Origin of the sequence: Dyadobacter soli (assembly GCF_900101885.1) — a bacterium.
In the GTDB taxonomy this organism is placed as follows: Bacteria; Bacteroidota; Bacteroidia; order Cytophagales; family Spirosomataceae; genus Dyadobacter; species Dyadobacter soli.
Map to the genome: position 1 here is coordinate 1 of NZ_FNAN01000029.1, position 57,671 is coordinate 57,671.

46 protein-coding genes and 1 tRNA gene (1 of these 47 running past the window's edge) are annotated in these 57,671 nt (G+C 49.5%); 32 read left to right on the top strand and 15 right to left on the bottom strand.

Translation table 11 applies throughout. The features are described 5' to 3' along the window. From BLQ88_RS33435 to BLQ88_RS33460, 6 genes are all read left to right on the top strand, one after another. On the top strand, positions 1 to 259 hold a 259-nt coding region (locus tag BLQ88_RS33435), incomplete at its 5' end, for a transposase (protein ID WP_143016995.1). After that, positions 252 to 1,064, top strand: a complete 813-nt coding sequence (locus tag BLQ88_RS33440) for a helix-turn-helix domain-containing protein (RefSeq protein ID WP_090157379.1) — start codon at positions 252 to 254, stop codon at positions 1,062 to 1,064. The genes BLQ88_RS33435 and BLQ88_RS33440, both read left to right, overlap by 8 nt. 41 nt (positions 1,065 to 1,105) lie before the next feature. After that, on the top strand, positions 1,106 to 2,647 hold the full coding sequence (locus BLQ88_RS33445) for an FAD-dependent monooxygenase (RefSeq protein WP_090157380.1): 1,542 nt from the start codon (positions 1,106 to 1,108) through the stop codon (positions 2,645 to 2,647). A 110-nt stretch (positions 2,648 to 2,757) separates the two neighbouring features. Then, positions 2,758 to 3,570 carry a helix-turn-helix transcriptional regulator gene (locus BLQ88_RS33450; protein ID WP_090157381.1) on the top strand — a complete coding sequence of 271 codons (813 nt, stop codon included), beginning with the start codon at positions 2,758 to 2,760 and terminating at the stop codon, positions 3,568 to 3,570. Positions 3,571 to 3,664: 94 nt separating this feature from the next. Next, positions 3,665 to 4,435, top strand: a complete 771-nt coding sequence (locus BLQ88_RS33455) for an isocitrate lyase/PEP mutase family protein (RefSeq protein WP_090157382.1) — start codon at positions 3,665 to 3,667, stop codon at positions 4,433 to 4,435. Between the two features lie 234 nt (positions 4,436 to 4,669). Continuing rightward, positions 4,670 to 7,612: a DEAD/DEAH box helicase gene (locus BLQ88_RS33460; protein WP_090157383.1), complete on the top strand. Its 2,943-nt coding sequence runs from the start codon at positions 4,670 to 4,672 to the stop codon at positions 7,610 to 7,612. Between the two features lie 66 nt (positions 7,613 to 7,678). On the opposite strand, the gene BLQ88_RS33465 is transcribed toward BLQ88_RS33460, so the two are convergent. From BLQ88_RS33465 to BLQ88_RS33475, 3 genes are all read right to left on the bottom strand, one after another. After that, the gene (locus tag BLQ88_RS33465) at positions 7,679 to 8,971 is read right to left on the bottom strand and encodes an adenylosuccinate synthase (protein WP_090157384.1); all 1,293 of its coding nucleotides are present in this window, start codon (positions 8,969 to 8,971) and stop codon (positions 7,679 to 7,681) included. A gap of 77 nt (positions 8,972 to 9,048) precedes the next feature. Next, positions 9,049 to 9,549: a Fur family transcriptional regulator gene (locus BLQ88_RS33470; RefSeq protein ID WP_015814020.1), complete on the bottom strand. Its 501-nt coding sequence runs from the start codon at positions 9,547 to 9,549 to the stop codon at positions 9,049 to 9,051. Positions 9,550 to 9,676: 127 nt separating this feature from the next. Further along, positions 9,677 to 11,965: a RelA/SpoT family protein gene (locus tag BLQ88_RS33475; protein ID WP_090157385.1), complete on the bottom strand. Its 2,289-nt coding sequence runs from the start codon at positions 11,963 to 11,965 to the stop codon at positions 9,677 to 9,679. Between the two features lie 168 nt (positions 11,966 to 12,133). Here BLQ88_RS33475 and BLQ88_RS33480 point away from each other — a divergent pair. Further along, positions 12,134 to 12,215: transfer RNA gene (locus tag BLQ88_RS33480), tRNA-Leu, on the top strand. A gap of 167 nt (positions 12,216 to 12,382) precedes the next feature. Beyond that, entirely contained in the window at positions 12,383 to 13,735 is a 1,353-nt protein-coding gene (gene tig / locus BLQ88_RS33485) for a trigger factor (RefSeq protein ID WP_090157386.1), read from the top strand. Between the two features lie 73 nt (positions 13,736 to 13,808). Here the strand turns inward: tig and BLQ88_RS33490 are convergent, their stop codons facing one another. Then, positions 13,809 to 14,180, bottom strand: coding sequence for a helix-turn-helix domain-containing protein (locus BLQ88_RS33490; protein ID WP_090157387.1), 372 nt, complete (start codon positions 14,178 to 14,180; stop codon positions 13,809 to 13,811). 249 nt (positions 14,181 to 14,429) lie between these two features. On the opposite strand from BLQ88_RS33490, the gene BLQ88_RS33495 reads away from it, so the two are divergent. The 5 genes from BLQ88_RS33495 (at position 14,430) to BLQ88_RS33515 (ending at position 19,612) form a co-directional block, all read left to right on the top strand. Beyond that, on the top strand, positions 14,430 to 15,104 hold the full coding sequence (locus BLQ88_RS33495) for a ClpP family protease (RefSeq protein ID WP_090157388.1): 675 nt from the start codon (positions 14,430 to 14,432) through the stop codon (positions 15,102 to 15,104). Positions 15,105 to 15,352: 248 nt separating this feature from the next. Further along, positions 15,353 to 16,597 (top strand): ATP-dependent Clp protease ATP-binding subunit ClpX, encoded by a 1,245-nt coding sequence (clpX, locus tag BLQ88_RS33500; protein WP_090157389.1) that lies wholly within the window; start codon positions 15,353 to 15,355, stop codon positions 16,595 to 16,597. 111 nt (positions 16,598 to 16,708) lie between these two features. Then, positions 16,709 to 17,401, top strand: coding sequence for an SDR family NAD(P)-dependent oxidoreductase (locus BLQ88_RS33505; RefSeq protein ID WP_090157390.1), 693 nt, complete (start codon positions 16,709 to 16,711; stop codon positions 17,399 to 17,401). 116 nt (positions 17,402 to 17,517) lie between these two features. Beyond that, positions 17,518 to 18,477: a 1-phosphofructokinase family hexose kinase gene (locus tag BLQ88_RS33510; protein WP_090157391.1), complete on the top strand. Its 960-nt coding sequence runs from the start codon at positions 17,518 to 17,520 to the stop codon at positions 18,475 to 18,477. Between the two features lie 73 nt (positions 18,478 to 18,550). Further along, positions 18,551 to 19,612 carry a 6-bladed beta-propeller gene (locus BLQ88_RS33515; protein WP_090157392.1) on the top strand — a complete coding sequence of 354 codons (1,062 nt, stop codon included), beginning with the start codon at positions 18,551 to 18,553 and terminating at the stop codon, positions 19,610 to 19,612. A 72-nt stretch (positions 19,613 to 19,684) separates the two neighbouring features. On the opposite strand, the gene BLQ88_RS33520 is transcribed toward BLQ88_RS33515, so the two are convergent. Beyond that, entirely contained in the window at positions 19,685 to 20,410 is a 726-nt protein-coding gene (locus BLQ88_RS33520) for a hypothetical protein (RefSeq protein WP_090157449.1), read from the bottom strand. A gap of 220 nt (positions 20,411 to 20,630) precedes the next feature. Between BLQ88_RS33520 and BLQ88_RS33525 the strand changes: the two genes are divergently transcribed. Both BLQ88_RS33525 and BLQ88_RS33530 read left to right on the top strand, forming a co-directional pair. Then, a complete protein-coding gene (locus BLQ88_RS33525; protein WP_229212975.1) occupies positions 20,631 to 22,934 on the top strand; it encodes a TonB-dependent receptor in 2,304 nt (767 codons plus the stop codon). Between the two features lie 52 nt (positions 22,935 to 22,986). After that, positions 22,987 to 23,541, top strand: coding sequence for a hypothetical protein (locus BLQ88_RS33530; protein WP_090157393.1), 555 nt, complete (start codon positions 22,987 to 22,989; stop codon positions 23,539 to 23,541). 57 nt (positions 23,542 to 23,598) lie between these two features. Here BLQ88_RS33530 and BLQ88_RS33535 read toward each other — a convergent pair whose 3' ends face one another. Beyond that, positions 23,599 to 24,009: a Fur family transcriptional regulator gene (locus BLQ88_RS33535; RefSeq protein ID WP_090157394.1), complete on the bottom strand. Its 411-nt coding sequence runs from the start codon at positions 24,007 to 24,009 to the stop codon at positions 23,599 to 23,601. Positions 24,010 to 24,201: 192 nt separating this feature from the next. On the opposite strand from BLQ88_RS33535, the gene BLQ88_RS33540 reads away from it, so the two are divergent. Then, on the top strand, positions 24,202 to 24,597 hold the full coding sequence (locus tag BLQ88_RS33540; protein ID WP_090157395.1) for a MerC domain-containing protein: 396 nt from the start codon (positions 24,202 to 24,204) through the stop codon (positions 24,595 to 24,597). On the opposite strand, the gene BLQ88_RS33545 is transcribed toward BLQ88_RS33540, so the two are convergent. Continuing rightward, positions 24,598 to 25,812 carry a serine hydrolase gene (locus BLQ88_RS33545; protein WP_229212976.1) on the bottom strand — a complete coding sequence of 405 codons (1,215 nt, stop codon included), beginning with the start codon at positions 25,810 to 25,812 and terminating at the stop codon, positions 24,598 to 24,600. A gap of 151 nt (positions 25,813 to 25,963) precedes the next feature. On the opposite strand from BLQ88_RS33545, the gene BLQ88_RS33550 reads away from it, so the two are divergent. Both BLQ88_RS33550 and BLQ88_RS33555 read left to right on the top strand, forming a co-directional pair. Next, positions 25,964 to 27,682 carry an IlvD/Edd family dehydratase gene (locus BLQ88_RS33550; protein WP_090157397.1) on the top strand — a complete coding sequence of 573 codons (1,719 nt, stop codon included), beginning with the start codon at positions 25,964 to 25,966 and terminating at the stop codon, positions 27,680 to 27,682. Between the two features lie 58 nt (positions 27,683 to 27,740). After that, entirely contained in the window at positions 27,741 to 28,532 is a 792-nt protein-coding gene (locus tag BLQ88_RS33555) for an SDR family NAD(P)-dependent oxidoreductase (protein ID WP_090157398.1), read from the top strand. 8 nt (positions 28,533 to 28,540) lie between these two features. Here the strand turns inward: BLQ88_RS33555 and BLQ88_RS33560 are convergent, their stop codons facing one another. The 4 genes from BLQ88_RS33560 to BLQ88_RS33575 form a co-directional block, all read right to left on the bottom strand. Then, positions 28,541 to 29,248 carry a hypothetical protein gene (locus BLQ88_RS33560; protein WP_090157399.1) on the bottom strand — a complete coding sequence of 236 codons (708 nt, stop codon included), beginning with the start codon at positions 29,246 to 29,248 and terminating at the stop codon, positions 28,541 to 28,543. A 76-nt stretch (positions 29,249 to 29,324) separates the two neighbouring features. Then, positions 29,325 to 29,918: a gliding motility lipoprotein GldD gene (gene gldD, locus BLQ88_RS33565; protein WP_090157451.1), complete on the bottom strand. Its 594-nt coding sequence runs from the start codon at positions 29,916 to 29,918 to the stop codon at positions 29,325 to 29,327. Between the two features lie 126 nt (positions 29,919 to 30,044). Next, positions 30,045 to 31,886: a glutamine--fructose-6-phosphate transaminase (isomerizing) gene (glmS, locus tag BLQ88_RS33570; protein WP_090157400.1), complete on the bottom strand. Its 1,842-nt coding sequence runs from the start codon at positions 31,884 to 31,886 to the stop codon at positions 30,045 to 30,047. Between the two features lie 208 nt (positions 31,887 to 32,094). Beyond that, positions 32,095 to 32,901, bottom strand: a complete 807-nt coding sequence (locus BLQ88_RS33575; RefSeq protein ID WP_019941941.1) for a glycogen/starch synthase — start codon at positions 32,899 to 32,901, stop codon at positions 32,095 to 32,097. A 206-nt stretch (positions 32,902 to 33,107) separates the two neighbouring features. Here BLQ88_RS33575 and panC point away from each other — a divergent pair, with 206 nt between their 5' ends. Then, entirely contained in the window at positions 33,108 to 33,950 is an 843-nt protein-coding gene (panC, locus tag BLQ88_RS33580) for a pantoate--beta-alanine ligase (RefSeq protein WP_090157401.1), read from the top strand. A gap of 74 nt (positions 33,951 to 34,024) precedes the next feature. Here the strand turns inward: panC and BLQ88_RS33585 are convergent, their stop codons facing one another. Next, positions 34,025 to 35,503: a Gfo/Idh/MocA family protein gene (locus BLQ88_RS33585; protein WP_090157402.1), complete on the bottom strand. Its 1,479-nt coding sequence runs from the start codon at positions 35,501 to 35,503 to the stop codon at positions 34,025 to 34,027. Positions 35,504 to 35,806: 303 nt separating this feature from the next. Here BLQ88_RS33585 and panD point away from each other — a divergent pair, with 303 nt between their 5' ends. From panD to BLQ88_RS33605, 4 genes are all read left to right on the top strand, one after another. Then, positions 35,807 to 36,157: an aspartate 1-decarboxylase gene (gene panD / locus BLQ88_RS33590; RefSeq protein ID WP_090157403.1), complete on the top strand. Its 351-nt coding sequence runs from the start codon at positions 35,807 to 35,809 to the stop codon at positions 36,155 to 36,157. Between the two features lie 40 nt (positions 36,158 to 36,197). After that, positions 36,198 to 37,235, top strand: coding sequence for a lysylphosphatidylglycerol synthase transmembrane domain-containing protein (locus BLQ88_RS33595; protein WP_090157404.1), 1,038 nt, complete (start codon positions 36,198 to 36,200; stop codon positions 37,233 to 37,235). A gap of 80 nt (positions 37,236 to 37,315) precedes the next feature. After that, positions 37,316 to 37,804 (top strand): D-glycero-beta-D-manno-heptose 1-phosphate adenylyltransferase, encoded by a 489-nt coding sequence (gene rfaE2, locus BLQ88_RS33600; RefSeq protein ID WP_090157405.1) that lies wholly within the window; start codon positions 37,316 to 37,318, stop codon positions 37,802 to 37,804. Positions 37,805 to 37,812: 8 nt separating this feature from the next. Then, positions 37,813 to 38,487, top strand: coding sequence for a zinc metallopeptidase (locus tag BLQ88_RS33605; RefSeq protein ID WP_090157406.1), 675 nt, complete (start codon positions 37,813 to 37,815; stop codon positions 38,485 to 38,487). A 147-nt stretch (positions 38,488 to 38,634) separates the two neighbouring features. Here the strand turns inward: BLQ88_RS33605 and BLQ88_RS33610 are convergent, their stop codons facing one another. Next, positions 38,635 to 39,804 carry an FG-GAP repeat domain-containing protein gene (locus tag BLQ88_RS33610; RefSeq protein ID WP_090157452.1) on the bottom strand — a complete coding sequence of 390 codons (1,170 nt, stop codon included), beginning with the start codon at positions 39,802 to 39,804 and terminating at the stop codon, positions 38,635 to 38,637. A gap of 160 nt (positions 39,805 to 39,964) precedes the next feature. Here BLQ88_RS33610 and gcvT point away from each other — a divergent pair, with 160 nt between their 5' ends. From gcvT to BLQ88_RS33650, 8 genes are all read left to right on the top strand, one after another. Then, positions 39,965 to 41,047, top strand: coding sequence for a glycine cleavage system aminomethyltransferase GcvT (gcvT, locus tag BLQ88_RS33615; RefSeq protein WP_090157407.1), 1,083 nt, complete (start codon positions 39,965 to 39,967; stop codon positions 41,045 to 41,047). Positions 41,048 to 41,076: 29 nt separating this feature from the next. Continuing rightward, positions 41,077 to 41,787 (top strand): 2-phosphosulfolactate phosphatase, encoded by a 711-nt coding sequence (locus BLQ88_RS33620; RefSeq protein WP_090157408.1) that lies wholly within the window; start codon positions 41,077 to 41,079, stop codon positions 41,785 to 41,787. 21 nt (positions 41,788 to 41,808) lie between these two features. After that, on the top strand, positions 41,809 to 43,791 hold the full coding sequence (locus tag BLQ88_RS33625; RefSeq protein WP_090157409.1) for a PDZ domain-containing protein: 1,983 nt from the start codon (positions 41,809 to 41,811) through the stop codon (positions 43,789 to 43,791). A gap of 9 nt (positions 43,792 to 43,800) precedes the next feature. Then, positions 43,801 to 45,624, top strand: a complete 1,824-nt coding sequence (locus tag BLQ88_RS33630) for a PorZ beta-propeller-like domain-containing protein (protein WP_090157410.1) — start codon at positions 43,801 to 43,803, stop codon at positions 45,622 to 45,624. Between the two features lie 48 nt (positions 45,625 to 45,672). Then, on the top strand, positions 45,673 to 46,308 hold the full coding sequence (locus tag BLQ88_RS33635; protein WP_090157411.1) for a uridine kinase family protein: 636 nt from the start codon (positions 45,673 to 45,675) through the stop codon (positions 46,306 to 46,308). 159 nt (positions 46,309 to 46,467) lie between these two features. After that, complete coding sequence (locus tag BLQ88_RS33640; protein ID WP_090157412.1) at positions 46,468 to 46,923, top strand: hypothetical protein; 456 nt, start codon at positions 46,468 to 46,470, stop codon at positions 46,921 to 46,923. Positions 46,924 to 46,998: 75 nt separating this feature from the next. Beyond that, the gene (locus BLQ88_RS33645; protein WP_090157413.1) at positions 46,999 to 47,694 is read left to right on the top strand and encodes a hypothetical protein; all 696 of its coding nucleotides are present in this window, start codon (positions 46,999 to 47,001) and stop codon (positions 47,692 to 47,694) included. A gap of 371 nt (positions 47,695 to 48,065) precedes the next feature. Next, positions 48,066 to 49,940: an asparagine synthase-related protein gene (locus BLQ88_RS33650; RefSeq protein ID WP_090157414.1), complete on the top strand. Its 1,875-nt coding sequence runs from the start codon at positions 48,066 to 48,068 to the stop codon at positions 49,938 to 49,940. Between the two features lie 2 nt (positions 49,941 to 49,942). Here the strand turns inward: BLQ88_RS33650 and porU2 (BLQ88_RS33655) are convergent, their stop codons facing one another. Together porU2 (BLQ88_RS33655) and porU2 (BLQ88_RS33660) are read right to left on the bottom strand one after the other, a co-directional pair. Continuing rightward, positions 49,943 to 53,263 carry a putative type IX secretion system sortase PorU2 gene (gene porU2 / locus BLQ88_RS33655; protein WP_090157415.1) on the bottom strand — a complete coding sequence of 1,107 codons (3,321 nt, stop codon included), beginning with the start codon at positions 53,261 to 53,263 and terminating at the stop codon, positions 49,943 to 49,945. A gap of 61 nt (positions 53,264 to 53,324) precedes the next feature. Beyond that, on the bottom strand, positions 53,325 to 56,315 hold the full coding sequence (porU2, locus tag BLQ88_RS33660) for a putative type IX secretion system sortase PorU2 (RefSeq protein ID WP_090157416.1): 2,991 nt from the start codon (positions 56,313 to 56,315) through the stop codon (positions 53,325 to 53,327). 396 nt (positions 56,316 to 56,711) lie between these two features. Here porU2 (BLQ88_RS33660) and BLQ88_RS33665 point away from each other — a divergent pair, with 396 nt between their 5' ends. Further along, positions 56,712 to 57,671, top strand: the 5' portion of a protein-coding gene (locus BLQ88_RS33665; RefSeq protein ID WP_262485728.1) for a malate:quinone oxidoreductase. 585 nt of this gene lie beyond the right edge of the window; the window shows 960 of its 1,545 coding nt (coding positions 1-960); its start codon is at positions 56,712 to 56,714; the stop codon falls past the right edge of the window.

Sequence of the window (57,671 nt, forward strand, 5' to 3'; positions counted from 1 at the left end):
TACAAAAGAAAAAATATACGGACTGACCAGGCTGGCTAAGTGGCACGAAAAGGTCAGGCAATCCGGCTTCAAATCATTCAATACCGTTGCCCGCTCGATTGAGAATCACTACAAGACCATTGTTAACTATTTTGATAACAGAAGCACCAATGCATCCGCTGAATCTTTCAATGCGAAGATCAAAGCGTTCAGGGCGCAGTTCAGAGGAGTCAGGAATGTAGAATTCTTCCTTTACCGCCTTACCCAGTTATATGCTTAATCCAAGGTGCTCCACAACATTTGGTCTTGATCCCAAATGTTTTTGGTATGATAATCGCGACTTTGGCGATCGGGAAACGACTTTCCAGGTCGTGCCGGATGGTTATGCGGAGATCATTTTCTACTTTGGAAACCTTCAAATGGTTCCTGACGATGGCAATTTAATGCAACTCCCCTCCCCGTTCATGATGGGATTGCTCGATCGCCCTGCCGTTTTTCAAACCCGCAACCGTTTGGAGATTATGGGCGTCAGATGCTTTCCCTGGACGGTATCCGACCTGCTCGGACTTTCTTCCGGGAAAGGCGGCGTGCATGTTTTCGTACATCCCATCGCCGAACTTCAATCCGCGTTGAGCGGCCTGATGGCATCTGGCAAAATCGATGAAGTGCTTGCCCGCTTGAAAGACTATTTCACTCAGATGCATTCGCAGGTTACCGTCGACAAAACACTCTTCAAAGCGGGCGCAGTGATGATCGGGAGCAATGGTACGACTCCTGTCGGGCAGGTGGCGGCAGCGGCGCACGCGACTGTACGTACGCTGGAACGGAAGTTCAAACAATCTTCGGGCTTTACTGTGAAAGATGTTTCCGGCCTGATACGCTTTGAGCAGGTCCGGAACAAGCTATGGAACGATCCGGATGCTAACCTCGCCGGCCTGGCACACGAATTGGGCTACGCGGATCAGGCACATTTAACCAGGGAGTTCAAAAAATACAGCGGTACCACGCCGGCCGCATTTGCCAGAACAACAAAGAAACGAAAACTGGCGCTAGGCAACGATTTTGTCGCGTTTGTACAAGCCTGAGGAAAGCGCATTCCGGAATTTTGTAGCGAAATCATTCCATTATGAAAGCTACAAACAATCCATTGCAATACGACGTCATCATCTCCGGTGCCGGGCCCGTGGGCCTCTTTCTTGCCTGTGAACTTGCCCTGGCCAAATGCACCGTCCTCGTTCTCGAAAAGGCAGAACACCCGAGTTCGCCATTGAAGCAACTTCCCTTCGGTATACGCGGACTTTCGGCCCCGACCATTGAAGCGCTTTACCGCCGCGGGCTGCTCGATGAGCTGGAAATCCACAAGCGACTTAAAAATCCACACATCACGACAACGCCACAAACAGGCGCGCAGCGTCAGGTAGGGCATTTCGCAGGCATTCCGTTTCATGAAGGTAATATCGACACCTCGCAATGGAAATTCCGCCTTCCCGGCTCGCCTGAGACCAGTTTAATATCCGAAATAGCGGAACTCGAAGCCGTGTTCACCCGTCGCGCAGATGCATTGGGCGTAGCAATCAGGCGCGGCCTGGCCGTTACCGCCATCGAGCAGAACCATGAATGCGTTTCAGTCTGGTCGGGTAGCCATGTTTTTAAGGCCAAATGGCTCGTCGGCTGCGATGGAAGCCGTAGCGTTGTCCGCAAAACAGGGGGTTTTGAATTCGAGGGTACCGAACCGGAATTTACGGGCTACACCACACTACTCGATATTACGGACCCCGAAAAGCTTCGTCCCGGTCGCAATGTTACCTCCGCAGGTATGTACATGCAGTCACAGCCGGGATATGTGCTCATCCAGGACTTCGACGGCGGCACATTTCACGACTCCGGAGCACCCATTACGAAGGAGCACATTCAGGCAGTTTTACGCCGCATCTCGGGTACCGATGTTACTATCAACGCCTTGCTTACCGCCACTACCTGGACCGACCGGGCGCGCCAGGCGACCCGCTATCGCAATGGCCGGATCTTGCTGGCCGGAGACGCCGCACACATTCATTCGCCGTTGGGCGGCCAGGGCCTTAACCTGGGTTTAGGCGATGCCATGAATCTTGGCTGGAAACTTGCTGCTACCATTCAAAACCGCGCATCGGAAGAGCTCCTCGACAGTTATCATACCGAACGCCACCCGGTTGGTGCGCAGGTTCTCGACTGGTCGCGCGCACAAGTGGCCATTATGCGCCCAGACCCGCACGCACGTGCATTACGTGCGATTTTCAGTGACCTTCTGCAAACCCGCGACGGCGTTACCTACATTGCGGGCAGGGTTTGGGGCGTCCATACTCGTTATAATTTGAATTGCGACCATCCGCTGGCAGGGCGCAGTGTCCCCAACTTTGAAGTGGAAGACGGTACCAAAATCGGTGACCTGATGGGCGACGGCCGGATGATACTGCTGGATTTCGAGGGAAGTAACGGTTTGGTAGCTTTGGCAAAAGAATACGCAGATCAAATCAGGTACATTTCAGCCAATGTAAAAGACCGGCTGGATTTAAGTGCTATTTTGATACGTCCCGACGGGATCGTAGCCTGGGCTTCCGACAGCGCTTCAAACAGCACCGAACATTTAACGCACATTCTCGACGACTACTGGAATGTTGTGAGCCATTGATTTGTTCCGTTTCATACAATTCCCGCGCATTTGTCCAGCGTACATTTGTTTGCCCGAGACTCTTTTGACAAAGGTTCAAAACGGCAAATGACACAGTAATCAGGTTTCAAATGGAATTTCAATATTTCCAGCCGGCAAAAATACTGGCACCTTACATCCGGCATTACTACCTCTTCGAATCCGCTAATAATGCGGCTTATGAAGATACCGTGTTCCCGAGTGGCGACATGGAGGTAATTTTCAATCTAGGCGGCGGGATTTGGGAATCTCTTCAGGAAAGTGGTTTTCAAAATAATCCGGCTATCGAGCTTTGGGGGCAGATCACCCGGCCGCTGCTAATCCGGTCGTCGGGAGCGCATTTAATGCTTGGCGTGCGGTTTTTTACACATGGCACCTCTTTTTTGCTCGACGATGAAATAGGTATTTTCAATGATCAGGTTTTCGATCTGACCGACGTGCTGGGAAGGGATATCCGGGATTTGCACGACAGATTGTTGAATGCAAGTTCTGCAACCGCTCGCATCGCCCTGCTGGATGACTTTTTCACCGGCAGGTTAATGCGTGCATCCGGTCGGCATAAGCGATTGAACAAAGTCGCGCACATTCTGACCAGCATTACCAAAGACGCTACCGAAAACAATATCAGCAGAGTTGCCGACAATTATGGTGTATCAACCCGATATCTGCACAAACTGGTTTACCAGCACACAGGCCTTTCACCAAAGTCGTTCGACAAAATCCAGCGTTTCAAAACCAGCCTCAAACTGATCGGCGAAAACAAGTTACCACTCACTTCCATCGCTTACGACGCCGGTTATTTCGACCAGTCGCATTTCATCCGGGACTTCAAATCGTTTACCGGGCTTACGCCATCGGCTTATCTGAACAATCTTTCGGCAGTCAATCAAATGCTGATTAATTAAAATCCGGTCGTTCCGGTTTGTACAATTATCGCCCTGGCGGCCGAAATACCTTTGTAACATCAAATTCATTTCCAACAAAGGTAAAATTCAGATTATGAGCCATTTCGAAACATTTTCGCAACTTCATCAACAAACAGAACCCTTCCTGCTCGGCAACATTTGGGACGTCAATAGTGCACACATTTTCGAGGCCGCGGGTTATAAGGCGATCGGCACGTCGAGCCAGGCACTTGCCACAGCATTTGGTTACGACGACGGTGAAAACCTCCCTTTCGACACCATTCTGCGCGTCGCACGGCGGGTTACCGAAACCGTTAAAATCCCATTTACAGTCGATATTGAAGGCGGGTACAGCAATACGGCGGCGAGGATAGCGGAGCATATCAAGCAACTCTACGAAGCGGGCGTTGCCGGGGTTAACCTGGAAGACACGGTAGCGAAGCCCACACGCCAGCTGCGAGCCGCTGATGAGTTCAAAAATCTGCTTACCGACATCGTAAACCGGCTGGAACAGGGCAACATCAAAGTATTTCTCAATATCCGAACCGACCCATTCCTGCTAGGCTTGCCCAATGCGCTCGACGAAACCATCAGCCGCATTAATATGTATGCAAATACCGGCATTCACGGAATATTTGTGCCCTGTGTCACACGCGCCCAGGACATTCAAATTATTACGGCAGAAACAACACTCCCTATCAATGTAATGTGCATGCCCGCATTACCCGACTTCAACACATTGCAATCACTGAATGTCAGGAGGATCAGTATGGGACCATTTCTTTTCAATAAAATGGCTTCCCAAACGAGCATCCTGGCAAAGAATGTGGTAGAGGCGCAAAATTTCGCGCCATTGTTTGCCTGACATTATATGCATTCACACGCTGTGCGAACCTAAATGCATATGGCGGCGCGACTTAGAAAACGTTTTAAGTCAAATACGAATTTATTCGATAATATTTTTTAGGGAATGGCAAAAGGGGTCTTTCTTTTCGGGTTGTTTTAATTTATATTTGAAGTTTCCCAAAACGAAAGATCCCTACTGATTTACGGAAGGGCTTCTTCGGCATCAACACGAGTCCTAGCCAACGATATCCTAATGAAAGTTTCTCCCTCAGAGCCGTTTAAAATTGTTTATTCAATTCTTAACCATGAATATCTGGGGTATATCTTCGAGGCTTTTGTCGTCCAGCTTAATGCGCAGGGCGACTTTTCGTTTCAGGTCCAGAACATTTCTTCGAAAAACATCAAGGAGTTCCGCTCCGGCCTCGATACCAGGGATTTTGAACTCGTCAAACTGATCGATGATATTCAGCAGGATGCGGTTCTCAAAAAGTATAATCCCAAAAAACTGAATGCAGTAGACTTTTTCCTGAAAGTATATGACCCTCAAAAAGGCGACAAGGCCATTCAGGAAACCATTGCCGGCTACCTCGAAAACTGTAAATCGCGCATTCTGGAAAGGCTTGCAGGAAAGGACATTTTCATCATGGGCAACGACGGTAACCCGTTATGGAAACCCGTGACCTGGGAGCCGGAAAAAGCGACAATACGCTTCCATTTCATACGGAACGAGGACAATACGCACTATTTCCCGACGATCCGTCACAAAATGCAAAAGCTGGAATTCCAGTACAAAAATGCATTCCTGATCTGCGAAGATCCGGCGTGGCTCGTGCTCGACGGGTATTTGTATCATTTCGAGGGGAATGTGGATGGCAAAAAAATCAAGCCGTTCCTCGCCAAGAAATTCATTGCCATTCCCGGGCAGGTCGAGGAGCAATATTATGGGCGTTTCGTGGCCCCGCTGATTGCGTCCTACGATGTGGTGGCGCGCGGATTTGAGATCAGAAATGTGTCGTCCCTGCCGAAAACCGTTCTCACGATTTCGGAATACTCTTCTAACCCGAAAAAATCCGCCGTGCTTTTTCAGGATAATGAGGAAGTTGAAGTCCTGGAAGAAGAAGATAACGATGTCACATTCGACCTTTCCTTTCAATACGCGGGCTTTTCGTTTCACTACGACAGCTTCGCGCATGCATCGAGCGTGCACATGGAAAAGAAGGGCAACGAGTATTTTTTCAATAAGGTTAAAAGGAATATCGAGGTCGAGAGCCAGCATGTGCGGACTCTGAAAGATATGGGCCTGAACATCCGTAACGGCAAGGTTCAAATGCCGAAATCGGAGGCATTCGGCTGGTTGCAAAGCAATGCGATCGCATTAGCCGAGCACGGTATCGCCGTCCGGCAGAATACTGCTGACACCAAGCGTTATTTCCTGGGCTATTCGTCGCTCGACATTTCGATCCAGGAAGGCCGCGACTGGTTCGACATTCACGCAAAAGTGCTTTTCGGTGAATTTGAAATACCGTTTATTCAACTTCGCAACTACATTCTGAACCGTAAAAAGGAATTTCTGCTGCCCAATGGCGAGATAGCAGTAATTCCCGAATGGTGGTTTACCAAATACTCCGAGTTCTTTTCATTTACCGAAAGCAGCCACGAAGACGACCAGCTGCGGCTCCGGATGCACCATCTGGCATTGGTTCAGGAGCTGAAAGAGGATAACCTGGCCACGGCGGTGATCAGCCGCAAGTTGGAAAACCTGCGGAATTTCCAGCATATCGAACCTGCGGAAGCGCCGTTGCACTTCCAGGGCCTGCTCCGCCCCTACCAGAAAACCGGTTACGACTGGCTGCGCTTTTTGAAACAATACCGCTTCGGAGGCTGCCTGGCGGACGATATGGGTCTGGGTAAAACGGTTCAGACGCTCGCAATGCTGCAAGCGGAGAAGGAAAGCGGCGCCGATCGGCCTTCAATCCTGATCATGCCGACCTCGCTGCTTTATAACTGGCAGCTGGAATCCAGCAAGTTCACGCCCGAGATGCGCGTGCTCCTGTACACGGGCACGAACCGCGAAAAAGACACCGCGCAATTCGATAATTACGATCTGGTACTGACCTCGTACGGCATTGTGAGGCTGGATATCGATATCATGGAGGATTACCGGTTCAATTATGTAATTCTCGACGAATCGCAGGCGATCAAGAACCCGTCGTCGATCATTACCAAGGCGGTAAGACGACTCAACTCGGCAAACAGGCTCGTTTTGACAGGTACGCCGGTGGAAAACAACACGCTCGACCTCTGGTCGCAAATGTCGTTTGTGAATCCAGGCTTATTGGGCACGCAGGCATTTTTCCGTGATGAATTCCAGATCCCGATCGAAAAGAAAGGTGACGAAGAAAAGACTAAACGGCTTTACAATCTTATCAAGCCATTCATATTAAGAAGGTTAAAATCGCAGGTAGCAACCGACCTACCCGAAAAGGTGGAAAGCATTCAGTACTGCGATATGTCCGACGAACAGGAGAAGGCATACGAAGAAGCAAAAGCCTATTACCGTAACCTGATCCTGCAAAGCATTGATTCAGACGGTATTTCAAAATCGCAGTTGGTGGTATTGCAGGGCCTTACCAAGCTCCGGCAGCTTGCCAACCACCCGGTAATGGTCGACCCGGAATATGCGTACGACTCCGGCAAGTTCGAAGACGTACTTTACAAGCTGCAAACTGTCATGAGCGAGGATCATAAGATATTGATTTTCAGCCAATACATTAAGCACCTTGATCTTTTCAGGCATTACCTCGACGAAAAGGAAATCAATTACGCCTACCTCGACGGCGCAACGCGCGACCGCCAGGAACAGGTAGAATCCTTCCAGAACAACGAGAATATCAAGATTTTCCTTATTTCTCTGAAAGCCGGTGGCTTAGGCCTTAACCTCACCGCCGCGGATTATGTTTTCATCCTCGATCCATGGTGGAACCCCGCCATCGAAGCGCAGGCCGTGGACCGTGCACACCGCATCGGCCAGGACAGGACGGTATTTACTTATAAGTTTATTACCAAAAACTCGGTGGAAGAGAAGATACTCGCATTACAACGCTCCAAGAAGCAGTTGGCGGATGATCTGATTTCCAGTGAGGAAGGGTTTATCAAATCGCTGACGCGGGAGGATGTGTTGAATTTGCTGTCTTAATACTGATAGAAATAAATAAGGCCTTGAATGACGAACATTCAAGGCCTTATTTTCTATATCAACAAGCTACGCTACCTCCGCGGCCTCACGGCTGATCAGCGCTTCGCGATCCGGGCCGGTTGAGATAAATGTAATCGGCAGGTTCAATTCCGCTTCGAGGAACTTCACATATGCATTCAACTCCGCAGGGATCGCGTCGAAATCACGAACACCGTCCAGGGAAGTTTGCCAGCCTTTGAAATCTTTGTAAACCGGCTCAACAGCTTCGTCGCAAAGGTCGTAAGGCAGTTGGTCGGTGAGTGTACCATCCGCAAGGCGGTAATGTGTACATACTTTAATGTTATCGAAAATAGTCAGAACGTCTACTTTCATCATGATCAGTTGCGTTACGCCATTGATCATAATCGCATATTTCAATGCAGGCAGGTCGAGCCAGCCGGTACGGCGTGGGCGACCGGTAGTAGCACCGAACTCGCGGCCTTCCCGACGGATCTTTTCGCCTACTTCATCATTCAGTTCGGTAGGGAACGGACCGCTTCCTACACGTGTGCAGTAAGCTTTGAAAATACCGAATACCTCCCCGATCTGACGTGGCGCAATGCCCAATCCGGTAGAAGCACCGGCAGTCATGGTGGTAGAGCTGGTTACGAATGGGTACGAACCGAAATCAATGTCGAGCAATGAGCCTTGTGCACCTTCCGCAAGTACTGTTTTGCCGGCAGTCAATGCATCATTTACAATATACTCGCTGTTCACCAGCGTGAATTGCTTCATGAATTCAACCGATTCGAAGAATTTCTCTTCGGCAGCAGGCAATGTTTCGGAGTAGTCGAACGAATAGAAATCGAGGATAACTTTGTGTGCATCAACGAGTTTCTTGTATTTGGCAGCAAAGTTCGGAGAAAGAACGTCTCCTACACGCAAGCCCAGGCGCGCAACCTTGTCCTGGTAAGCAGGTCCGATACCGCGCAAAGTCGAGCCGATCTTGGAATCGCCTTTCGAACGCTCGTAAGCAGCATCCAGCAAAGCGTGGGTAGGGACGATGATAGAAGCTTTTTTGGAAACAAAGAGATTGCTGATCAGGTCGAGGTTATATTTCGCCAAACCTTCGATTTCTCTTTTGAATACAACCGGGTCGAGCACGACGCCGTTACCGATGATATTCTGAATATCGCTGCGGAAAATCCCCGACGGGATCTGGTGCAGCACGTGTTTGATACCGTCAAACTCCAATGTGTGTCCGGCATTAGGACCACCCTGAAAACGGGCTACAACCTGATAGCGTGGCGCCAGGACATCCACAATTTTTCCTTTTCCCTCGTCTCCCCATTGAAGACCAAGTAGTACGTCAACTTTCATTCAAATATTGGATTACTGAAACTTATATGGTGTAAGCGGCCCGGCAATGTGCGCATTACCGGGCCTGATCGTGATAATTATCTGTCTTCAAAGACGGCGGTTTCCCGCGGCGCATCGGTGCGGTTCTGGCAATTTTCCTTGTTGCAGTTTCCGTAGAAAATAAGCGAGTGGTGCATTACGCTGAAATTCAGCATTTCCCCTACCATGTTCTGGATCGACTGGATGCGCGGATCGCAGAACTCCATTACTTTATGACAATCTGTACAAATCAGGTGGTCGTGCTGCTTGTTACCGTACGACTTTTCGAATTGCGCGAGGTTTTTGCCGAACTGGTGCTTGGTAACCAGGTCGCAATCCACCAGAACGTCGAGCGTGTTGTAAACCGTGGCACGGCTCACGCGGTAGCGCTTGTTTTTCATGCTGATATACAGCTCATCTACATCGAAATGATCCTCCCGGGTGTAAATTTCCTCCAAAATCGCGAAACGTTCGGGCGTTTTACGAAGTCCTTTATTTTCCAGGTAAGCCGTCAGAATTTTCTTCGCGGCCTCAAAATTTGGTTTGCTGGCTTGTGGCATATCTCTGATATTCTTGCGCGAAAATACGCTTTTTTACTTAAATCACTCTCACTTTCGCAAGCATAGTGTTGCTACTTCATTAATTACCAATTCAATAACATATTGGCGTGGCAATGGTTCAAAATCACTATTTGCCGTTCAGATTGGTGTCGAAACGCTGCACATTGTACACGCCTTCGACTTCTTCCAGCTTTTGTATCAGGATATCCAAGTGCCTGGTATCCTGCACGTAAAGCTTAATGTCACCATTGAACACACCGTCCTTAGTATCGATCGTAAGCCCGCGCATATTGATGTGCAGCTCGTTCGAAATGATCCGCGTCACGTCGTTCACCAAACCTACGCGATCGGTACCCGACAAATAGAGCCCCGCCAGGAATGCCTCTTCCTTACCCGACCATTTGGCCTTGATAATGCGGTTCCCGTGCTTCGACATCAGCTCCGCTGCATTCGGGCAGGTGGTGCGGTGTATTTTAATGCCTTCGTTGATGGTCACAAACCCGAAAACGTCGTCGCCCGCGATCGGGTTACAACATTGCGCGAGTTTGTAATCGATCTTGTCCATATCGTCGCCGATGAGCAGCGTGTCGCTGTCCGCACGGTCGCCGTGGATATGTTTCAGGTATTTGGTCAGCGTCTTTCCGTCGGTGCCGTTGGCTGGCGGTGTATTGTTGGTTGCGCTGCTCTCTGCGGCTTTCTTTTCTTTCGCATCCCGGTCCCGCTTGAAGCGTTTTAGGTCGTCGATCGGAATGTAGCCTTTGCCGATGCGGTAGAAGAAATCAGTCGTCGTTTTGCATTCAAAAAACGCCCTGAGCTGGTTCATTACCTCGGCGGTAGCGTCCATACCCAGTATTTTCAGTTTTTTCTCAACTAATTGACGCCCATCCGTTTCGTACCGGCGGTTCTCTTCTTTCAAAAAATCTTTGATCCGCGCCCGGGCCTTGGAGGTAACCACAATGCGCAGCCAGTCCTCATTCGGTTTCTGTTTACCGGACGTGATGATCTCGATCTGATCGCCATTGTTCAGCACATAACTGATCGGCACGAGGATACCGCCGACTTTGGCCGCCATACAATGCGCCCCTACCTCGGAGTGAATGTCGAATGCGAAGTCCAGCGCAGTTGAACCTGCCTGCAATACCTTCAACTCGCCTTTTGGTGTAAATACAAATACCTCTTCATTGAAGAGATTACTGCGAAACTCGTCCAGAAACTCGATAGCAGCCGTTTTATCCCCAAAACCATTCTCCAAAGTCTCGCGTACCTGAGTGATCCACGTCTCGATATTGCCTTTGACCTTGGTATCATTTCCTTTGTACTTCCAATGCGCGGCATACCCTTTCTCCGCGATCTCGTCCATGCGCGAGGTACGAATCTGCACCTCCACCCACTGCCCGCTCTTGCTCATTACGGTCGAGTGCAGCGATTGGTACCCATTCGCCCGCGGCGTGCTCAGGAAGTCCTTCAACCGGTCGGGGTTGGGTTTGTAATGATCCGTGACAATGGAATAAGCCTGCCAGCAGATCGCTTTTTCGCGATCGCTTTCCGGTGGTGATTCCAGCACAATGCGGATCGCGAACAAGTCATAGATTTCCTCAAAAGGCTTGTTCTGCTTCCGCATTTTGTTCCAGATCGAATAAATCGATTTGGGGCGGCCTTTAAGGATAAAATTCAGCCCCGCCGACGCCAGATCCTGCGCAATGGGCTCCATAAACTTGGAAATGAAGCGGTCGCGGATGTTTTTCGTCTCGCGCAGCTTTCGTGCAATGGCCCGGTATTCGAGGGGTTCGGTGTATTTCAAATAGAGCTCTTCAAGCTCCGACTTAATACTATACAACCCTAGCCGGTGCGCGAGCGGCGCATAAATGAATATCGTTTCGGAAGCGATTTTGAGTTGCTTGTCGCGCGGCATACTGTCGAGCGTACGCATATTATGCAGGCGGTCGGCGAGTTTCACGAGGATCACCCGCACGTCGTCCGAGAGCGTGAGCAGCATTTTGCGGAAGTTCTCGGCCTGCTGCGACGACCCATACTCGAAACGGCCCGAGATTTTGGTCAGCCCGTCGATAATCTTGGCTACTTTCTTGCCGAACAACCGCTCGATATCGTCGATCCCCATGTCGGTATCCTCCACGACGTCGTGCAGCAATGCCGCCACGATGCCGGTGGTACCCAGCCCGATTTCCTCGACCACGATTTGTGCCACCGCCAGGGGGTGGTAAATGTATGGCTCTCCCGACCGGCGGCGCATGTCCTTATGCGCATCGACGGAAGTATAAAAGGCTTTTTTGATTAATTTGGCATCATTATCCTTCAAAAATGGCTTAGCTGTTCGTAAAAGCCGGCGGTATTTTTTGAGGATATCCTTACGCTCCTGTTCCAGGTCAATGTTGAGGGATTCAACCAGTTGCTCCACTGCTATATTCTAATTGGTATGCTTCACCAAAATAACAAATTTTGGCGACATTTTTCACTATACTTTTACCCAAAGATAAAATTTTGAAAATAATTTGCATGTTTTGTAAAAATAGAAATACCTTTGCACTCCCAATTCGACAATCGTGTTGAAAACGGGGTAAAGTGAGCGGGCGTGGCGGAACTGGTAGACGTGCTAGACTTAGGATCTAGTGCCGCAAGGCGTGGGGGTTCGATTCCCTCCGCCCGTACGAAATACAAGGGAATGACGGGGCGTCAGATTCCTCTTCTAGCTGGGAAAATGAGTTGCTCCGTAGTATTGAAACCCGTCAAATGCCCTCAGGACTTCGTTTTGAGGGCATTTTTGTTTTTTTCTGTTCAAATGTAACAAAGGTATTTACCAATAGCTTAGCGACACATGGAAGTTTTGTTAGAAAAGAGTTCGCCGACCTTAGCCTCTCTGAAAGTAACGTTGACCAAGGAAGATTATCAGCCAAAAGTTGATAAAACGATCAAGGATTATTCGAAACGCGTGAACCTGAAAGGATTTCGTCCGGGCAAAGTACCATCCCATGTGATCCAACGCATGTATGGTAAAAGCATTCTGGTTGACGAGGTGAATAACATCCTCAGCAATGCAGTAAGCGGCTACATCCGCGAAAACAAATTGCAGGTAGTAGGAGATCCCGTACCCGATCGCGACAAGGCTGCCGAAGTGAACTGGGATAAACCAGAATCATTCGAATTCAGCTACGAGCTTGGTATCGCTTCCGATTTCGAAGCAAACCTGAGCGAGTTGCCTGCTGTGAAGCGTTACACGATCAATGTGGACGACGCTGAGCTGACCAAAACAATGGACAACCTCCGCGAGCGTTTCGCAGACAGCATTCACCCTGAGGTAAGCGAAGCGGGAGACATGGTCTTCGGTGAGCTGAAACAGGAATCGACCGAATTCACAACCCGCACTGCGATCCCTACCAAACAGGTGAAGGAAGAAGCGGCAGCGAAGTTTATCGGTGTGAAAAAAGGTGATGTGATCACTTTCGACATTCAGGATACATTTACCGACGAGTCCGCTATCGCCCACGTAACCGGTAAGAAAAAAGAAGATATCGCTGAAATTTCAGGCGAATTCGTTCTCACAGTAGAAGACGTAACCCGCTCAGCACCTGCGACTTTGAACCAGGAGTTCTTCGATAAAGTGTTAGGACCAGGTCAGGTTGAAAACGAAGAGCAGTTCAACGAGAAGGTTCTTGAAATCATCAAAAGCAACTACGAGCGTGAAACCGAAGCGTTGCTCCGTCGCGATATCGAGAACGCGTTGCTGGACAGCATTTCCATCGAATTGCCTGAGGAATTCCTCAAAAGCTGGTTGGAGCGCACCAACGAAGGCAAGTTTACCCGTGAGCAGATCGACGAGCAGTTCGGCGATTTCGCGAAATCTCTGAAACTGAGCCTGATCAAAAACAAAATCGCTGATCAGTCGGAAGTAAAGGTAGAATATCCTGAAATCCTCGCATTTACCCGCGAAATGGTGAAAGGACAGTTCGGTATCTACGGCGACGACGAATCAATGCGTGAAACGATTGACCGCGTAGCACAAGGTTACCTCGCAGATAAAGAACGGGATAACTATACGAGCGTGTTCAATCAGGTGTTCGACAACAAGGTTCTGGAAGCAATCCGTGGCCAGGTAAGCACCGACGAGCAGACCGTAGAAGTATCGGAATTCGAAAAACTGGCGAAAGGCGAAGTGGAAGCCGAAGCTTAATTTTCAATATTAAAAAACATTTTTTTTCACCGTCCCGGTTTTCCGGGCGGTGTTTTTTTTGTTTCAATGTATTCTAAAAACCAATGCGCTGGCGCTCCTCACCAATGCGCAGGACACCTTCCCCGAATAACTGCCTGAATTTGTTTTTCAACTGATCCAGTTCATTTTGCAGCCGGCGGTTCTCAGCTAATATGCGGGTATTCTCCTGCCGCAGCCATTCGGTTTCCGACATTGAAATGTCAATGCCCAGCAACTCCGGCAGCGGCACGTCGAGCAGCTTGGCTACATTTTCCAGTCGTGAAACGGAAAGCTCGGTGCGGCCGCGCTCGATGTCCCCGTAAGCGGTCGTCGACAAGCCGAGCATGTCTGCCATATTTTCCTGCGAAAGCCCTTTTTGCAGTCTTATCTGTCTTATTTTCTCTGATAAATTGGATGTCACGTTCATAATGTCCGATTATAATGCGTGGTATAACGTTTTTATGCTGCAATGTAATCTTTTATGATGGCTGCTGACTGTCGCATTTTTCGATAAATTGTCGCCGAAATTGACAAGGATTATTCGGTGAAATAGTCAAATTTGTGCCATGCAACCGGGAAACCTGCGGCGGTTTAAACAGAAACTAACCTATCTTGCTTTTTGTTCTCGCACTCAGTTGCCCTTAAACTATTGATTAATTAAAATTTAAATTTTTCGATGAATTACGGAAATGAATTTAGAAAATATGCCGTTCACCACCTGGGAATGAATGGTCTGACCGTGGACGGTTACATGAATCACACCGTTGAAAACATGACCCGTTCGGTAATCGAGGAACGCCCTATGAACTTCCGCGAGGTCGACGTGTTCTCCCGTTTGATGGCCGACCGCATTATTTTTATGGGCACCGGCGTGGACGACAATATCGCCAACATCATCGTAGCCCAGCTACTCTTCCTCGAATCGGCGGACGCCAAGAAAGACATCCTGATGTACATCAACAGCCCCGGCGGCTCGGTTTATGCCGGTCTGGGTATTTATGATACCATGCAATATGTTCGTCCGGACGTTGCGACCGTATGTACCAGCCTCGCGGCTTCTATGGGCGCGGTGTTACTCGCAGGCGGCGCGGCAGGCAAGCGCTCGGCGCTCCCGCACGCACGTGTGATGATTCACCAGCCATCGGGCGGCGCGCAGGGAACTTCGGTTGATATCGAGATCACTACCCGCGAAATCGTGAAATTGCGCCACGAGTTGTATGAAATCCTTGCCCAGCACACCGGCCAGACTCCGGAGCAGATTGCATTGGATTCCGATCGCGACAAATGGTTGAGAGCAACAGAAGCGAAAGAATACGGCTTGATCGACGAGGTGCTTACCCGCGAAAAATAGATTGAACAGCCTTTCAGGAAATGCCCCGGTAGCCCCGCTATCGGGGCGTTTTTAGTATATGGCCTAACCTTGATTTGGTAACCCGGTCAAAAAACCGGAAATTTGCAAAAAGATAACTGCTAATTGTCAATTGAAAGGAAGATTTGAAACATTACATTCGGTCTTCTTGTTACCTTGACTCATACGTTTGTTTAGTACGGCTTTTGTACGCAAGGCCGTAAACATTCACCAACTGTTAAATCGAATCGATGGCACAAGTAAGTTGTTCGTTCTGCGGACGTAAAAAAAGCGAAGTGGATTTGCTTCTCTCCGGGATTGACGCTCACATTTGTAACCACTGCATTGCCCAGGGGCACCAGGTAGTTACCGAGGAGCTCGGGCCGAAGGAGGACAAGAAAGAGAAGAAATCGAAACTTCCGAAATTAAAGCCCATTCCTCCTGCTGAAATCAAGCATTTCCTCGAACAATATGTCATTGGCCAGGACGAAGCGAAACGCTCGCTGGCAGTGGCGGTATATAACCACTACAAACGTCTGAATCAAACCAGTACCGAGGACGACGTTGTGATCGAGAAGTCCAACATCATTATGGTAGGCGAAACCGGAACCGGTAAAACCTATCTCGCGAAATCCATCGCGCGTATCCTGCAAGTACCTTTCTGCGTGGCCGATGCCACGGTTGTTACCGAAGCCGGTTATGTGGGTGAAGATGTGGAAACAATCCTTACCCGCCTGCTCCAAGCGGCGGATTATAATGTGGAAGCGGCAGAGCGCGGTATCGTTTACATTGACGAGATCGATAAGATCGCGCGCAAATCGGATAACCCGTCCATTACCCGCGATGTGAGCGGCGAAGGCGTGCAGCAGGCATTGCTGAAACTCCTCGAAGGCTCGATCGTGAACGTGCCGCCGCAAGGAGGCCGTAAGCACCCGGATCAGAAGATGATTTCTTTGAATACCGAAAACATCCTCTTCATCTGCGGCGGTGCATTCGACGGCATCGAGCGCCACATCGGAAAGCGTATCAATACCCGTCCGATCGGTTTCAATGGCGACAACCGCATTATCGAGATATTTGACAAAGGTAATTTAATGCGCTACGTGACCGCAATGGACCTTAAATCATTCGGATTAATCCCGGAATTGATCGGTCGCTTGCCGGTACTCACGCATTTGAACCCGCTCGACCGCGAGACATTGCGCCGCATTCTCACCGAACCGAAAAATGCATTGGTTAAACAGTATTCCAAACTTTTCGCGATGGAAGGCATTACCCTGCATTTCGAAGACGCGGTACTGGATTACATCGTGGACCAGGCTATGATCTACAAACTTGGGGCCCGAGGTTTGCGCGCGATCTGCGAATCGATCATGACCGACGCGATGTTCGACCTGCCTTCGCAAAAGGATATCAAGGAATTCACGCTCTCGCTCGATTACGCGAAAGACAAATTCGAGAAATCTTCGATGGCGTTGCTCCGCTCAGTGGCCTAGCAATCATTACATTAGCGTTTTTACAAGCGCCCCGTGTCTTTCGGAGATGCGGGGCGCTTCTTTTTTCATTCCAATAATCCTATTTTTACACAAAAACACTATATTATTTAAATGGAAACCTGGCTCATAAATAAATCGATTGTCGTCATCGGAGGAACCACCGGCGCGGGGCTGTCCGCAGCACAAGCCTTTGTCCGAAACGGCGCGAACGTGGTGGTAGTGGGGCGCAACCCGGAGAGCTGCCTGATGGCAGAACTGAACCTGGGAAGCAATGCAAGAGCCAAACAAGGTGATGCAACACAATCTCAGACGGCGTTGGACGCGATCCAACTCTGCATAAGGGAATTCGGAAGCTTCGACGCATTGTATCACGCGCCGGAAGACCATGAAGAGCCTTCGACGGACGGCCCATTGCATAACCTGGGTCTCGAAAGCTGGCGAAAAACGCTCGACCAGAACCTGACTTCGCTGATGCTCGCGAATCAGGCGGCTGTGCGGACTTTTATGGGGATGAACAAAGGCGGGTCTATCGTCAACCTGAGCCCTGATATTGCTTCGACGGAGAGCAACCTCGCAAGCCATGCAGGAACTACGGCCAAGGCGGCAGTGATCGGATTCTCGAAATCCATCGCAGCCACATATGCAGGGCACGATATCCGCATTAATGTGATATCTACCGACACTTCCATGCCCGCCGATCTCGATGGCACGGCGGTGTACCTGCTGTCGGACCATGCCCGGTTTACCAATGGCCAGGTGCTGGTAGTCGATGGCGGCCGGAGCGTGCTGGAAGAGCAATACTAGCAAGGACTGCAAACGGCTGTCTTGTGAAGAAATTGCTGCGAATGCGATATGAACGCAGAGAGAATCGCTTTTTTTCTTTTATTCGCGTAAAATAGTTCACCAGACACCGTACTCCTATGGCTACCGGACCGATTGTAACCCTTACAATAAATCCCGCGCTCGACAAAAGCTCCAATGTACCGCGCATTGTACCCGACAACAAATTGCGTTGTGAAACACCCAATTTCGAGGCGGGAGGAGGCGGAATCAACGTAGCGAAGGCCATTCACCGGCTGGGAGGAAATCCGATCGCCATTTTTACGGTAGGCGGCCCCACCGGCCAGCGCCTGCACAAGCTCGTGAAAAGCGAAGGCGTGGAAACGATGGTGATCGAAACGAAGCAATGGACGCGTGAAAACTTTCACGTGCTCGAAACCAGTACCGGTTTCCAATACCGTTTCGGAATGCCCGGCACCGAAATGATGCCGACCGAAGTGCGCTCGATCCTCGAAACGATGGAGGAGCTAGACCCAAAACCGTCTTACATTATCGCCAGCGGCAGCCTTCCACCCGGTGTACCTTCCGACTTTTACGGACAAATCGCCAAAATAGCCCATGCACAGGGTGCACGCTTCATCGCCGATACGTCGGGGGACGCATTGCGTTACGCTACCGAAGCGGGTGTTTATTTGTTAAAACCCAATATTACGGAGCTCAGCGAACTCGTAGGCGTGGATAAACTCGAAATGGACGAAGTCGACGACGCGGCGCGCGCGCTCATCATACGTGGGCAATGCGAGATCGTGATCGTGTCCATGGGCGCGATGGGCGCGATGCTCGTCACCGAAGACCAGGTAGAACACATTCCCGCCCCGCCCGTGCAGCCGAAAAGCACCGTTGGCGCTGGCGACAGCATGCTGGCGGGCATTGTCTGGACATTATCGCAAGGTAAGTCGTACCGAGAAGCCGTCAGAATGGGCGTTGCTTGCGGCACTGCGGCAACGATGAATTCAGGTAGTGAATTGTTTAGAATGCAGGATGTAAACCGCCTGCTCGACTGGCTGAACCGTTACGGAAAACGCTACTCTGCCGGCTAATCAAAACTATGTTCGAACAAATAGTAAGAAAGCGGAGGCGCGGTCTTTTTTAGAAAAATCAAAGAGAATCGTCATGTCCGATACACATTCCCGCCGTCAGTTTGCGAAAATCACCGCTGCTACTGCCGCCGCCCTTACTTTTAAACCGTTCTACATCCTGCACGCCAAACCGAAGGTTGATGGTGAGGTGATTGGTCATGGTAATCACCGTTACAAGGTGCACCAGGGCTGGGGTAACCTGGACGCTTCGCAGTTTCCTGTCAACAACTGCCACGAAATGGTGCAGGACAGCAAAGGCAGGCTGATTATGGTGGGGGATGAAATCAAAAACAATATCCTGATCTACGATCGCTCGGGCAAGCTGCTGGAAAGCTGGGGGCACGAGTTTCCGGGCGGGCATGGACTTACCCTCTGGAATGCAAACGGGGAAGAATTCCTCTTTATCAGCGATCCGAACATCGGTAAGGTTTTCAAAACAGATTTAAAAGGTAAAATCCTGCTTACGATCGAACATCCTTCGAAAGTAGGCGCCTATAAAGAAGCCGATCCATTCAAACCGACCGAAACGGCCATCGGCCCCGACGGCACCATTTACATTGCCGACGGCTACGGCTCACAATGGATTTTGAGATACACGCCCAAAGGCGAGTTCATCGACAAATTCGGCGGCTCCGGCGACGGTGACGCACAATTCTCAACTGCCCACGGCATCGCCATCGACTACCGCGACAAAGCCAACCCGACGCTCATCGTAACTTCACGTGCGCACAATGCATTCAAGAAATTCACATTGGATGGCAAATACCTGAGCACCATTTTCCTCCCCGGCGCATTCGTTTGCCGCCCGGTTTTCAAAGAGGATACGCTTTATGCGGGAGTGTGCTGGTCGCGCCTGCGCTACCTGAACCAAACGCCGAATTCGGGTTTCGTAACAATTATCGATAAGTCCAACAAAGTCATTTCAAATCCCGGCGGTACCAAACCGGAATACCGGAACGGCGAGCTGCAAATAATGTTACAGGAGAAACCGATATTCATGCATTGCCACGATGTATGCGTCGACAACGACCATAACATTTATGTGTGCCAATGGAATGCGAAGAAAACCTATCCGGTGAAGCTGGAAAGGGTTTAGCTCGAAAGGAATCAGGCTTGAAGAAATTTAAGCCTACATATTTGAAAACAAATACCTGATCCGTTGGCTGCGCTAGCGGATCAGTTTTATTGTAATACCATTCACCACCATCGTCGAAATCGTCAGAATGCCGTAAGCGGCGCCGATGGGCATTTGCGGCACGAGCCAGGCCACTCCTACCAGGAAGGCTACAAAGCCATATCCGGCCAATAGTAGTCCGTACAATATCCGGATCGTCGCGTCGGAGCCTTGTTGTGAATGTGTGAAGACGGCCAATGTGGAGGTCATGATCGGAAATGGCGTCAGTAAGCCGCTCCAAGTCGGGCCGAGGAAATCGGCGGCTTGTGTAACCACCACCACGAACAATGTAGCGACGAGCATTCGCAATGGAATGTCCCAGGAAGGCTGTTTCTTAAAATCGGCTTTTGTTTTTGGTTTTGGAAAGAAATATAAAACCAATGTCAGCACGACCAGATTCATTCCCACGCCTGCTGTAAGCGAAATGTCCCTTCCTAACGACAACAATGCAATAACAAAAAACGCAGCGTAGCTAAGCAAAACGGTCGGTAACCAACGCAGCCGTGCCGAAAGCGATGCATATACCAATGCAAAACACATTGTTCCAATGGACCCGAGTAATGCGGAAGATATCGTGGAAGCTGCGAATGCAGCGCCATGCTCCAATGTGATGAAAAAGGAAATCGGTCCCGCGATCCAGGGAAACCCGCCGATCCAGCCGCCCAGTCCCTCGCCCCATTTGCGGACGGCCATTGTTACCCCGGCAATGAGCGGGGGCATCAGCATGATTTTAGTTAAAAGCAGGTCGGACAAGGATTAAATGCGGCAAAATGAAGCACAAATTTACATTTAACGACCTAATCCGCTGAAACTTTGAGAAAATACTTCCGGATTTTAATTGCAACACAGTTGCAATATCTTATTTTTGCAACGTTGTAACAAAAAGAACGTAACCCGCTCCCCGCGCATACGCATGCCCGCAGTCAGATTTTCACTCCTTATGCTTTTGCTATCGCTTTTTTCGCTGGTGGCCATCGCCCAGAAACCGGCTTGCGAATGCTTTGTGAAGGGAGTCGTGAAAGACCGGCACACCGGCCAGCCGATTGTGGGCGCAACCGTGCTGATCGTCGGGCAGAGCAACGGTGTTTTTACAGACGAGAATGGACGCTACGAGTTAAGAAACCTTTGTCCCGGGAATTACACATTGGAATGCCGCATTATCGGCTATAATCCTTTTCAGCAAAAAATCGACCTCACGGCAGGGCACGAAGAAAACTTCAACCTGCTCGAACAGGAAGTGCATCTAAAAGACGTCGAGATTACCGCGCACCGTACCGACGCCCCCTCCTCGCAGCCATTGACCACGATTTCAGGGGCTGATCTCGACAAAACACGCGGACAGACATTGGGAGAAAGCCTTAAAGGCGTGACCGGCGTTACGACGCTGCAAACCGGCTCGTCCATTGCCAAGCCCGTCATTCACGGCCTGCATAGCAACCGCGTGCTGATCATGAACAACGGCATTCGCCAGGAAGGCCAGCAATGGGGCTCCGAGCACGCACCGGAACTCGACCCGTTCATCGCGACGCGCATTTCGGTCGTGAAAGGCGCAGCGGGCGTGCGGTACGGCTCCGATGCGATCGGCGGGGTGATATTGGTAGAACCGGAAGAGTTGCCCGTGGATAAACCCATTACCGGCGAACTGAATGCGGTGGGCTTTTCCAACGGCAGGCAAGGCGTATTGTCCGGCACTGTGCAAGGCGGGCTGAACTTCGTGAAAGGATTTGGCTGGCGGGCGCAGGGCACCATTAAGCGCGGCGGCAACATCCGTACACCGAATTATTTCCTCGATAATACAGGAATCAGCGAAAACAACTTCTCGCTCGCGGCGGGTTACCGTCATAAAGGATTAGGAATCGATGTGTTTTACAGCCGTTTTGACACTCAAATAGGTATTTTCTCCGGCTCGCACATTGGAAGCGTCACCGATTTACTCAACGTTATCAAGAATGGCGAACCGTTCGTCAAATCCGGGTTCAGTTATGCCATTAACCGGCCTAACCAGAATGCAACGCACGAGTTGCTTAAAGCCGAGACGCATTACCACTTCAACGACGGCAACCGCATTCAATGGACGATCGCGCGGCAGTACAACAACCGCAACGAGTTCGACCTGCACCGGCCTCGGAACGACAGCATAGCGGCCCTTAACCATCCTGAACTGACATTTAAACTCACTTCCTTGACAAACGACGTGGTCTGGGACCACAAACCCATTGCCGCGAAAATCAGCGGGCAGGTTGGTGTGAGCACATTATACCAATACAACCTCATGAGCGGCCGCCCGCTGATCCCCAATTTCAACCAGTTTAACATCGGCCTGTTCTGGATCGAACGGTACGTGACGAGCAAATGGGAGCTCGAAGCCGGCCTCCGCTATGATTACCGGACGCTGAAAACCTACCGGATTGTGAACCGCGAGAAAATCGCCGACCATTTCGATTTCGGCAACTTTTCGGGAACCGCGGGTGCTACACGTAATTTTTCCGAACGTTTTTCCGCACGTGTGAACTTGGGTACGGCCTGGCGCGCACCTAACGTGAGCGAGCTGTTCAGCGACGGCGTGCACCACGGCGCGGCTGCCTACGAGAAAGGCGACGCGACATTGCAACCTGAAAAAGCATTGAATTCCATCGCCAGTGTGAAATACGTCGCGCCGAAATGGAGCGTCGAGGTTGGTGGTTATTACAATTACATTTTTGATTTTATATACCTGAAACCCCAGCCCGAGCCCATTCTGACGATCCGGGGTGCATTTCCTTACTTTAAATACACCCAAACCGACGCCTCATTCAAAGGCATCGACGTGTCGGGAAGCTGGGAGTTTATGAAGCGCACCACCGTTTCGAGCAAGCTCACGTACCTGCGCGTGTACGACGAGCGGAACGACGGATACCTGGTCATGATTCCACCCAACCGGTTGGATAACGCATTGAAATACCAGCTCGCCGACCGCGGCAAATGGAAGGACGGGTTTATATCGGTCGGTAACCTGCTGGTCGCCGAGCAAAAACGGGTTCCTGCAAACAGCGACTTCCTGCCCCCACCGAAGGCCTACTCGCTATGGAGCCTGCAAGCCGGCGCGACGCTGAAAGTATCCGAAAAACAACAGCTGGAAATCGGTATCAATGTGCAGAATGTGTTCAATACCGTTTACCGCGATTACCTGAACCGCTTCCGCTACTACGCCGACGATATGGGCCGCAATGCGTCGCTCCGCCTGAAATGGAAGTTCGGCGCTTGACGAAGCGCGGCCCGATAAATGAATTTTAATACAATACTAAAACCTATTACGTATGAAAATGAACCGTAAGCTGACCTGGATGCTGCTCGCCGCAATGACTACTGCATTTGTGCAATGTAAAGATTCAGGCGAAGACTTAAAGCCGGACGACGAGAACGAACTGATCACTTCCGTGACATTGAAGTTCATCGAGCAAGGCACGTCCAATGTGAGCACTTTCTCCTATAAAGATGCCGATGGCGATGGTGGCAATGCGCCCACCAAATTTGACACGATTGCCCTGAAACCGAATACGACTTATACATTGGCGATTGAGCTGCTCGACGAAAGCAAGTCGCCCGCCGACGACATTACCAAGGAAGTGGAGGAAGAATCCGACGAGCATTTGTTTGTGTACACGCCTACGCCGGCAGCACTTTTGACCTACACCTACGGCGATAAGGACAAAAACAACTACCCTATCGGCCTTACCGGCTCAGCAAAAACCGGCGCAGCAGGGGACGGAAAGCTGAAAGTGCAGCTACGTCACCAGCCGGGCGCCAAAAACGGCACGCCTACGCCGGGAAGCGATGATGTGAACCTGGATTTTATATTGAAAGTGAAATAAACCGTAAAATTGAAGTGAAACAAAAAGGGATCAGCCGTATGACTGATCCCTTTTTGTTTAGTTGCATTTGGGACAAACGCCCTGTATCAGCAGATTGAAATGTTCGGGATGATAACCCTCCGGCAAATTAACCGCCGGAATGTGCAGGTTTTCGAGGCAGTTGGTTTCACCACACTCGCTGCATTTGAAATGGATATGATCGTGCTGGTGCTTTTCTTCCGAGCAGTTGTGCGAGCATAATGCGTAGCGCAAGCCTTCGTCGTCGAGCACCTTGTGTATAATGCCCTTTTCGAGGAACGTTTTGAGCGTTCTGTATATAGTTACACGGTCGTAATTCTCTCCCAACGCGCCTTCCAGGTCACCGTGCGATAATGCGTTTTTCCGATTGATAAATGTTGAAAGCACGTCTTCCCGGCACGTGGTCGTGCGCAGGTGGTGTACTTTCAGCGTTTCTCTTAACTGGTCCATTGTTACCAACAGTTTGATAAATTCCTCCCCTCTAAAACCTTTCCCGCCAAAGTTAAGTTCTAACCGGTTCAAATTCCAAGGATTCCGATTACACTTTCATGGATTGAACAGCCGCAGACTAAAAATATTCTGCAACCCCGTTGCAAGTTCGGAGCAAGGGTGTTATTTTTGCAACATTATTGTATGTAGGAAATGAAAGCAGTACACTCACATGGCAGGGCCGACTACATTGGGATCTTAGGGTCCGTGTTGTGCATTATCCATTGCATACTGGTTCCCGCATTGGCATTGGGCTCGTCGGTAGCGACGCATAACCACGCGCATGTCGGCCTCATTTCGCTCGATTACCTGTTTATCCTCATCAACGGCATCGCCGTTTACTACGCCACCCGCGATCACCGTTCGCTCGGCGTCCGCGTTTTGCTTTGGGGCGCATTGGCCGTCTTCGCTGTTTCACTCATCTTTGAAGGACGTCATCAGGTGTTTGCCTGGCTGGGTTATGTGGGCTCGTGCCTGCTCATCGTCGGCCACCTCATCAACCTCTACATTTGTCAGATCGCCCCGCGGTTGAAGTTCAGAACCCGGTAATCACTTATCATATTCCACTTCAAAACGGCTTAAATCCGGGCGGTTCGGACGTTTCCGATCCAGCTCGTATTCGAAAAGCGTTTTGCCCAAATTCGCCATGAACGGAAAACCGACCGTATCATAATCATATTTATCGTCGTTGAAAATCCCGTCCTCATTGCAGTAGATTACAGCAGTTACCATAAACTCGATCCCTTTCTCGAAATCGGCGATGTACGCATTATCCAACAGGAAGCCATAAGCGTCGCCGCATTTGTTGAATAGCCGGATATGGCGCGGCAAACGCGTTTTCGTTGCCCCGAAAAGCAGGAATTTCACAAAACCATCGTAGTAATCATCGGTATAGCTCGCCGGGTAGCTAGTTTCAACCGGGAATTGCGACATATACTGGTACATAAACCGGTAATCGTCCTCGGTCAGATTGAATCGCTGCGATGCCGGCACCTGGTCTGGGAAAAATAGTGTTTTCAGCAGCCGGTGCTGCTCTTCGAGCGGGAAGAAGTTCTTTTTGGTAAAATCAAAAGGCTCGTTCACCAATGCACCGTCTTTCATGTAGCCTTTGCCCAACATAATGGGCCCCGGCGCATTGAATTCTTTCTCGTCATATCTGGCGGGTTGTTCGAAAACGATTTTGCCGTCCTTTTCAAACCGGATGGGGTTGGTATAGCGATTGTTTTCTGGCCCGATGGGCGATTCGAGACGGTGGAGAATGCGGGTATCTTTGAAGCCCTTCCTATGCAGGCTGTCGTTAAATTCCTGCTGACCTATCAACTCGTACAACCGGTTGAATGCATCATTATCACTCGCCAGCAATATCTTTTTGGCATAATGCGCCACCGACGGCATACCATCCTCGGAACTCGTGTCCGCCTTCACGGCCGTCTGCTCGGGCCTCACGGCGTCCGTAAACATCGGCGTATATTTGTCGACACCCAGTTTATTCAGCTTTTCCAATGCCAGCGCGACCGCCGGCAGCTTAACCGTACTGGCCGGATAAAAATATTCACCGGTATTAACCCGGTAAGCATGCGTAGTAAAATGCGGGATGTTATTTTTATTCCTGTCGATTTTCGTGTACAGGACCTGCACCTTGTATTTTTCCGGATCTTTCAGGATCGCCGAGAAGCGCTCGGGGTGCCTTTTTAATAGTTTTTCAATGAAATTATCCGCGTGATACTGTGCGTAGGTTGGCAGGGCTGCCAGTTGTAAAGACAAGAGAAGCAACAGTTTATAATTTCTAAAAAAGCGCATGGATTACTATCGGGCACGTGTTAGCCGAATATACGATTTTTATTTTAAAGGGTATCCGGAATTAGTTTTTACTCCCGGGCTCCTTTTCTGAGGAGATATAAACAATGGCGAAATAATGGAAGAAAACAAGTTGCGCAGCAGGGGCTGGTTTGGCAAATCGGGTAAGGACGGGTTCATTTACCGCGCCTGGATGAAAAACCAGGGTTACCCCGCTGATGAGTTTGAAGGACGGCCGGTAATCGGCATTTGCAATACATTTTCGGAGCTCACGCCCTGCAACGGGCATTTCCGCGAGTTGGCCGAGTCGGTGAAACGCGGCGTGTGGGAAGCTGGCGGCTTTCCGCTCGAATTCCCGGTCATGTCGCTGGGCGAAACGCTCATCAAACCGACGGCAATGCTCTACCGCAACCTGGCGAGTATGGACGTCGAAGAATCCATCCGCGCCAACCCGATAGACGGCGTGGTACTCCTTTGCGGCTGTGACAAAACAACGCCCTCGCTCGTAATGGGCGCCGCGAGTGTGAATATTCCTACCATCGTTGTTTCCGGCGGGCCAATGCTCACCGGTCGCTACCGCGGGAAAACCATTGGTACCAGCGACGTCTGGCGTTTCAGCGAGCTGCACCGCAAAGGCGAGCTCACGCAGGAAGAACTCTACACCGCCGAAGCCTGCATGTGCCGCTCCGACGGCCATTGTGCGGTAATGGGTACGGCTTCCACGATGGCCTGTATGGTGGAATCACTCGGATTGACATTGCCTGAAAACGCGGCGATACCCGCAGCGGACTCGCGGCGGAAGGTGCTGGCGCATTTGTCGGGCCGGCGCATTGTGGATATGGTGAAGGAAGATCTCCGTATGTCGCAAATTCTCACGCGCGAGGCATTCGAGAACGCGATCATGATCAATGCGGCGATCGGCGGTTCTACCAATTTTGTAATTCACTTGCTCGCCATCGCAGGCCGTATTGGGGTGGATTTGCATTTGGATGACTTTAATGATCTCTGTAAAAAAGTGCCGCTGCTGCTCAATCTGCAACCTTCGGGTGGGTACTTTATGGAAGATTTCTACTATGCAGGCGGTTTGCCGGTGGTGATCAAGGAACTGAGCAACATATTGCACCAGGCGGTGATTACGGCTAATGGTAAAACGATGGCCGAAAACTCGGCGAGCGCGGAATGCTTCAATCCGGAAGTGATCGGCACCATCGCCGAACCGATAAAGGACCTGACCGGGCTGGCCGTCGTGCGAGGTAATTTGTGCGAAAACGGTGCGGTAATCAAACCCTCGGCCTCATTGAAACCGGAATTAATGCAGCACCGCGGTAAAGCGATCGTGTTCGAGGATATCGACGATTACAAGCTCCGCCTGGACGATCCGAATCTCGATGTGGATGAAAACAGCATTCTGGTTTTGAAAAATGTAGGCCCGAAAGGCTATCCGGGCATGCCCGAAGTCGGCAATATGTCGTTACCTAAAAAGCTGCTCGCGCAGGGCGTGATCGACATGGTACGCATTTCCGACGGACGAATGAGCGGTACCGGTTTTGGAACGGTTGTTTTGCACGTGTCGCCGGAAGCGGCCGTGGGCGGTAACCTCGCATTGGTGCAGGACGGCGACTATATCGAACTCGATGTGGAAAACAGAAAGCTGCATTTGGAGGTGTCGGACGAAGAACTGGCACGCCGGAGAATACTCTGGAAGCCGCTCGAACTGGGCTACAACCGTGGTTACGTGAACCTGCACATCGCACACGTAACGCAGGCGCACGAAGGCGCCGATCTCGACTTCCTTAAAGGCGGCTCGGGTGATAAAGTAACGAGAGATTCGCATTAACAGATCGGGGAATGTGATAGCCGAACAGCCCATTCCCCGGCAACAAATTAGCATTACAATGAGTAGTCAACTTTTTGATAACCACGTTGCTATCGTCACCGGTGCCGGACAAGGCATCGGTTTTGAAATAGCGAAACAACTGGCCTGCCAGGGCGCAGGGGTTATCCTGAACGATACCAACAAAGCCCTGGCGGCCGAAGCAGCCAAGAAAATCCGTAGCAAGGAAGGAGAATGCGTAGCGTTCGCGGGCGACGCTTCCCAACCGGAAGTGATCGACGCGATGGTGGACGAGGCCGTGAAATGCTTCGGCAAATTGACACTGACGGTGTGCAATGCAGGTATCACCCTGTTTGGTGATTTCTTCGAATACCCGGTTGAAAACCTGCGTAAAGTACTCGAAGTGAACCTGATGGGCTCTTTCCTGCTCACACAGGCGGCGGCGAAGCAAATGCGGAAGCAGAAATCGGGCGGGAGGATATTGCTGATGTCGTCCGTCGTAGGCCATCAGGCGCATCAGTACCTCGGCGCGTACGCGATGACCAAAGCCGGATTGGAAATGCTTGCCAAAAGTCTTGTGATAGAACTTTCCCCGCACGGGATTACCATCAATGCCGTCGCGCCTGGCGCCACTTTAACTGAACGGACGCAGGCCGAAGATCCTACTTATCCCAAAACCTGGTCGGCGATTACGCCCATGGGTAGACCGGCTATTTGCGAAGACATTGCCAATGCCGCATTGTTCCTGCTATCGCCGCATTCCGGCCACATTACAGGGCAAAGCCTGATCGTCGATGGCGGCTGGACGTCCGTAAGCCCCCTGCCCGATCTGAGCAATATGAATGTGAAATGATTTTGGGATTACTCGCCTGAAAAAAGCTGCGCTTCCAGGTCATCGATGCTGCCGTCTTTCGAAAAGAACAGCTCGCGTGGCTTGGCAGCGGTGCTTGGGTTGGCGGTCATGAAGCTCCGGTACTGATCGTCGGTAATGATTTTAAGCCCGAGTGCGCGTTTCAGCACCATCGGGAATGGTACCTTGAAGAAATTGGCGATATCCGATGCCAGGAAATCAGGGATTTTGGAAATATCATTCCTGAAAAAACTCTCTACCTCGTCGAATTGCAGCAATGCCTCGAAAATCAGCTGCTCCGAGCGCGCGGCAAGCGACGTAGTATTCGCGTAAATTGTATGCAGCCCAAGCGAAACGGTCAGCAAATGAATGTGGTAATTGCGTTCGTTAATGTCCGACGCCGCATTTACGAACACCCACCCTTTCTGGTGATAAATAGCCGAAAACCCTTTGAAAAGCGGGTCTACATTGTGCAGTTGCGCGATTTTAATGCCGTCGGGGTACGGCAGCTTGTGCCCGATCTGGTGCACGATGTCTTGCGCGTAAGAAATGTCGGCCACCTCACCGGCCGGTTCGATCATCCAGTCGCCATTCACCAAACCTTCGAACAGATGATCCGCAATCCGCTGGCTTTCTACTTGTCCCAAATGCAGGACAATGCGGTTACCGCGGACAGAATAATCGAGAAGGAGCTGGTTTTTGGGTTGCTTTCTGGGCATATCGGGGGTAGTTGTTGAGGCGTGAACTTCAAAGATACGGCCTATCGGTTACCACCGCAACTCCCATCGGTTAAAATTATCGCCACTCCAATGTGTTGAGCAGTTGCAGCATATCTGCCTGTAAATAATCGATTACAGGTGCCAGCGAATCATTTTTAATAGCCGTTGGGAAATAGATAGCACCCCTTAGGAAATGCCCGGTACTGTCGGTCGTGTAGAACTGGTACGGGCTCGGCACATCGCCCTCGATTTTAAAGAGCAATGCCGTGCGCCCCGATTTGCCCAAAACCCGCTGTTCCTGGATCGACGACGCCCGGATCTGGTGTTTGCTGGCCAGCTTGTAGCTATCGTCGATGAATGCTTTCAGCAATGCGGGATTGTTATTGAGCGGCTTGTAGGTAATCTGGATATTGGCCTTAAACTGCGGGTAACTGATGAAAATCCAGTCCTTTCCAGCTGTTTTGAATGTATCCGGTTCCACCACCGCATATTTGGAATATTCGAAAGAATACGGATGCCTTTCGGTCAACGGGCGGTAGGAATGTTTGGGAAGGTCGATGCGGTTGTAGCCTTTGGGTTTTGGAATGTAGGTTTGCTCCCCTTCTTTTTTACAACCTGATAATAGAAGAAGCGAGGCAGGCAGGATAATGCTGAAAATGAATTTGTACATAAAGTCGGTCCCGTTGGCAAACATGCGCAAAGCTAACGAAAACAGCCGTTCATTCATTTTATCCAACCCTGAAAACGAAAAAGCGAAACCATCAAAGACAGTCTCGCTCTCCGGCGTCCGCCCCTGCTACTCTACGGTGACAGATTTGGCAAGATTTCGCGGCTGATCTACATTCCGGCCCCGCATTACTGCAATGTAGTACGATAGCAGTTGCAGCGGGATCACGGAAACAAGCGGCGTCAGAATTTCATGTGTATTAGGCACTTCGATCACAAAATCGACCATGCCGGGGATCAATGTATCGCCTTCGGTCACGATCGCGATCACACGGCCTTTGCGGGCTTTCACTTCCTGGATGTTCGACACGATCTTTTCATAAGAACTGTCTTTCGTAGCCAGGAAAACCACCGGCATATCCTCGTCGATCAATGCGATCGGGCCGTGTTTCATTTCGGCCGCGGGATAGCCTTCGGCGTGGATGTAGGAAATTTCTTTCAATTTCAATGCACCTTCCAATGCCACCGGGAAATTGAAACCGCGCCCCAGGTAAATGAAGTTGCGCGCATAAGTGAATATGAATGCGATCTCCTTGATTTTGGCCGCATTCTCGAACACCTTCTCCACTTTGGCAGGGATCGTTTCGAGCTCGATCAGCAGTTGGCGGTATGTTTCCTCGGAAATGGTGCCTTTGCGCTTCGCTACGGCAATGGCCATCAGCGTGAGCACAGTCACCTGGGCCGTGAATGCCTTGGTACTGGCCACACCGATCTCCGGGCCCGCGTGTGTATAGGCGCCTGCATGCGTAGCGCGGGCAATGGACGAGCCCACCACGTTGCAAACTCCGAATATCGTCGCCCCTTTCGACTTCGCGAGTTCGATCGCCGCCAGGGTATCCGCCGTCTCGCCGGATTGCGAAATGGCTATTACAATGTCGTTTTCTTTGATCACCGGGTTCCGGTAGCGGAATTCCGACGCATATTCCACCTCCACATTGATCCTCGCAAGCTCTTCGAACAGATATTCGGCTACCAGTCCGGCATGCCACGATGTACCGCAGCCGACGATTACCACGCGGTCGGATTGGGCTATCTTATCGAGGTAGTCGTTGAGGCCGCCCAGTTGCAGGTGCGCGTCGTCCGCACGCAGGCGACCGCGCATGGAGTCGGCGATGGAGCGGGGCTGTTCGAAAATTTCCTTGATCATGAAATGGTCGTAACCGCCTTTCTCGATGGTTTCGAGCTCCATTTCGAGCTTTTGAATATATGGGGTCGTTTCTGTGGTGCTTTCCAGGTGTTGAATGCTGAGCTTGCCTTCGCTGATCACGGCCACCTCGTAATCGTCGAGGTACACCACGTCTTTGGTATACTCGATAATAGGCGTCGCGTCGGAGGCGAGAAAGTATTCGTTTTCACCCACACCAATCACCAGCGGGCTGCCTTTACGTGCCGCAATGAGTTGACCGGGATGGTCGACGGACAAAACAACGATCGCATAAGCGCCTACCACTTCCTTCAATGCAAGCCGCACAGCATCTTCGAGCGATGCGCCGGTTTCCTTTTGTACATCCTCTATGAAGTGGACCAGCACTTCGGTATCCGTATCGCTCAGGAATTTGTGGCCTTTGCCGACCAGATTCTGTTTGATCGATGCGTAGTTTTCGATGATGCCGTTATGGATGATCGACAAACGGCGGTTGTTGGAGTAATGCGGGTGGGCATTCACATCGTTAGGCTCACCGTGCGTAGCCCAGCGGGTATGCCCGATGCCGATCGTCGCGGGGAGCTGTTTGCCATTCAGCTCGGATTCCAGGTCTGACACCTTTCCCTTCTTCTTGTAAATATTCAATTCGCCATTTTCCAGCAACGCGATTCCGGAGCTGTCATAGCCGCGATATTCCAGCCGTTTCAGACCTTTCAAGATTAAGGGATATGCCTCTCTGCCCCCTACATAAGCCACAATTCCGCACATATTCTTAAAATATTTTAAATTCTGTGTATGTGATTGATTGGGGCAAATAAATGGCAAACGGTGGTCGTTAGCAAGCTAATTTTTAATTTAATACTAAAAAATATCCAATTTATTAACAGTGCTCGAACACACGAAACATTCCTGAAAAACACAAAAAAGCCGGCGACTCCGAGAATCGCCGGCTTTTCTGCCCTGTGAAATCTATCTGTTAGCTTACCAGATCATTGTAGAGATTGTAATACGACTCCGAGAAATTCTCATCTTGCTCGTCGAGCTGTACGCGTTTCGGCGCATTGTTGAAAATTTCGTTCAGACTCGCGCTGCAATGTTCTTCGGCTTTCAGCACCGCGTCGGCATAAGCACATCCGATTTTGACAAAACCTTCGAAATCGGCAGAATGCAAATGCGCCAGCGCTTCGTCGCTCACGTCCATAGCCTTGGCCTTGCTCTGCAAATCTGCATCGAATTTATAGTCAAATGCATTATTGTGTACGGTAAACACACTTTTCGTATCCTTAAACATCGGATCGTTACGGTAGGTGGTTTTAAGGTACAATGGAATCAGAGCCGTCATCCAGTCATTACAGTGCACCACGTCAGGAGCCCATCCCAGTTTCTTAACTGTTTCCAAAACACCCTTGCAAAAGAAGATCGCACGTTCGTCGTTGTCATCGAAGAAGTTATTTTCCTTATCGAAGAAAACGGATTTGCGATGGAAGTAATCGTCGTTATCTATAAAATAGACCTGCAACTTCGCATTGGGAATCGAAGCTACTTTAATGATTAGCGGCTTTTCTTCATCTCCTACGGTAATATTGATTCCTGACAGTCGAACTACTTCATGAAGCCTGTTTTTGCGTTCGTTGATCAACCCGAAACGCGGAACGAGTATCCTGATTTCTGCTCCCTTTTCCTGCATTGCCTGAGGAAGTTTTCTAACGTAATCGGCAACATCGGTTGTTTGGAGGAAGGGATTGATTTCACTGGCTACATACAAAATTCGTAGTTTCTCCATAGATCTTTTAGCAGTTTGTGAAAAAAAGTTTTGCAAAATTATACAAAAAAAATGGCAATTTCAAAAGATATTCCAAACTAATTGTCATATTGCGCCCAGTTTGGGATTTCCCTGTCCTGATGTTTCCATAATCTGCTTTACGGTTAGTGCTATCTTGAAAAAGCAATCGTAGCCCGCAGGTTACTCCCTCAGTTTTCGAATTTTACATGGAAGTATTCACTTCGGTCAAAAGCCTTCGCCAATACCTGGATCAGCAAGTTTTACAGCAGAAAACCATAGGCCTCGTGCCGACGATGGGAGCCCTTCACAAAGGCCACATTTCGCTGATCGAAGCCGCGAAAAAAGACACCGATATCGTCGTTTGCAGCGTATTCGTTAACCCGACGCAATTCAACAATCCCGAAGACCTGGCCAAATACCCGAGAACATTCGAAGCCGACCGCATGATGCTGGAAGATGCAGGCTGCTCGGCGGTTTTTGCGCCGTCCGTGGAGGAAATGTATCCCGAACAGCCCGTCGTGAAGATGAACTTCGGCGCATTGGAGACTGTCATGGAAGGTGCTTCGCGGCCGGGGCATTTCAATGGCGTCGGCATTGTGGTTTCGAAGCTGTTCAACATTGTGAAACCGCACCGCGCCTATTTCGGGCAGAAGGATTTGCAGCAGGTTTCGGTGGTGCGCCAGCTGATAAGCGATCTTGGTTTCGGATTTGAGCTCGTAATATGCCCTACCGTTCGCGAAACGGACGGCTTGGCGATGTCCTCGCGTAACACACGCCTCAATGCAACCGAGCGGGCGATCGCGCCGCATATCTACCGCATTCTCGCAGCCGCGAGCGAAGACCTGCGCGCAGGCAATCACGTGAGCGAAGCCATTAGCTGGGCAAAAAGTGAATTCGGGAAGATCAGAGAATTCACCCTCGACTATTTTGAAGTGATCAATCTTAAAACCCTGCTACCCATTGAAAAAATAGGCCCCGCAGGTTCGAACGCGATCTGTGTAGCGGCTTTCCTCGGCCCGGTGAGGCTGATCGACAATATCATATTCTGATCCGGATTTTAAAAACCTTGGAAATGCAGAAAGGCTCCTCATCGGAGCCTTTCTGCATTTTACGCTATTGAATGTTAAGATAGTTTCCAGTCGCCGCGGTATTTGCGTTGAACGAACTGGTTCGCTTCGTCGAAGTTCGTAATCTTCATGTTTTTACCATCCCACAACAGCTTTTTGCGGCCTGGGTAGTCGAACCCTTTGCCATCAGCCTTCGCGGTGCGGAGGTTGTAGCTGCGGATACCGAGGTTACCCATGATCACAGTTTCAGTCAAAGGACCGGCGTAGTCGAATGAAGACGTCAGCGCTTTGTGCTCTTTGCTGTTGAAACCAGCTTTCGCAGCATCAGCCCATGATACGTGGTGACCGAATTCTGTCATCGTCGTGTATTTGTTACCGAAATCGCCTTGCTTGTATTCCAGCTTGGTACCGTCTTTGAGGTACACTTTCGGTGCGATACCGTAGGTTCCGCAAGTCATAACACCTTTTTCACCGATGAGAAGCACACCATTGCTGCTGTCCGGCTCGCCCAGCGGGTCGTTGGCAGGGATCAGCTCAGGGTGGAACGGACGCAGACCGCCATCGTGCCAGGTCAAAGTCACTTCCGATTTGTTCACTTTGTTCGCAGGGAATTTCAATTGCACGCGTGACGACGGCGGGCAGCCTTCCGGAATGTATTCTGCGGTCCAGTCTTTGATGAACACCTGTCCTACCGAGCATTCAACTTCCGTTGGATAACCGAGGCCGAGCGTACGGAATGCAGGGTCGATCAGGTGGCAACCCATATCGCCCAATGCACCGGTACCGAAGTTCCACCAGCCTCTCCATTTGAACGGGTGCCATGCCGGGTTGTAATCCACCCATTCAGCGCAGCCTACCCACAATTCCCAATCGATGTTCGCAGGTACTTCGTGCTTGCCGGTCGGAACGGGAATGCCTTGCGGCCATACCGGGCGGTTGGTCCAAACGTGAGCCTCGTGGACGTTACCGATGAGGCCCTTGTTAAACCACTCCTTCATTTGAGTCTGCGCAGGGTTGGAAGCGCCCTGGTTACCCATTTGGGTCACTACTTTGTATTTGCGCGCAGCTTCGGTGAGCATACGGGCTTCGTAAATATCGTGGGTAAGGGGTTTCTGCACATATACGTGCTTGCCGCGCTGCATGGCATTCATCGCGATGATCGCGTGCATGTGGTCGGCTGTCGAAACGGTTACGGCATCGATGCTCTTGTCCATTTCGTCGAACATCTTGCGGAAGTCTTTGTATTTCTTCGCGTCAGGATGCAGCTCGAAGTTCTTTTTCACTTGTGGCTGGCCCCAGTCCACGTCGCAAAGTGCCACCAGGTTTTCGGCGCCTTTGTTCCATGCATTATTGGTGTCGGAGAAACCTTTTCCGCCCACGCCTACACCGGCGATGTTCAGCTTGTCGCTCGGCGCTTTATATCCTTTTCCCAGCACGTGGCGGGGAACAATGAAGAAACTTCCAATGGCCGCCGCGGAAGTCTTCTGGATAAAGTCCCGGCGATTAACGTCTTTCGGTTTGTTTTCTGTACTCATCGGTTTTGGTAATGAAAATATAAAGTAGATTATTGAAGATTAAAGGAATAAGTTTTTATTAAAAATCTAATACTATTAAATCCCGCTTAAATATAATAATGTTATTACTAAACTAATGAATACCGGCTTTTCAATTATTACGTCACCGGCACTGAATAGCTGCATTTCAGACTGTTTGCGCCGATAATCCGCCCGTATGTGCGCACGGGAACCGTCCCACCGGCGAGGATGTTTTGAGGACTGGGTATTATTCCTGTAACTTTGCGGAGTAATGCATTTCAATTGAACCAATACCACCGGGTAATGCAAATCACAGTAATGAAATCGAAGATTCACCGTGTTAAGGTGACTCAGGCGGAATTGAACTATGTTGGCAGCATCACGATCGACGAGGATCTGATCGACGCCGCGGGACTGATAGAAAATGAACAGGTTCACATTGTGAACAATAACAATGGCGAACGTTTTGTCACATATGTTATCAAAGGCGAGAGGGGTTCGGGCATGATCTGCCTCAATGGCGCAGCGGCGCGCAGGGTGCAGATCGGCGACATCATCATCATCATCGCGTATGGCAGCATGAGCCAGGAAGAGGCGAAGACGTTCAAGCCGATGGTGGTTTTCCCCGACCATAACAATCACCTGGTAAGCTAAACTTCCAACACTCCGGTACTAATACGTCAATTAGCATAGCATGAAAAATATACTGCGTTACACGATATCGCTTGTCCTGGCAGGCGGTCTGCTTTGGTTTGTGTTCAAGGACATCAACCTGAACGAAATGCTCGACCGTTTTGCCCAATCCGACTGGCGGTGGATCGCCGTATCATGCTTTTGCCTCCTGCTCGCGCACATGGTGCGGGCGTGGCGCTGGGGAATGCTCATAGAGCCGCTGGACCACAAGCCAGGGCTGACGAACAGTACAATGTCGGTACTGACCGGCTATTTTGCCAACTACATCGTGCCCCGCATGGGCGAAGTGACGCGCTGCGGCACGCTCTACCGCCTGGAACGCATTCCGGTGAGTTTGAGCTTCGGTACTGTGGTCGCCGAGCGTATTTTTGATGTAATTATATTGGTATTGATGATCGGGTTGAACTTCGTCCTCGAATTCGATCGCCTCAGCACTTTTTTCACTGATTTCTTCCAAAGTAAAATAGGCGGCAGCCAAGGCGGCGGCTCGGGTAGCGGAATGCTGCTGAGCATTCTCATCGTCGGTTTGCTGGCTGTTGCCGTAATAGCGACTGTTATTTTCAAGAATGCCGCATTGCGTAACAAATTGCAGCAGAATGCGATCATTGCCAAGATCATCCATTTTGCGCAAGGAATGCTCGAAGGTTTGTTGAGTGTTCGCAAGCTGCGCAGTCCGGGGCTTTTTATTTTCAGCACAATCCTGATCTGGGTGCTCTACTACCTGGTTTCTTACGTGCTTTTCTTCTGCATTCCCGAAACTTCGCACCTCGGTCCGCTGGCCGGTCTGACATTGCTCGTCGTCGGTGCGATCGGTATGACGGCACCCACGCAGGGCGGGATCGGTGCTTACCATTTGCTGGTCGGTAATGTAATGGTGCTTTACGGACTTTCGCAGAACGACGGCATCACATTGGCGACATTCATCCACGGGGCGCAAATGCTGTTCATGCTCGTGATCGGCGCATTGGCATTTCTATATGTGCTGATTGTCAACAAAAACAAAGTCGAGGAGCCGGAACAAGTGTCTGCGGCAAACTAATTGTAACTTTAATAGTCCTGAAAAATGGAAATGGAGTATGTTACGTTATTCCATTTCTTAAATCCATATTGTCTTTTAAAATGAATTTGACAGAAAGCAAGATCCTCAGACTGGACGAAGCCATCCCGACCGTTGAAGCATGGCAACGCGCCGGACAAAAAGTTGTTTTCACCAACGGATGTTTCGATATTGTGCATCTCGGGCACATCGATTACCTCGAAAAAGCCCGTGCATTGGGCGACAGAATGGTACTCGGCCTGAACACCGACGCTTCGGTAAGCCGCCTGAAAGGGCCGCTCCGCCCGGTCGTGAACGAGTACGCGAGAGCCCGGCTGATGGCCGCATTGTCTTTCATCGATGCTGTCATTTTGTTCGACGAACCGACGCCTAGTCAGTTGATCGAAGCCGTAAAACCTGACATTTTGGTCAAAGGAGACGATTATACGATCGAGAACATTGCTGGCTCGGATTTTGTTTTGGGTAGAGGAGGTGAGGTAAAAACGATTGCTTTGGTACAAGGCTACTCGACTACCGCACTGATCGAGAAAATAAAACAAGGATATAAATAGCAATAACTATGGGACTTTTGATTGCATTGATCGTAATGGGCGTCAGCTTTTACGTGCAATGGCGCTTGAAGAGTAAGTTTGAAGAATATTCACAGGTAGGGTTGAGCAACGGCATGAGCGGCAAGGAAATCGCTGAAACGATGCTCCGGGAAAGCGGCATTTACGACGTAAGAGTGGTGTCCGTGGAAGGCCGCCTGACCGACCACTACAATCCGCAGGATAAGACAGTCAACCTGAGTCCCGATGTATATTATGGACGCAGCGTTGCCGCTGCGGCTGTGGCTTCCCACGAATGCGGCCACGCGGTGCAACACGCTACCGCTTACAGCTGGCTGCAATTCCGCTCGCAAATGGTACCGTTCCTGAGCATTGCCTCGCAATACATGCAATGGATCATCCTGATCGGCGTATTGCTGATTAACACATCCATCATTCCGCTGGCGATTGGTGTAGCGCTGTTCGCAGTGACCACATTATTCAGCTTCATTACGCTGCCGGTCGAGTACGATGCAAGTAACCGCGCATTGGCCTGGATCCAGAAAAACCGCATTGTGAACGAAAGAGAGTACATTATGTCTGCCGATGCATTGAAATGGGCGGCACGTACCTACCTCGTAGCAGCGATTGGTTCATTGGCTACGTTGCTTTATTACGTGAGTTTGCTGATGGGTCGTCGGGATTGAGTTTAGAGTTTAGAGTTCTTAGAGTTTAAAGTTGATATTATTGTCAGTCTTCGTTCGCGGGGGCTGACTTTTTTTGCCACTCATTCACTCATTCACTCATTCACTCATTCACTCATTCACTCATTCAATCATTCAATCATTCAATCATTACTTCTTCCGCTGGTTCCAATACACCACCAGATTATGCGTCGCGCGTCCGGCGGCGATAATGTCCAGATCGCCATCCCCGTCCAGATCGGCCGGCAGCAAATCCTCGCACGCGATCTTGATCTTTTCGTCCAAAGTATATTCTGTCCATTTTTTGCCCTCGGCGTCATTTCCTACGTAAATGCGCACACCCGTTTCGCCGGTTAAATTCGGGTTGCGCCAGCCCATTACTACCTGGTCGCGGCCCTGGCCGAAGAAGTCGGCGCAAGCCAATGCATGGCCTTCCTTAATGCGGTCGGAGAGGACGGTGCGGCTGTCTTTGGTATAAACGACTAATGCGGTGCCATGCATGGGTTCGATGGTGGCTGTAAACAATTGCTTTTTACCCAAACTACCTGTCCGGATCTCTCCTACCCCGCGTTCCGGCACCATCCAGTTGCCCGAGGCGGCCCAGCCGTCGGCGCCATTCAGAAACACCTGCACACCTTCCTTACCCGCAATGGACAGTCCTGCCATCCGGCCCGGGATTTCCATCGGCTGGAAATTGTGGGTCATATGCATATTGGTTTCAACCAGATTGTAGGGCCAGATACCCTTTTTGTTTTCGGGAACATCGAAAATGATCAGCTTCACACCTGCGCCGTTTCCGCCTGTATTCCCTTCGCCGTGCAATGGTAATACGGCCAATTGGAACGGGCCATCCGCGGTTTTGACCCAATGCATGCGGTGAATGGTTACCTCGTGATGCAGGCGTACAGGTTCCCAGGCTTTGGTGCGATCGTCTGGCGCTACCAGGTAGAATACGGCCCCCGATGTTTTCAAATCCTTCGTTTCAGATGGGTTCCAGCCTGCGCCTACGGCCACTTCTACTTTACCATCGCCGTCGATGTCCCGGGCGGCAATGCAGACGTTGTCCTGCTCGGTAAGGTCTTTGGCGATCACGTAGCGCGTCCAGGCGCCGTCCGTTTTCCCGGGATTTTTATACCAGACTATTTCCTTCTTGTCGGCGAGCAATATATCCAGTTTACCATCCCCATCCACATCACCGGAAGCCACTCCATAGCCGATACTCACCTTATCGTCGATCGTCTCGCCTTTGAAAGTGGCGGTTTGTGCAAATGCGTTTCCCGCTATCGAAAATGCGATCGAGAATAATAGTTGTTTATTCATATTCATGAAAACCGACAGCCGCCGGTGAATAAATGTTTTAACCTATTTTTTAACAATATACTTCAAAATGCGCTCGGCGGGCATTGAAAAAACAGTTTTTTGTGTCGCTTTGACCTGCATTACCTACTTTTGTGAATTAATGTAAAACCAAATATCCTTCATGAAAACAGTCCCTTTACATCAGCTCCACATCCGTTTGGGCGCAAAAATGGTCCCGTTTGCAGGTTTTGAAATGCCTGTACGTTACTCCTCGGATCTGGATGAACATCACACCGTAAGGAATGCTGTGGGTGTTTTTGATGTATCGCACATGGGCGAATTCAGCATAAAAGGGCCCGGCGCGCTCGCATTGGTGCAGAAAGTAACCTCCAATGATGCTACTGCGCTTTATGACGGAAAAGTGCAATACGGCTACCTTCCCAACGCGACCGGCGGGGTTGTCGACGACCTGCTCGTGTACCGCATTGCCGAGGACGACTATTTCCTGGTGGTCAATGCGTCGAATATCGAAAAGGACTGGAACTGGATCCAGAGCCATAATACCGAAGGCGTAGCGATGGAAAACCTGTCGGATTCGCTTTGCCTGCTGGCCGTACAAGGCCCGAAAGCGACTGCTGCATTGCAGAAACTGACCGAAGTGGACCTCGCTTCGATGGAGTATTATACTTTCCAAATAGGGGAAATGGCCGGTGTAAAGGACATTATCATCTCCGCAACCGGCTACACGGGTGCGGGAGGTTTTGAAATATATGTAAAGAATGCGGATGCGGAGCAAATGTGGAATGCCATTTTCGAAGCGGGCGCAGAGTTCGGAATCAAACCCGTAGGCCTGGGCGCACGCGACACATTGCGACTGGAAAAAGCATTCTGCCTCTACGGTAACGATATCGACGACGAAACCTCGCCATTGGAAGCCGGCTTGGGTTGGGTGACCAAATTCACGAAGGATTTCACCAATTCCGAAGCATTGAAAGCAGAAAAAGAGGCTGGTATTAAGCGTAAACTCGTCGGTTTTGAAATGATCGACCGCGGCATTCCGCGCGGGCATTATGAGCTCTGCGATGCAGAAGGCAACAAATTCGGCGAAGTTACATCCGGTACGCAATCGCCCACTTTGCAAAAAGGCATCGGCCTGGGTTATGTTCCTACCGAATTCAGCAAAGCCGGTACCGAGATTTTCGTCAAAGTGCGCGACAGGCTATTGAAAGCGCAAGTTGTGAAAACACCTTTTGTTAAAAACTAATCCCTCCTATTCAGTTCGATTGCACATTTATGAAACAACTTGACGTTTGTCTTACCCCCGATTTACTTCATCTGCACAAACTCGATAATTCAATAGTGGTGGTAGCCGATATTTTCCGGGCTACTTCCTGCATGGTGACCGGCCTGGCTTACGGCGTAAAAAGCATTACCCCCGTTGCCAGCGTCGAAGAATGTAAGTTTTTGCAAGACAAAGGATATATAGCGGCCGCCGAGCGGGATGCCCGCAAAGTGGAAGGTTTCGATCTCGACAACTCGCCATTCAGTTATATGCACGAAAGTCTTATCGGCGCACAGATAGCGATGACGACCACGAATGGTACATTATCCATTTCGAAGGCAAAATCTTCGGCTGTAAAGGTAATGATCGGTTCGTTCCTCAACCTGGGCGCATTGGCTAATCATCTGAAAAGCGAGCCTTACGATGTGCTGGTACTCTGTGCAGGCTGGAAAGGTCGGCCCAACCTTGAAGATACATTGTTTGCAGGGGCATTGGCTGAGGCATTGAAGGATCAATTTATGTTGCTCGAAGACGGAACCCTGATGGCGCAGCGTTTATACCTCCAAAGCAAGGATAACCTGCTCGCGAGCGTATCCAACTCCTCGCACGTTCGGCGCCTGCAACGCCTGGGCATCCAGAAAGACATTTCCTATTGCCTGCAAACCGACCTGTACGACGTTGTTCCCGTCCTCAGAGGAGGCACGCTGGTATCCATGAATTAATATTTACTCAATCCAAACTGCATGTTCCGATTCGTTTTTGTCATTTTTCTGGGATTATTTCTGATGGCTGGCCATGCCGAGGCACAGCGAAGGACCTCTACTCCAAGGAGGCAGCTCATTACCCCGAAGAAAAAAGCACCCGCGCCAGCCAAACAGCAGGCTCCCGCAGCGAAGGACACGACAAAGACGCAGGCTTCGGGCGTAGCAACTCCCGCCATAGCCACCCCGGCCGTTGACACGACGGCTGCTGACACTACCATGCCCAGCGCGGTTTCGGCCAATGGCGACACGCTTACAGAGGCTGCGAACGAAGCAAAACTTCCCGTAGAAAAGGTCGATAGCCTGCATGCTTACAAGATCATGATCGAGGACATTTCATACCTCTCCGTTTGCCCCGGTACCAATGTGACCATTCCGTTTAAAACGGACGGACCTTTTGACGAGGACAACACATTCATTGTACATATTATAGATGCAACCGGCAAGTCGGTGCCCATTTCGCTGCCCGTGAAGAAAAGCCCGGCCAAAGCAGTGATACCATCTTACAAAGTAGGCGGTGAAGTTTACCGGCTGCAAATCATTTCATCGATCCCGGTGATCAAAAGCCAGGAAGTTCCCATAAGGTTATTGCAAGCGCCCGCAGCAAAGATCGATCTGATCGACGGGTCGCAAACCGTGCGCATTATGCCAGGACAGGAGGCACATTTGCGTGTAAACCTCACGGGTGCCGCGCCATGGTCGTTCCGCCTTTCGGACAGCACCACCGTATTGCAGACGCTTTCGAACCCGCATTATATTACTGTAAAACCTGCTGATGTAAAAGCTTACCGCGTGACGGCCGTTTCCAATGCTTGCGGAAGCGGTACTACTTCCGGCGAGGCCATTGTGAATGTGAACAACAATCCCGAGCCTAAACTGGAATTGAAAGAGATCGAGAAGATCGCGAAACTCTGTGCGGGCGTTCCGTTCCAGGTGCCGTTTAATGCAACCGGGAAATATAAGGAAGGGAATAAATTCATCGTTCAGATCGCGGAACGCAATGGTTCATTCAAAAACATTTCAACGCCTGATTCTTCCGGCTACATTACAACCCAGATTCCCGACACTTACAAGCCCGGTGAATATCGCCTGCGTGTAACCGCCACTGCTCCTTACCTGGTGAGCCAGACGACGAACATTTCGATCGTTTCGCCGACCGTGGCGACGCTTCAAAAGGATTCATTAAGATTGGGTGAAAACGAATCGGGACAGCTTACTGTGAAATTCACCGGCGGAGGCCCGTGGTTTGTACTGCTTTCGGACGGAACCTACGAGAACAATATCCAGGAATCGCCGCATAAGATCAAGGTAAAGCCATTTTATGATACCAACTACCAGATCAGTTCCGCAGGCGGGCTTTGTGGTGTGGGTAAATTCTCGGGCTCCGCAAAGGTTACCGTGAAGGCTCCTCCGGCAAGCATTACGCTGGAAAAGCTTCCGCAAAATATGGTCTGCGCGGGTTCTACCATGGATATTCCCTATAAAACAGAAGGACGCTACAATCCGAACAACAAATTTACGGTTCAGATGACCGATAAATCCGGCCGGTTCGTAACATTACCTACTACTGTGACGCCTACTGCCATGCAGGTAAAGATCGCCGCTGCGGCGCCGGGAGATACCAGCAAGATTCAGAAAATCCGCATTGTTTCGTCTTCTCCGGCTGTTTCGAGTGCAATCGAAGAACTGGAAGTGATTGCGCCCGACAAGGCCGTTGCAGAAGTTTCCGGACGCGGTACTGTTTCGGCAGGTCGTTCTACCCGCATTCAATTGAAATTCAAGAACGGGCTCCCACCGTGGTCATTCACGCTTTCGGACGGCACAACTATCAATGGGACGTTCCTTAACCCGTACCTGATTTCCGTTTCACCGGCAAATACCACTGAATACACGATCAACTCGCTGAAAAGCGGTTGCGGAACTGGTACCGGACGCGGCACGGCTGTGGTCACGGTAGAAAACTAGCATTCAGCCATGCGCAAAGGGAGGATATTGTTTGTATTGCTAGCCGTGTTCGGCCCTTTGCGCATTCTCGGACAGGTTTTGCCATTGGGTCAGTGGCAAAGCCATTTCAGCTACCGCTCCGCCCGACAAGTCGTTGACGCAGGCTCACGCGTGTACTGCGCCTCCTACAATGGCCTTTTTTCCGTAAACACTGAAAACGGAGAGACAAGAGCACTTTCCAAAGCCGATGGCCTCAGCAACACCGGCATCGGCGCAATGGGCTACTTGCCGTCATCAAAGCTCTTAATGCTCGCCTACCGAAGCGGCACGATTGATTTTGTTTACCTCAACGAACGATCCGAACCCGATCAGATCGAAACCTGGGATCTTCTCAACGATACGCAAGGACTACCGGCCGACAAGGCCATACGCCGCATTGTTTTCAGGGAAAATCTGGCCTATATCGCAACCGGTTTCGGAGTCCTCGTGCTCGATACGCAACTCCGGCAGGTGGAAGAAACCTACCGTTATATCGGCCCAAATGGCGCGCAGGTAGCCGTAAGCGACCTGGCATTTTCGGAAGATTCCCTTTTTGTTATTACCAACCAGGGTTTGTTGACTACTTCCATGCACGACGGCGTAAACCGCCAGTATTTTGGAAACTGGAAGGCTGTAACCAGTCCGGGCAGCATTTCAAGCATTGCATTCTTTTCCGGTGCAGTTCACGCTGCTGTTCCAGGAAAGGGAATTTTGAAATATGAAAAAGGTGCCTGGAAAATCGTTTACAATTCCAGTGCATCAGGCCTGCGCATTCTCGATGCGGGAGATCTGCTGACAATCACTATGGGTAATACCATTCTCGCACTCGATCCACGCTACGTCGCTCAGACTTTTAACAGCCCGCTCTTTGGAAATGTGGCATCAGGCATTCGTAAAGGATCAAATGCGTTTTGGCTTGCCGATCAGAAAAATGGCTTGGTTACCAATCAATTTTCTGATTTCAAATCGGTCTCGCCGGCACAGGCGGACACGACTATTTCGCCCCGCGCCGATTCGACAATCACCGATCTCAATGGACTGTCTTGGACCCGGTTGCCAGAAACATCGGGCGCAGGCATTCTGGTGAGCAATGCCGATGGTTCCCGTAAAAAAGTACTTTCGACGTCTGTTGGCACTGGTACTTTGCCTGCTTCAAAGATCAATAGCCTGGCTTTGGATCAGGATGGGTACGTTTGGTTTGCCAGTGCGAAAGGCGTAGGCTATTTTATCCCTGACGGCGTGTTGGAAGCGACCCGTGTGGACGCCATATTACCCATTTACGGCCAGCGAAGGCTCTTTAATAATGAAGAATGCACCGCCATAGCCGTTGAACCAGGCAACCGGAAATGGGTCGGCACGCGTACGGGCCTTTACCTCTTTAATGCAGATGGTACCGAGCTGGTACGGAAATTCACCTCGGCCGACAGCCCGCTTCCCTTGGATGTGATCCGTGCACTCCGTTTTGAAGCTGAAACCGGTTTGTTATTTGTGGATACGCCTGCGGGCATGGTTTCCTACCAAAGCGACGCGAAAGGGGCATCCGAAAGCATTACCCGCATTACCATTTTCCCCAATCCGATCCGGCCGGGCTATTCAGGCAACGTGGGTATCAGCGGACTGACCGGCCAGTCGACTGTAAAAATCACGGATCTTGCGGGCAGGCTCGTGTATGAGGCGCACTCGGAAGGCGGCCTCGCCTCCTGGAACCTGAACGATTACACCGGACGGCGCGTGCGGGCTGGAATATATATTGTATTCGTCGTGTCGGCCGATGGCGCTGAGCAGCAGGCGGGCAAATTGGCCATTATTAATTAAAATCATAAATTAATCCAGGCGTTCGGACGACCCGGCGCAACAGACAATATGACTTCGAATCAGGAAAATACGCCTTACATTGTAGGTATTACCGGCGGCAGTGCTTCGGGAAAGACCTATTTTATGAAAAACCTCATCGAAGCGTTTGATAAGGACTTGGTTACCCGGATTTCGCAGGACAACTACTATCGCCCGATCCACGAAATCCCGCGTGACGAAAATGGTGTGGAAAATTTCGACTTACCCGAAACCATCGATCATCACCTTTTTGCGGAACACATTGCTGTGCTCAGGGCCGGCCGTTCCGTTCAACAAAAAGAGTATACTTTCAACAATCCACTCATTCAGCCCGAGATGCTGCATTTCGAACCCAGGCCCATCATCATTGTCGAAGGGATTTTTGTTTTCTATTTCCCTGAGATCGCCCGGCTTATCGATTTGAAGATATTTGTGGATGCGAAAGAGCACGTTAAAATAAAACGACGCATTATTCGTGATAATAACGAGCGCGGCTACGACCTCGACGATGTTCTTTACCGTTGGGAACACCACGTCGCCCCGACTTACGACAAATTCATACTTCCCCTACGTGCAGAGGCGGATATGATCATCAACAATAATTCAAAGTTCGATACTGGTTTGCAAGTGCTTATCGGATTCCTGAAAGGGAAATTGCAACAATAGTACGTATTGCCACTACCGGTGACTCTTCAAATCTTGGGCGTGATCTCTATTTTGCGTATAATTGCAGCTTATCTGGTACGTTTTTTGTACGCTCGATTCCATTAACCCTTTTATTATTTTACTCATTAACTCTTACATTTCCACTTAACTGTTCCAACTATGAAAAAATACCTTATTGTAATGCTTTTTGCTGCGTTCTTCATGTCATGTTCCGATGACAGCGAACCCGATGCAGATTTGACTAAAACCTTTGTTGGCAATTGGAAAGGAGCGGTGAAAGTTGAGAAAGGTTACAACTACGGCACTGACTGGGCAATTTCCAAAGTAAATGACAATACCTTGAAAATTGTCTCGACATATAACTTCGTTGCAACTGACCCAAAGTTAACTTCTGAGACCAAGGTCACTACCATCGAAAATGTACCGCTAACCAGAACGGCAACTAATACGATCATTCTGACAACAACAGACAATATCGTAATTCCTAACGATACCCTGGAAACGAAAGGTACAGGCACGATCATCGACAACGTACTTAGTATTACATCGAGCGCTAAATCCAAAAAAACAGGTGCAGTAACAACACCTCCGATAATTCGTTTTACAAGGCAATAACAAGCGGTTCCGGCAATCTTATCTGAATTGCCGGAACTCTGAATTACAAATAATGCGAAATGTTCATTCAGTAATATGAAACAATATCTCTCCTACTTTGCATTTGCAGTTTTGTCATTGTTTGCCAGCTGTGATAGCACAGATGTTGCTACGATTAATCCCGACAGATACGGAGTTCTGAAAGAGGGCAATTATATTATTTATGACGTTCGTGAAGAGAATTATTCTGCCGGGAAAGATACCCCGGATGTAAGTTCATGGCAGGAAAAAGACCAGGTCATCAGCTTAACAAAAGAGAATGCCAATTCGACAATCGCATTGATTGCGAGATTCAAGCGAAGCAATGACGCCGATTACTGGACAAAAGTGAAGGAATTCACCATTGTAAGATCTCCTGATAAGTTGCTTACCACGATCGACAATGAAAGCTTCATGAGTCTTGTTTTCCCACTTAATCCCAATATGAAGTGGAACGGGAATCAGTATAATAATCGTGATGCAGAAGATTATCGGTATGATGCTATTGATCAGCCTTTTTCCTTAGCGCAGCAGAACTTCCAAAATACACTGACGGTTATCGAAAGGCAGGATTCGTCGATTATTAACAAGTACACCGGGGTAAAAAAATACGCGCTGGACATAGGCCTCATTTATGACGACCAGGTGTCTTTCGAGTATTGCCAAACCCAGGAGTGCCTGAATAGTGACATTCGCCAGGTAGAATCTGGTTATCACAGGATCAGAACGGTCAAACAATTTGGATCTAACTAAGGCGGATGCTTAAAAAAAACGAATTATTTCATTTTTTTTTGTAAATTGAGAAAAATAGCTACCTTTACAGCGGATACTATAAAACACCTAAAACGTTTGATATGAAAACTGTTACTATGCACTCTACACAGACAAAAAAATCTTATCGCAAGCCAGCTCTGAACAAATTTGGCGCCGTAAGCAAGCTTACAAAAGGTAAATTGGGAAGCATGTTCGATGGCCCAGGAAATCCGGTTAAATTTGACGGTCTAGGAGAATCATAGTATTGTCTCCCGTTAGGTTAACTGAATTTACCTAAATTGTTAATTGAAGGTTTTTTTAGCTATCATACTGTTGCACCCCAAGCGTGTAGACAGCATGATAGCTTTTTTTTGTTCAATAGTGGCTACATTGGTGTAAACAAGCTGGCGGGCAATTATCCTACCTATCTCGTGCATACCGTCGACCAGAATGGCGATGTTCAAAAGCTCTCAAACTTGCGAGAAGGAAATGCGGAACCCCTTCACCTGACAGAGTTGCTCTCAGCAACACCGGACCTTCATATCGGTGTTTGGTACGATGCGGACACAAGACGCCTGCATCTGTCGCGGGACGTTTTTGGCGTCGTCCCATTCTTCTACGCGCACATACCCGGGAAATATTTCGCATTCTCTACGGATATTATATCTCTGACCAGGATGAGAGAGGTGGCGGCAGAAATCAGCATTAACGTTGGAAAAATCATCCCGTATTGCTCTCCTTATCACCCGGACTTTGTCCACGACGCATCCTCAACATTCTTTTCCTCCATCCAGTCGGTCTTGCCTGGGCACGTTTTGACAGTCGACGCCCTTGAATGTACTTCGAGACGCTACGTTACATTCAGACCGGAGAAATGGGCTCATTTGAAGAAATCCGAAGAATATGCCGAAGTGCTGCGTAGCAAGTTTATCAAAGCGGTGGGACATTGCGTGCCAGACACTTTTGAACCCGTAGGAGCGCAGTTGAGCGGCGGGCTGGACTCATCTTCTGTAAGTTCCGTGGCGAAACGGCTCTGGGACGGAAAAGCATTGCACACATTCCACATCGTATCCCAAAGCGGTTCATCGGACGAAAGCAATTATGCGGAGGCGGTAGTCAATTCTATCGGCTCTATTCACCACTTGGTTTACCCGCCTTCCAATGATTTGGAAGCGCTCGAATTAAGTACGCGATTGTATGGACAGCCGGAAGCCAGTTTTTTGTCTCCTGCATCCAATCTCGCGATGATATCGAGTGCAGCGCAGCATGGCTGTAAAGTTTTACTCAATGGCTTTGGCGGAGACTCTGTGATAGGGAATGGCAGTGAGCTGGTTTTAGAGGCCTTCAATAAGCAGGATTGGAAGGGTTATGAAGATTTGCTCAGGATGCGGGTCAAGTACTTCGCTCTTGCGGATCAATATAGCAACTGGGATTCTTTCCCGGATACTAAAAAGTATGAGCTCGTTCTTCAAAATTCACTTTACCGGCGCTTCTCGACAAGCCGCGATCGCTCCCTTGGCGCGCTGCTTCGCCTTTACCGGTCACTTCCCGGTAATCTTAGGCCTTCGCCGGCATATTTCCTGAACAGGTATGTAAAGAGCTTGTTTTCCCGAACTACGCAACGCTATCAAACAGGGAGTAACCAGCTTTCAATTGTTCATCCCGAAATCGAAGTTTTGTACGGGCAGAAAGATGTACCGACGAGCTTCCCGACAGCAATCAGGAGCGATCTACCGGCAAGTTTTCAGGAATTGTTTCAGGATGTTTTTCATCCTCACGTGATCAAAACGCAAGAAGAGTATTTCATGCTCGGTAACCATTTCGGCGTCAGTTCACGCTCGCCTTTTATGGATTACGAGCTTTTTGAGCTGAACCTGGCGATACCGGATATTGTAAAATTCGGGGATGGCATCGGTCGTGCGCACATGCGCAATGCAATGAAAGGCATCCTGACTGACAAAGTCAGGCTCCGGCATACCAAGGCAACTTTGAGCTCATCAGACGGACATGACATGACAATGCGGCTTTACGACCAGGCTAAGCATTATCTTTTCGATAATCCGGAAACCTGGCATTATCTGGATCGTCAAAAATTCGAGGAGCAAGTCAAGATCGCGCTCAACCTCAAAATTCCGTACTCACACAAAACCAATGTGTACTTGCTGATTACAAGAGGGATTTCGTTCGCAATATGGCTAGACTGGTTGAAGAAGCATTCAAAAAATGCCTCTTCAAGCCTTTCCTAAACCTATCTTACCAACGCCACCTTTCCGGTGATGCTCTTTTCTTCGCCCTGCTGTCTGATCATATTGACCTTGTAGTAGTATAAACCGCTTACACTTTGTGTAGGCTGCCAGTACCATTCGTTCACACTGGGTTTTGGATTATCCTGATGATCTTTGTGAACCAATATACCGCGCTGGTCGTAAATCATCCACTCGATCCGGGTAACGGGATTGCTGGCAGGCAATGTAGTTTCAAAACGGAAATAAGACGATGCGGGGTTAGGGCTAACCACCAGCTTCAACACTTCGCTTGCACCGTCTATACGGAAACGGATTCTGTAAGGTGTGGTACTAGTGTTGCCGGCATCATCACTTCCTGTGACCAGCAACTCGTACACGCCTGGCTCTGTCGGCGGAGCCAGCAGGTTAACCGATAACGAACGATCAGTAAGAGCCTTGATTTCCAGCAATTTCCCCGAAGAATAAGCCAGTCGCTTAAAGTCGCACGAATTGTCCTCACAAGCCTTCAAAAAGACATTCACGCGGGAAGTGTCCGCCGAAAGAAGCCGATCATCTTCGAGGTCGATAGCGATATTAAGCCCCGGCTGAACGACTTCATCATTTTTGATTATTCTATCATTGAACCTGACAGTCAAAATCGGTGCAACGATATCTTTGACACTACCCTGAGGATAGACAGATTCATTCTTCGCAACCTCCCAATCTATCACCAACTCGGCTTTGTTATTATTTTTATTCAATTCCTTAATCGTGTTGGCTGGATCCAGTTTTACCGCGATTTTCTCGATAGGATTGGTCAAATTTACGGCTACCGAAATCGTGTCGTGGAATGCAAATCCCGAAACAGTTTCCTTTACGAGGGTCTGGCCGCCATTCATAAAATAGGTAATCTCAACAGGCAATTTCTCACCCGGCACGTATCTACCCAGGTTATCTACACGTACATTAAGGGTAACTTTTGAAGATTCTCCGATCGTTTTGTTCGGTGATTCGGCGTAGATTTTAATGCCTTCGTCCGAATCCACACTGTAATCCGAATTGCCTACCGATACAACTTTGAGTGCCGGGTCTCCCTGAAGTACTGATTGATGAATGTTTGCGACGTTGTATGTCCCGGCATCCTCTTTTAGGATTTTCAATGCCAGGGCCTTCTGAATATCTCCAATGGGTAAGTTGTACGTAGACGAATCCGAGAACATTGAGCTGTAAAGCTTGGTCAGATAGTTAGACGACGGACTCACAAAACTCTCGAAAGAATTGGCAATGATTGCAATAGAACCCCTCTTCGCAGCCAAAAGCCAGTCCATAGACAATGGGTATCTGTCATTTGAACCAGGACTAGGGTTAAACCGGGCGCTAAAGATGTTCCCAACCCCACATCCATTGAAATACATCATTGGATACATTCCGGTATTGTTATAACCTCTGTCCGCATCCGTAATGTAACCCATATCCAAGTCGGTGACAGTCGTGGAGCCATGACCGAAATAGGTGATCAGACCAACCCCCTCATTCACTTCAGGCGTGATATTCACTGTTTCAACCTCTCCTATCGCCTGTTGTTTTACGAATGGTTTTACCGAGCCTCCCACGATTCCGCGGGATACATTCGGTTCCAGGGCAGCAAGCAATTGTTTTAACTGGGTAATTTCAGAAGCCGTCTTCCCACCATTCAAATGCAACACGTGCTTCCTCCAACCATAGTTGCCGGTCGAATTGTGTTCGTATTCCTTAACCTTCCCGAGGTAATCGTGTATATTTTGATTGGTAACCGCGCTGAGTCGTCCGATTGGCACAGCCGGAACATCCCTGACAGTGCCTCCCAGGCCTTCTACCAGAAGTATGTCCGACGCAGGAAACCCAATCGTTGGAACCTCGTCAGGCAGCTCCCTGATCATACGCTCGTTATGGGTAATCGATTTTCCGATCAGAAACAGATGCTTATCTTTTTTCCCGTCAGAAATCATGTAATCCACAAAATTCCTGATAGCGACAGGACTTGGCTCCCCGTAGTTGAACTGATTGTAAACGTCCTTGATATTGGCTACCAGCGTGGTAAAACCTCCCCCATCCACTGACGAACGGTAAGCAGCATATTCTTTCGCTCCATCCAAAAGGTTTTCGCTTGTAAGGATAATGTAGTTGACGTTCAATGGGTATTTCGTCCCGAAAGTCACCGCATTGACTTTGGCTTTCTGGATCGTTACGGATTCACTGGTAACCAGTAACCTTGCGTCTCTGTTCGCAGAACGAGGCACCATGATGCCCGATGCGTTTCCTTCTATCACTACCGGCTTGTCTGTATCTGTAATATCGATAACCGTGCTGCTTGCCGGAGTATTTGTTACGTTTAGTCGTGTATAGCTGTCGGAAGTTTTAACGAGGTTAAACTCGCTTGTTTTCTTCCCTGTCATATCTGTTTTCTGAGGGTATTTGACGGAATAATAGGTAAGCGAGTACCCGTCGACATTATTCGTACCTACCGCTTTCAGGTTAAGTACTCCTTTTCCCTGCGCATCGAGGTCACTGCTCTCCAACGTGAAAGAATATTGTGACGCTGAAAATCCGTTGTTTGGCAGGGCATGAACCAGTCTGAGAGACTGATCAGTTTTTCCTACTCTGATTTCGATATTCTTTGCACCAGGGCTTCTCCCGTGTATCAGGAGTTTCACCACCGGCTTATCGGCATTATTACTTACATGATTGGTCAACTGAATGGCGACAGAACTTGCTTTACCTTCCATCGACGCTTTACCCGTACGACTGGCGCCAATCTCAAAAAAACTATTAAAAAAAGATGGTCTGAGATATGAATTGGTACTAAGCGAATACTCATTCTTGTAGATTACCAGATTTTCGCCCTTATGGATATTCACCGGTGCGTCCTGCGGGGTAGCGTCCTTATTGCTTCGAACCGCTCTCAACCCTGCGGCGTCTCCCACCGTCAGAAAATACGCTCCTTCATCGGAATACATGCTCCAATACGGATTTATCCGTGAACTCATCGGTCTGTATAGCAACGAATCACTGGCGCCGTCATTGGGTACGGCATAAAAAACGACTTCCTTATTGTCGGTTGAAATAATGGCCACTTGCTTACCACGGTGCCAAAGTTGAATCTTGCTGACGTCATTTACAGGGAAATCGGTTGGCAAAACGGAAAATGGCAGCTTATGTATTCCCGCTTGTGTAATACCTACTTTCACATAGGGCTTGCCGTACACAATCCAGTTATTCCTGTAAGGTGCTCCCCATTGTGCGGAAACACTCGAAACTCCAAAGCTCAGCAGAACAGCGAGGCAAAAAGTAAACCTGAAACCCATAACATCAAAAAAATAGGCTGACACGCACTTTTAATCGCGCATGTCAGCCAACATTTATACCCTATTTCTTAACTACCTTTTTGTGATACACGTCTCCGTTTTCGGTGTATACTTCCAATACATAATCACCGGCGGTGAGTTGTGAAAGATTCAATTTGTTCCCGGTCTGATTTTTCAAGACAGTCTGTCCTGCCACATTCACCAGGTTCCAGCTCTTGATCTTCACAGGCACATCCACTTTAAATTCGCCAGCATCAGCAATCGGGTTGGGCGAAACAACGAAGAATTTAGATTCCTCGCGTCTCACTGGTACGATGGTTGAATAGCTGCTCTTACCGTCAACCGTTTTTCCATCCACCACTTTGCTGTAATCAACCTGTTTAAGACGATAGTAACTTACGCCGGTCAATGGTTTTGAGTCATAGAACAAGTAACTAGTTTCTGTCTCCGTCGTTCCTTTACCTTCCACCCGACCAATTTCTTCGAACAGCTTTCCATTGTAACTTCTCTCAACGATGAAATGGCTGTTGTTCTTTTCCGAAGCTGTCAACCATTCAACTCGTACCTTTTCATTTTCTGTCTTGGCGGTAAACGAAATCAGGTCTACCGGCAATGCACCATCAGTTATCAGGATGTTCAAAGCCGGGTCGCCCTGCAAAAGAACCTGGTGTACATTGGCTCTGTCGGCATCATAATAGGAAGCCACGCGTGAATTTTGAGCCACATTGTAAGTGTAGTTCTTTTGCTGCTTTGTCAGCCGTGCCACTTCCTTAACGATATTACCAATCGTTTTTCTATTGATATCGGTTACCGTAAAGATTTGCGTGTAAAGCTTGTCGAGATACTCATTCGATGTACTTGCGAAGGCATCCCAGGTATTTCCGAATACGATCACCGCACCTTTGTTCGGAGTGAGCAGCCAGTCAAGCGACATCGGGCGAACCGAACTTGCCGGCGTTGTTCCGAACAAACCATTACGCCCACTGAAGATGTTGTTAACACCACATCCGTTATAGAACAGTACCGGGAAATTATTAGGGTTATTGTATCCTTTGTTCGGATCGCTCACGTAACCGGCATTGTAATCCGTCTTGTCAACGCCGCCGTGTCCAAAATACGTTACCATACCGACGCCAGCGCCGTTCAGCTCCGTTGCGAAATTCATTTCAATGACATCGTCACTGGCAACGGTTTTCAATTTTGGGATAACATTCCCTGAGAACGGGTTGCTGCTTATGTCCGTCGCGATCGAATTGAGGTAGTTAGAGAATTGCGTAATCTCGCCGTCCGTTTTCCCTCCGTTCATGTGGATAACGTTCTTCCGCCACGCGATGACATCCTGGCTTTCATATTTCTGCACTTTGGCCAGATAGTCCAACACCTGCTGGTCTGAAATCGCCGCCACACGTCCAACGGGCACTGCCGGCACGTCATCGGGAGATCCTGCCAAGCCGTCAGTCAGGAGCATATCCGATCCTGGATAACCTACCGTAGGAACCTCATCCGGAATCTCCCGCGTCATCCTTTCCGGGAATGTATTGGATCTTCCCAACAGCAGCAGGTATTTGCTGTCTTTCTGACCGTCGGAAATCATGTAGTCTGTAAAACGTCTTATCGCCACTGCACTCGGCTCACCGTAGTTAAACTGATTGTATACATCGCGGATCGAAATCACCAATGGCTTATACTTTTTCCCTGGACTATTGTCTTTACGGTAAGCAGCATATTGATTAGCCGAGCTGGTCAGGGTGTTTGAGCAGACGATCAGGTAATCGAAGTTCGCCGGATTGATCTCTGTAAACGTCGTGGTCGTAATCTTAGCCGGCAGGACAGTAGTTACCTGGTTAGTGGCAAGTAGATTAATTTTCTGTCCATTCCGGTCGATCAAAAGCGATGAAGGAGTGCCAGGTATGATTCTCGGTACGTCCGGTGTAGTAATATCATAAAACTGAACGCCGGCAGGTGTATTCGTAATGGCAAGTGACGACTGGATACCGGCGCCAACTGCAGGCAATTCAAATTCGTACGAATTGAGTGATTGCATATTCAACGCCTGATCGTACGTAAGCTTGAAGAAGGAAACTGAATAACCGCTTCCCTCGTATCCTACCTGCGTAGTTCTGAATCCAAGCGTACCCACTCCGTTCGCGTCAAAATCGCTATCCTGCAAATCAAAATTGAAGTCATAGTCATTTAACTCCGAAACGCTCAATGTTCCGAGAGATCTTAATGTCGCAGCAGTTTTACCAATAAATACTTCTGCGGTTGAAGCACCTAACCTGGCTTTCAGGTGAACGGACATTTTCTTAGTTGCCGCTCCAACAGGGAATTTGATCTGAAAACTGAAAGGCTCCGGCACATAGGACGAAGGAAAGATAATCGAGGATTTCGGGTTCTGAACCTGGATGTTGTTACCCAAAAAGAATCCCATCAGCGATGTGCCTGAATACTGCTTTCCTTCTTCGAAATAACTATTGTAGGTAGATGGCCGATAGTACGTAGAAGAGCTATGGGTGTACTCGTTCTTGTAAATTCGCACATCAGTCTTGACGTGCGATGCGACAGCCTCCGGCGACGGGTTCGACAACGGTGTAGCTACGATTGCCCTGTCACCGTTCGCCGAAGGATTGACCGTCAGAAAGTAAGAGCTTTCATCCGAATAAATGCTGTAATAAGGATTCTTCCGCGCGGTAGGCAATCTGAAAAGCAGCGCATCCATAGCCCCGTCGTTAGGCACACCGTAGAATAGGATTTCGTTGGCATCTGCCTTGATAATGCTAACCTGAACGCCGCGGTGCCAGAGTTCGAGCCTGTTTTTGTCGGCATCCTTGAATACTTGTGGCAAATCCGAGACATTGACCTTGTGAATGCCTTTTGCGGTGACGCCTATTCTAACCCAGGGCTGGGAATACCTACCGGCAAGCCACTCATTTCCATTTGCTCCGCTCCATTTTTGCGCAATGCTCTGCGTGCATGCAATCAAAACGATGACGGCCAGCGTGCTAAGAATTCTCGGTAAGCGCAGTGTGTTTAAGGTAGAGAATGTTTTCATACATAGATGATTTGTTTTCTTTCAATTTAGGGAACATGCTAAATAAATAATGCAACCAAAAGGCTTTACGCAATTATAAATCTACGACAACTTTCGAAGTTCGCAAAATTATACAAGGGGTGAAAATGATGTCTGATAATGCCGGAAACGACAGTCTAAGTAACGAAAGAAACGCCCGTTTAGTACAAAAACAAAGGATATTTAACAGAACGGTTACATTAACAATATTGGCGACCCTGTTTTTGCAACAAAGAAAGTTTTAATTGCCCCCTGCCAAGAACTTGCAAACCGCCATAACTTTTATTTTTGAAATTATACTATTTTCGAAACAAATATTGTTAGGACGACTGTTACCTAACAGTGATTTGTACTTTTCCGGGCTTAGGCCTTCTTACCATATTTACTTTTTTCGTGATGAATACCAAAAAGTCTTCAAAAACGAGCTCACCTGACGTGGTTTTGATTGGGGCAGGCATTATGAGCGCTACGCTCGGGGTTTTACTGAAAAAGCTTAATCCATCCATTACCATCTCCGTCTTCGAACGTCTTGACCGCGTAACGGCCGAGAGCTCAGACCCGTGGAATAACGCCGGCACCGGCCATTCCGCTTTCTGCGAATTGAACTACACGCCGCAACTGGCCGACGGTTCTATCGAAACCAAAAAAGCCGTCAAAATCGCCGAATCATTCGAAGTGTCGAAGGAATTCTGGGCGTACCTGGTTGAAAATGAGGTGATCGATTCGCCCGACAGTTTTATCCACAATATTCCCCATCTGAGTTTTGTCTGGGGTGAGGAAAACGTGGAGTATTTACGCAAGCGATACAAGGCGCTGACCAGCCACCACTTGTTCCACGGAATGGAATACACCGAGGACAAGGAAACGATCGAGAACTGGATTCCCCTGGTGATGAATGGCCGGCAAGCCGATGAAAAAGTGGCGGCCACCCGCATGGAGCTCGGTACCGACGTTAATTTCGGTGCGCTGACGAAAGCCATGTTCGATTACCTCGAAAAGCAGGATGGTGTCAACCTCTACCTCAACTACGAGGTCGACGACCTTACTCGCCAAAAGGATAACTCGTGGCTGATCGAAGTAAAAGATCGGGCTACCAGAAAAGAAAGCAAGATCACCGCTAAATTCGTATTTATCGGCGCAGGCGGCGGCTCGTTGCCTCTGCTCGAAAAATCGAATATTCCGGAAGGTAAAGGCTTTGGTGGATTCCCTGTAAGCGGGCAGTGGCTCGTGTGTAACAAGCCGGAAATCATTGAAAAACACCAGGCAAAAGTATATGGCAAGGCTTCGGTAGGCTCGCCGCCGATGTCGGTACCTCACCTCGACACCCGCATGATCGAC

Bases quoted from the DNA above. Each gene is read 5' to 3' on its own strand.
- BLQ88_RS33440 (WP_090157379.1), top strand. From the start codon at position 252: ATGCTTAATCCAAGGTGCTCCACAACATTTGGTCTTGATCCCAAATGT.
- BLQ88_RS33445 (WP_090157380.1), top strand. From the start codon at position 1,106: ATGAAAGCTACAAACAATCCATTGCAATACGACGTCATCATCTCCGGT.
- BLQ88_RS33450 (WP_090157381.1), top strand. From the start codon at position 2,758: ATGGAATTTCAATATTTCCAGCCGGCAAAAATACTGGCACCTTACATC.
- BLQ88_RS33455 (WP_090157382.1), top strand. From the start codon at position 3,665: ATGAGCCATTTCGAAACATTTTCGCAACTTCATCAACAAACAGAACCC.
- BLQ88_RS33460 (WP_090157383.1), top strand. From the start codon at position 4,670: ATGAAAGTTTCTCCCTCAGAGCCGTTTAAAATTGTTTATTCAATTCTT.
- BLQ88_RS33465 (WP_090157384.1), bottom strand. From the start codon at position 8,971: ATGAAAGTTGACGTACTACTTGGTCTTCAATGGGGAGACGAGGGAAAA.
- BLQ88_RS33470 (WP_015814020.1), bottom strand. From the start codon at position 9,549: ATGCCACAAGCCAGCAAACCAAATTTTGAGGCCGCGAAGAAAATTCTG.
- tig (WP_090157386.1), top strand. From the start codon at position 12,383: ATGGAAGTTTTGTTAGAAAAGAGTTCGCCGACCTTAGCCTCTCTGAAA.
- BLQ88_RS33490 (WP_090157387.1), bottom strand. From the start codon at position 14,180: ATGAACGTGACATCCAATTTATCAGAGAAAATAAGACAGATAAGACTG.
- BLQ88_RS33495 (WP_090157388.1), top strand. From the start codon at position 14,430: ATGAATTACGGAAATGAATTTAGAAAATATGCCGTTCACCACCTGGGA.
- clpX (WP_090157389.1), top strand. From the start codon at position 15,353: ATGGCACAAGTAAGTTGTTCGTTCTGCGGACGTAAAAAAAGCGAAGTG.
- BLQ88_RS33505 (WP_090157390.1), top strand. From the start codon at position 16,709: ATGGAAACCTGGCTCATAAATAAATCGATTGTCGTCATCGGAGGAACC.
- BLQ88_RS33510 (WP_090157391.1), top strand. From the start codon at position 17,518: ATGGCTACCGGACCGATTGTAACCCTTACAATAAATCCCGCGCTCGAC.
- BLQ88_RS33515 (WP_090157392.1), top strand. From the start codon at position 18,551: ATGTCCGATACACATTCCCGCCGTCAGTTTGCGAAAATCACCGCTGCT.
- BLQ88_RS33520 (WP_090157449.1), bottom strand. From the start codon at position 20,410: ATGCCCCCGCTCATTGCCGGGGTAACAATGGCCGTCCGCAAATGGGGC.
- BLQ88_RS33525 (WP_229212975.1), top strand. From the start codon at position 20,631: ATGCTTTTGCTATCGCTTTTTTCGCTGGTGGCCATCGCCCAGAAACCG.
- BLQ88_RS33530 (WP_090157393.1), top strand. From the start codon at position 22,987: ATGAAAATGAACCGTAAGCTGACCTGGATGCTGCTCGCCGCAATGACT.
- BLQ88_RS33535 (WP_090157394.1), bottom strand. From the start codon at position 24,009: ATGGACCAGTTAAGAGAAACGCTGAAAGTACACCACCTGCGCACGACC.
- BLQ88_RS33540 (WP_090157395.1), top strand. From the start codon at position 24,202: ATGAAAGCAGTACACTCACATGGCAGGGCCGACTACATTGGGATCTTA.
- BLQ88_RS33550 (WP_090157397.1), top strand. From the start codon at position 25,964: ATGGAAGAAAACAAGTTGCGCAGCAGGGGCTGGTTTGGCAAATCGGGT.
- BLQ88_RS33555 (WP_090157398.1), top strand. From the start codon at position 27,741: ATGAGTAGTCAACTTTTTGATAACCACGTTGCTATCGTCACCGGTGCC.
- BLQ88_RS33560 (WP_090157399.1), bottom strand. From the start codon at position 29,248: ATGCCCAGAAAGCAACCCAAAAACCAGCTCCTTCTCGATTATTCTGTC.
- gldD (WP_090157451.1), bottom strand. From the start codon at position 29,918: ATGTACAAATTCATTTTCAGCATTATCCTGCCTGCCTCGCTTCTTCTA.
- glmS (WP_090157400.1), bottom strand. From the start codon at position 31,886: ATGTGCGGAATTGTGGCTTATGTAGGGGGCAGAGAGGCATATCCCTTA.
- BLQ88_RS33575 (WP_019941941.1), bottom strand. From the start codon at position 32,901: ATGGAGAAACTACGAATTTTGTATGTAGCCAGTGAAATCAATCCCTTC.
- panC (WP_090157401.1), top strand. From the start codon at position 33,108: ATGGAAGTATTCACTTCGGTCAAAAGCCTTCGCCAATACCTGGATCAG.
- BLQ88_RS33585 (WP_090157402.1), bottom strand. From the start codon at position 35,503: ATGAGTACAGAAAACAAACCGAAAGACGTTAATCGCCGGGACTTTATC.
- panD (WP_090157403.1), top strand. From the start codon at position 35,807: ATGCAAATCACAGTAATGAAATCGAAGATTCACCGTGTTAAGGTGACT.
- BLQ88_RS33595 (WP_090157404.1), top strand. From the start codon at position 36,198: ATGAAAAATATACTGCGTTACACGATATCGCTTGTCCTGGCAGGCGGT.
- rfaE2 (WP_090157405.1), top strand. From the start codon at position 37,316: ATGAATTTGACAGAAAGCAAGATCCTCAGACTGGACGAAGCCATCCCG.
- BLQ88_RS33605 (WP_090157406.1), top strand. From the start codon at position 37,813: ATGGGACTTTTGATTGCATTGATCGTAATGGGCGTCAGCTTTTACGTG.
- BLQ88_RS33610 (WP_090157452.1), bottom strand. From the start codon at position 39,804: ATGAATAAACAACTATTATTCTCGATCGCATTTTCGATAGCGGGAAAC.
- gcvT (WP_090157407.1), top strand. From the start codon at position 39,965: ATGAAAACAGTCCCTTTACATCAGCTCCACATCCGTTTGGGCGCAAAA.
- BLQ88_RS33620 (WP_090157408.1), top strand. From the start codon at position 41,077: ATGAAACAACTTGACGTTTGTCTTACCCCCGATTTACTTCATCTGCAC.
- BLQ88_RS33625 (WP_090157409.1), top strand. From the start codon at position 41,809: ATGTTCCGATTCGTTTTTGTCATTTTTCTGGGATTATTTCTGATGGCT.
- BLQ88_RS33630 (WP_090157410.1), top strand. From the start codon at position 43,801: ATGCGCAAAGGGAGGATATTGTTTGTATTGCTAGCCGTGTTCGGCCCT.
- BLQ88_RS33635 (WP_090157411.1), top strand. From the start codon at position 45,673: ATGACTTCGAATCAGGAAAATACGCCTTACATTGTAGGTATTACCGGC.
- BLQ88_RS33640 (WP_090157412.1), top strand. From the start codon at position 46,468: ATGAAAAAATACCTTATTGTAATGCTTTTTGCTGCGTTCTTCATGTCA.
- BLQ88_RS33645 (WP_090157413.1), top strand. From the start codon at position 46,999: ATGAAACAATATCTCTCCTACTTTGCATTTGCAGTTTTGTCATTGTTT.
- porU2 (WP_090157415.1), bottom strand. From the start codon at position 53,263: ATGGGTTTCAGGTTTACTTTTTGCCTCGCTGTTCTGCTGAGCTTTGGA.
- porU2 (WP_090157416.1), bottom strand. From the start codon at position 56,315: ATGAAAACATTCTCTACCTTAAACACACTGCGCTTACCGAGAATTCTT.